At 30.9% G+C, this 57,671-nt stretch carries 60 protein-coding genes (1 of these 60 running past the window's edge); 1 reads left to right on the top strand and 59 read right to left on the bottom strand.

Features of this window, described 5'->3' with window-relative positions:
* Window positions 1-50: 50 nt before the first annotated feature.
* The 56 genes from ACK2WO_RS05965 to ACK2WO_RS05690 all read right to left on the bottom strand — a co-directional run bounded on the left by ACK2WO_RS05965 (window position 51) and on the right by ACK2WO_RS05690 (window position 54,323).
* Window positions 51-296, bottom strand: a complete 246-nt coding sequence (locus tag ACK2WO_RS05965; RefSeq protein ID WP_414698721.1) for a hypothetical protein — start codon at window positions 294-296, stop codon at window positions 51-53.
* 436 nt (window positions 297-732) lie between these two features.
* Entirely contained in the window at window positions 733-1,749 is a 1,017-nt protein-coding gene (locus ACK2WO_RS05960) for an alpha-hydroxy-acid oxidizing protein (RefSeq protein WP_414698720.1), read from the bottom strand.
* 106 nt (window positions 1,750-1,855) lie between these two features.
* Entirely contained in the window at window positions 1,856-2,626 is a 771-nt protein-coding gene (locus ACK2WO_RS05955) for a ribonuclease HII (protein ID WP_414698719.1), read from the bottom strand.
* A 203-nt stretch (window positions 2,627-2,829) separates the two neighbouring features.
* The gene (brnQ, locus tag ACK2WO_RS05950; RefSeq protein ID WP_414698718.1) at window positions 2,830-4,107 is read right to left on the bottom strand and encodes a branched-chain amino acid transport system II carrier protein; all 1,278 of its coding nucleotides are present in this window, start codon (window positions 4,105-4,107) and stop codon (window positions 2,830-2,832) included.
* 402 nt (window positions 4,108-4,509) lie between these two features.
* Window positions 4,510-5,808 carry a branched-chain amino acid transport system II carrier protein gene (gene brnQ / locus ACK2WO_RS05945; protein WP_414698717.1) on the bottom strand — a complete coding sequence of 433 codons (1,299 nt, stop codon included), beginning with the start codon at window positions 5,806-5,808 and terminating at the stop codon, window positions 4,510-4,512.
* Between the two features lie 701 nt (window positions 5,809-6,509).
* A complete protein-coding gene (gene brnQ / locus ACK2WO_RS05940) occupies window positions 6,510-7,808 on the bottom strand; it encodes a branched-chain amino acid transport system II carrier protein (RefSeq protein WP_414698716.1) in 1,299 nt (432 codons plus the stop codon).
* A 695-nt stretch (window positions 7,809-8,503) separates the two neighbouring features.
* On the bottom strand, window positions 8,504-9,397 hold the full coding sequence (gene ylqF / locus ACK2WO_RS05935) for a ribosome biogenesis GTPase YlqF (protein ID WP_270839175.1): 894 nt from the start codon (window positions 9,395-9,397) through the stop codon (window positions 8,504-8,506).
* A 112-nt stretch (window positions 9,398-9,509) separates the two neighbouring features.
* Window positions 9,510-9,863, bottom strand: a complete 354-nt coding sequence (rplS, locus tag ACK2WO_RS05930; RefSeq protein WP_040410422.1) for a 50S ribosomal protein L19 — start codon at window positions 9,861-9,863, stop codon at window positions 9,510-9,512.
* 117 nt (window positions 9,864-9,980) lie between these two features.
* Window positions 9,981-10,667 (bottom strand): tRNA (guanosine(37)-N1)-methyltransferase TrmD, encoded by a 687-nt coding sequence (gene trmD, locus ACK2WO_RS05925; RefSeq protein ID WP_178411977.1) that lies wholly within the window; start codon window positions 10,665-10,667, stop codon window positions 9,981-9,983.
* 9 nt (window positions 10,668-10,676) lie between these two features.
* Window positions 10,677-11,195, bottom strand: a complete 519-nt coding sequence (rimM, locus tag ACK2WO_RS05920) for a ribosome maturation factor RimM (protein ID WP_414698715.1) — start codon at window positions 11,193-11,195, stop codon at window positions 10,677-10,679.
* Window positions 11,196-11,286: 91 nt separating this feature from the next.
* Window positions 11,287-11,514 carry a KH domain-containing protein gene (locus tag ACK2WO_RS05915; protein WP_040410536.1) on the bottom strand — a complete coding sequence of 76 codons (228 nt, stop codon included), beginning with the start codon at window positions 11,512-11,514 and terminating at the stop codon, window positions 11,287-11,289.
* Between the two features lie 23 nt (window positions 11,515-11,537).
* Complete coding sequence (gene rpsP / locus ACK2WO_RS05910; protein ID WP_040410420.1) at window positions 11,538-11,789, bottom strand: 30S ribosomal protein S16; 252 nt, start codon at window positions 11,787-11,789, stop codon at window positions 11,538-11,540.
* 40 nt (window positions 11,790-11,829) lie between these two features.
* On the bottom strand, window positions 11,830-13,191 hold the full coding sequence (gene ffh / locus ACK2WO_RS05905) for a signal recognition particle protein (RefSeq protein WP_178411975.1): 1,362 nt from the start codon (window positions 13,189-13,191) through the stop codon (window positions 11,830-11,832).
* Window positions 13,188-13,556 carry a YlxM family DNA-binding protein gene (gene ylxM, locus ACK2WO_RS05900; protein ID WP_178411974.1) on the bottom strand — a complete coding sequence of 123 codons (369 nt, stop codon included), beginning with the start codon at window positions 13,554-13,556 and terminating at the stop codon, window positions 13,188-13,190. Before ylxM ends, ffh begins: the two co-directional genes overlap by 4 nt.
* Window positions 13,557-13,769: 213 nt before the next feature.
* Window positions 13,770-15,176 (bottom strand): signal recognition particle-docking protein FtsY, encoded by a 1,407-nt coding sequence (ftsY, locus tag ACK2WO_RS05895; protein WP_414698714.1) that lies wholly within the window; start codon window positions 15,174-15,176, stop codon window positions 13,770-13,772.
* 25 nt (window positions 15,177-15,201) lie between these two features.
* Window positions 15,202-18,756 carry a chromosome segregation protein SMC gene (gene smc, locus ACK2WO_RS05890; RefSeq protein ID WP_414698713.1) on the bottom strand — a complete coding sequence of 1,185 codons (3,555 nt, stop codon included), beginning with the start codon at window positions 18,754-18,756 and terminating at the stop codon, window positions 15,202-15,204.
* Between the two features lie 120 nt (window positions 18,757-18,876).
* Window positions 18,877-19,941: an elongator complex protein 3 gene (locus ACK2WO_RS05885; protein ID WP_414698712.1), complete on the bottom strand. Its 1,065-nt coding sequence runs from the start codon at window positions 19,939-19,941 to the stop codon at window positions 18,877-18,879.
* Window positions 19,942-19,951: 10 nt separating this feature from the next.
* Complete coding sequence (gene rnc / locus ACK2WO_RS05880; RefSeq protein ID WP_178411970.1) at window positions 19,952-20,665, bottom strand: ribonuclease III; 714 nt, start codon at window positions 20,663-20,665, stop codon at window positions 19,952-19,954.
* 162 nt (window positions 20,666-20,827) lie between these two features.
* On the bottom strand, window positions 20,828-21,355 hold the full coding sequence (locus ACK2WO_RS05875) for a CD1247 N-terminal domain-containing protein (protein WP_178411968.1): 528 nt from the start codon (window positions 21,353-21,355) through the stop codon (window positions 20,828-20,830).
* 84 nt (window positions 21,356-21,439) lie between these two features.
* Entirely contained in the window at window positions 21,440-22,003 is a 564-nt protein-coding gene (gene efp / locus ACK2WO_RS05870) for an elongation factor P (RefSeq protein ID WP_006440085.1), read from the bottom strand.
* Window positions 22,004-22,138: 135 nt separating this feature from the next.
* A complete protein-coding gene (locus tag ACK2WO_RS05865) occupies window positions 22,139-22,660 on the bottom strand; it encodes a type II secretion system protein J (RefSeq protein ID WP_414698711.1) in 522 nt (173 codons plus the stop codon).
* Window positions 22,650-23,066 carry a hypothetical protein gene (locus tag ACK2WO_RS05860; RefSeq protein WP_414698710.1) on the bottom strand — a complete coding sequence of 139 codons (417 nt, stop codon included), beginning with the start codon at window positions 23,064-23,066 and terminating at the stop codon, window positions 22,650-22,652. Before ACK2WO_RS05860 ends, ACK2WO_RS05865 begins: the two co-directional genes overlap by 11 nt.
* A gap of 61 nt (window positions 23,067-23,127) precedes the next feature.
* Window positions 23,128-23,826: a hypothetical protein gene (locus ACK2WO_RS05855; RefSeq protein ID WP_414698709.1), complete on the bottom strand. Its 699-nt coding sequence runs from the start codon at window positions 23,824-23,826 to the stop codon at window positions 23,128-23,130.
* A gap of 10 nt (window positions 23,827-23,836) precedes the next feature.
* Window positions 23,837-24,148: a hypothetical protein gene (locus ACK2WO_RS05850; RefSeq protein ID WP_414698708.1), complete on the bottom strand. Its 312-nt coding sequence runs from the start codon at window positions 24,146-24,148 to the stop codon at window positions 23,837-23,839.
* 126 nt (window positions 24,149-24,274) lie between these two features.
* Window positions 24,275-25,129, bottom strand: coding sequence for a shikimate dehydrogenase (gene aroE, locus ACK2WO_RS05845; RefSeq protein WP_414698707.1), 855 nt, complete (start codon window positions 25,127-25,129; stop codon window positions 24,275-24,277).
* A gap of 355 nt (window positions 25,130-25,484) precedes the next feature.
* A complete protein-coding gene (locus ACK2WO_RS05840) occupies window positions 25,485-26,732 on the bottom strand; it encodes a U32 family peptidase C-terminal domain-containing protein (protein WP_178412285.1) in 1,248 nt (415 codons plus the stop codon).
* A gap of 2 nt (window positions 26,733-26,734) precedes the next feature.
* On the bottom strand, window positions 26,735-27,391 hold the full coding sequence (locus ACK2WO_RS05835; protein WP_178412284.1) for a class I SAM-dependent methyltransferase: 657 nt from the start codon (window positions 27,389-27,391) through the stop codon (window positions 26,735-26,737).
* Between the two features lie 19 nt (window positions 27,392-27,410).
* Entirely contained in the window at window positions 27,411-28,478 is a 1,068-nt protein-coding gene (gene mltG / locus ACK2WO_RS05830; protein WP_414698706.1) for an endolytic transglycosylase MltG, read from the bottom strand.
* A gap of 239 nt (window positions 28,479-28,717) precedes the next feature.
* The gene (locus ACK2WO_RS05825) at window positions 28,718-29,596 is read right to left on the bottom strand and encodes a tyrosine-type recombinase/integrase (RefSeq protein WP_414698705.1); all 879 of its coding nucleotides are present in this window, start codon (window positions 29,594-29,596) and stop codon (window positions 28,718-28,720) included.
* 110 nt (window positions 29,597-29,706) lie between these two features.
* Window positions 29,707-30,777 carry a DUF3866 family protein gene (locus ACK2WO_RS05820; protein WP_414698704.1) on the bottom strand — a complete coding sequence of 357 codons (1,071 nt, stop codon included), beginning with the start codon at window positions 30,775-30,777 and terminating at the stop codon, window positions 29,707-29,709.
* A 6-nt stretch (window positions 30,778-30,783) separates the two neighbouring features.
* Window positions 30,784-31,608 carry a glycosyl transferase gene (locus tag ACK2WO_RS05815; protein ID WP_178411753.1) on the bottom strand — a complete coding sequence of 275 codons (825 nt, stop codon included), beginning with the start codon at window positions 31,606-31,608 and terminating at the stop codon, window positions 30,784-30,786.
* The gene (locus ACK2WO_RS05810; protein WP_178411752.1) at window positions 31,608-32,306 is read right to left on the bottom strand and encodes a glycosyltransferase; all 699 of its coding nucleotides are present in this window, start codon (window positions 32,304-32,306) and stop codon (window positions 31,608-31,610) included. The genes ACK2WO_RS05815 and ACK2WO_RS05810 overlap by 1 nt, the downstream gene beginning before the upstream one ends.
* A gap of 10 nt (window positions 32,307-32,316) precedes the next feature.
* Window positions 32,317-33,189, bottom strand: coding sequence for a copper transporter (locus ACK2WO_RS05805; RefSeq protein WP_414698703.1), 873 nt, complete (start codon window positions 33,187-33,189; stop codon window positions 32,317-32,319).
* 22 nt (window positions 33,190-33,211) lie between these two features.
* Window positions 33,212-34,333 carry a putative cytokinetic ring protein SteA gene (steA, locus tag ACK2WO_RS05800; protein WP_178411750.1) on the bottom strand — a complete coding sequence of 374 codons (1,122 nt, stop codon included), beginning with the start codon at window positions 34,331-34,333 and terminating at the stop codon, window positions 33,212-33,214.
* A gap of 252 nt (window positions 34,334-34,585) precedes the next feature.
* Window positions 34,586-35,062 carry a sporulation initiation factor Spo0A C-terminal domain-containing protein gene (locus ACK2WO_RS05795; protein WP_414698702.1) on the bottom strand — a complete coding sequence of 159 codons (477 nt, stop codon included), beginning with the start codon at window positions 35,060-35,062 and terminating at the stop codon, window positions 34,586-34,588.
* A 53-nt stretch (window positions 35,063-35,115) separates the two neighbouring features.
* Window positions 35,116-36,810: a DNA repair protein RecN gene (gene recN / locus ACK2WO_RS05790; protein WP_414698701.1), complete on the bottom strand. Its 1,695-nt coding sequence runs from the start codon at window positions 36,808-36,810 to the stop codon at window positions 35,116-35,118.
* A gap of 88 nt (window positions 36,811-36,898) precedes the next feature.
* Window positions 36,899-37,711, bottom strand: coding sequence for a TlyA family RNA methyltransferase (locus ACK2WO_RS05785; protein ID WP_118548201.1), 813 nt, complete (start codon window positions 37,709-37,711; stop codon window positions 36,899-36,901).
* 62 nt (window positions 37,712-37,773) lie between these two features.
* Entirely contained in the window at window positions 37,774-39,633 is a 1,860-nt protein-coding gene (gene dxs / locus ACK2WO_RS05780) for a 1-deoxy-D-xylulose-5-phosphate synthase (protein WP_414698700.1), read from the bottom strand.
* Window positions 39,634-39,652: 19 nt separating this feature from the next.
* Window positions 39,653-40,090 (bottom strand): divergent PAP2 family protein, encoded by a 438-nt coding sequence (locus ACK2WO_RS05775; RefSeq protein WP_178411745.1) that lies wholly within the window; start codon window positions 40,088-40,090, stop codon window positions 39,653-39,655.
* A 21-nt stretch (window positions 40,091-40,111) separates the two neighbouring features.
* Window positions 40,112-40,999, bottom strand: coding sequence for a polyprenyl synthetase family protein (locus ACK2WO_RS05770; protein ID WP_414698699.1), 888 nt, complete (start codon window positions 40,997-40,999; stop codon window positions 40,112-40,114).
* Window positions 41,000-41,075: 76 nt separating this feature from the next.
* Window positions 41,076-41,294 (bottom strand): exodeoxyribonuclease VII small subunit, encoded by a 219-nt coding sequence (gene xseB, locus ACK2WO_RS05765; RefSeq protein WP_178411743.1) that lies wholly within the window; start codon window positions 41,292-41,294, stop codon window positions 41,076-41,078.
* A gap of 21 nt (window positions 41,295-41,315) precedes the next feature.
* Entirely contained in the window at window positions 41,316-42,716 is a 1,401-nt protein-coding gene (gene xseA / locus ACK2WO_RS05760; RefSeq protein WP_414698698.1) for an exodeoxyribonuclease VII large subunit, read from the bottom strand.
* A complete protein-coding gene (locus ACK2WO_RS05755) occupies window positions 42,706-43,689 on the bottom strand; it encodes an O-sialoglycoprotein endopeptidase (protein ID WP_414698697.1) in 984 nt (327 codons plus the stop codon). Before ACK2WO_RS05755 ends, xseA begins: the two co-directional genes overlap by 11 nt.
* Entirely contained in the window at window positions 43,676-44,197 is a 522-nt protein-coding gene (gene nusB / locus ACK2WO_RS05750; protein ID WP_414698696.1) for a transcription antitermination factor NusB, read from the bottom strand. The genes ACK2WO_RS05755 and nusB overlap by 14 nt, the downstream gene beginning before the upstream one ends.
* A gap of 148 nt (window positions 44,198-44,345) precedes the next feature.
* A complete protein-coding gene (locus ACK2WO_RS05745) occupies window positions 44,346-44,693 on the bottom strand; it encodes an Asp23/Gls24 family envelope stress response protein (RefSeq protein WP_414698695.1) in 348 nt (115 codons plus the stop codon).
* 372 nt (window positions 44,694-45,065) lie between these two features.
* On the bottom strand, window positions 45,066-46,304 hold the full coding sequence (fabF, locus tag ACK2WO_RS05740; protein WP_414698694.1) for a beta-ketoacyl-ACP synthase II: 1,239 nt from the start codon (window positions 46,302-46,304) through the stop codon (window positions 45,066-45,068).
* Window positions 46,305-46,350: 46 nt separating this feature from the next.
* Window positions 46,351-46,575, bottom strand: coding sequence for an acyl carrier protein (gene acpP / locus ACK2WO_RS05735; protein WP_178412780.1), 225 nt, complete (start codon window positions 46,573-46,575; stop codon window positions 46,351-46,353).
* A gap of 144 nt (window positions 46,576-46,719) precedes the next feature.
* Entirely contained in the window at window positions 46,720-47,478 is a 759-nt protein-coding gene (gene fabG, locus ACK2WO_RS05730; protein WP_414698693.1) for a 3-oxoacyl-[acyl-carrier-protein] reductase, read from the bottom strand.
* A complete protein-coding gene (fabD, locus tag ACK2WO_RS05725; RefSeq protein WP_414698692.1) occupies window positions 47,468-48,433 on the bottom strand; it encodes an ACP S-malonyltransferase in 966 nt (321 codons plus the stop codon). The genes fabG and fabD overlap by 11 nt, the downstream gene beginning before the upstream one ends.
* A gap of 12 nt (window positions 48,434-48,445) precedes the next feature.
* Window positions 48,446-49,372, bottom strand: a complete 927-nt coding sequence (gene fabK, locus ACK2WO_RS05720; RefSeq protein WP_178412777.1) for an enoyl-[acyl-carrier-protein] reductase FabK — start codon at window positions 49,370-49,372, stop codon at window positions 48,446-48,448.
* An 8-nt stretch (window positions 49,373-49,380) separates the two neighbouring features.
* Window positions 49,381-50,367 carry a beta-ketoacyl-ACP synthase III gene (locus ACK2WO_RS05715; protein ID WP_414698691.1) on the bottom strand — a complete coding sequence of 329 codons (987 nt, stop codon included), beginning with the start codon at window positions 50,365-50,367 and terminating at the stop codon, window positions 49,381-49,383.
* Between the two features lie 24 nt (window positions 50,368-50,391).
* Complete coding sequence (gene plsX, locus ACK2WO_RS05710) at window positions 50,392-51,426, bottom strand: phosphate acyltransferase PlsX (RefSeq protein WP_414698690.1); 1,035 nt, start codon at window positions 51,424-51,426, stop codon at window positions 50,392-50,394.
* A gap of 12 nt (window positions 51,427-51,438) precedes the next feature.
* Window positions 51,439-51,996, bottom strand: a complete 558-nt coding sequence (fapR, locus tag ACK2WO_RS05705; protein WP_006440052.1) for a transcription factor FapR — start codon at window positions 51,994-51,996, stop codon at window positions 51,439-51,441.
* Between the two features lie 254 nt (window positions 51,997-52,250).
* A complete protein-coding gene (rpmF, locus tag ACK2WO_RS05700; RefSeq protein ID WP_006440051.1) occupies window positions 52,251-52,427 on the bottom strand; it encodes a 50S ribosomal protein L32 in 177 nt (58 codons plus the stop codon).
* A gap of 16 nt (window positions 52,428-52,443) precedes the next feature.
* A complete protein-coding gene (locus ACK2WO_RS05695) occupies window positions 52,444-52,977 on the bottom strand; it encodes a YceD family protein (protein ID WP_414698689.1) in 534 nt (177 codons plus the stop codon).
* A gap of 149 nt (window positions 52,978-53,126) precedes the next feature.
* Window positions 53,127-54,323 carry an acetate/propionate family kinase gene (locus tag ACK2WO_RS05690; RefSeq protein ID WP_414698688.1) on the bottom strand — a complete coding sequence of 399 codons (1,197 nt, stop codon included), beginning with the start codon at window positions 54,321-54,323 and terminating at the stop codon, window positions 53,127-53,129.
* Between the two features lie 207 nt (window positions 54,324-54,530).
* Between ACK2WO_RS05690 and ACK2WO_RS05685 the strand changes: the two genes are divergently transcribed.
* A complete protein-coding gene (locus ACK2WO_RS05685; RefSeq protein WP_414698687.1) occupies window positions 54,531-55,958 on the top strand; it encodes a nucleotidyltransferase family protein in 1,428 nt (475 codons plus the stop codon).
* Between the two features lie 176 nt (window positions 55,959-56,134).
* On the opposite strand, the gene mscL is transcribed toward ACK2WO_RS05685, so the two are convergent.
* The 3 genes from mscL to ACK2WO_RS05670 all read right to left on the bottom strand — a co-directional run.
* Window positions 56,135-56,554, bottom strand: coding sequence for a large conductance mechanosensitive channel protein MscL (gene mscL, locus ACK2WO_RS05680; protein WP_414698686.1), 420 nt, complete (start codon window positions 56,552-56,554; stop codon window positions 56,135-56,137).
* Window positions 56,555-56,577: 23 nt separating this feature from the next.
* Window positions 56,578-57,102 (bottom strand): hypothetical protein, encoded by a 525-nt coding sequence (locus tag ACK2WO_RS05675; protein ID WP_178412458.1) that lies wholly within the window; start codon window positions 57,100-57,102, stop codon window positions 56,578-56,580.
* Between the two features lie 151 nt (window positions 57,103-57,253).
* Window positions 57,254-57,671: the 3' portion of a coenzyme F420-0:L-glutamate ligase gene (locus ACK2WO_RS05670; RefSeq protein ID WP_178412459.1), read on the bottom strand. The gene runs 773 nt beyond the window's last position; only the last 418 of its 1,191 coding nucleotides appear in the window; its start codon lies off the right edge, out of view — the gene reads right to left on this strand; the stop codon is at window positions 57,254-57,256.

Here is a 57,671-nt window from a genome sequence, read left to right as displayed (position 1 = left end):
TTGATATTAAGTAGAATTTTTAAGTATTTTGTTAGCTAAGATTTGTGTGTTTATTGTATTTCTTCTATTTTTTCTTTTACACACATGTAATAATCTTTAGCTTCTAGAACCTGTGCTTCTAAGACGTCAATTAATTCCTGTTGCCAATCAGCACATTTGTCCTTTAGTTCCATAGGAAGGGTTCTGTCTGCAATATATCTGTCTATCCAGTCACCAGCAGATTTTATGATCTCTTCTCTTTCTCTTACAAATTTTTCAATTTCTTTTAGTACTGTATCATAATTTCTTTCAGTCATCTGACTTCCCTCCTTATTTATTTGTATATATTATAATTCTATATTAAAACCTTTATTACCTTCTTTTTCTAAAAAAATTTCTTTAAATTAATTATATTATTATCTTTTTAAATTTTTAATAAATCTACACCTTAAAAAGTTAATCTCAAAGACTAACTTTTAGATTTAGTATAAATTTTAATTAATAGTATTTATAATAACATTTATAAACTATTAATACCTTCTCCAAGTCCTCCCTCTTTCTAAATATAGATAAGATTTTATAGTATCGTTGTAATTCTTGTAACTAGGCTCTTTTGCTTGAAATCAAAATTAAAATTCCTCAACAATCTGCAAGCGAAGGTTCAAAACCGTAGCTGAAGCCTAGCGAGGAATTTTATTTTGATTTTAAGTATAAAAAGAGGCTGTTACAAAATTGCAACAACCTCATAAAATCTTATCTATATATTACTTTTTCATCAATTTCAGATATGTTTGAACATCCTGTTAATATCATAGCACCTTTTATTTCAGATTTTATTTTATTAACATAAGTTTCTACACCATCTGTAGCTCCTCCAAATGAAGCTGTTACAAATGGTCTACCTATTAATACAGCATCTGCTCCAAGACCTAGCATCTTAACAACATCAACACCAGTTCTTACTCCACCATCTACAAGTATTTTTATTTTTCCTTTTACAGCCTTAGCTATTTCAGGAAGCACATCAGCAGATCCTGGTGTAAAGTCTAATACTCTACCTCCGTGGTTAGATACTACTATTGCATCTGCACCTGCCTCAACAGCCATTAAAGCATCTTCTACAGTCATTATACCTTTTAGTATAAATGGTAACTCAGTAGATTTAACTAATTCTTTTATCTGTTCTAAATCCTTAGGAACAACTGGTTTTCCATGTAAAGATAGAGTAACTAATCCACAAGCATCTATATCAACACCTACAGCAAATGCACCTGCTTCTTCAGCTAATCTTATTTTTTTGATTATATTTTCATTGTCCCAAGGTTTTATAAATACTATACCATTTCCACCATGACATTTTAAAACATCTAAATTTTCTATAAGGAATGCATCAACAGCAGTATCTCCTACCATAGCATATATTCCAGTATTAGCACATCCTTCTACAACTGGTTCTATGTACTCTCTTTCTGTCAACTGCCCACCCATATTAAGAGTTGTTCCTGTTATTGGCGCTGCAAATATAGGTGCATCCATTTTTTTACCAAATAATTCTATAGAAGTATCAGGATCAGCTGCATTGTGTATAACTCTCATATTTAATTTAACTCTTTCAAGAGCTCTTACATTTTCTATGAAAGCCTGTCCACTTCCTTTTCCACCCATACCTGGAACTTCTCCTGCACAAGCTACACCATTACAAACTTTGCAAACTTTACAACTTCCATTTAATTTTTCTCTAGCATTTTTTAGCATTTCATTGTAATCCATTTTTTATCCCCCAGATTAAAAAAATTTTCAGACTATTATGCCTTATTTTATTATATCACAATAACCTTGTTATTTTCTTATTTTATATTACTATATAAGTTTTATATTAATATATAACATTCTTTAAAAAGCTTTTTCTATGGATTGGAGTTATTCCATTTTCATCTATTGCTTTATAATGTTCCGCAGTTCCATAACCTTTATGATGTGCAAATCCATATTCTGGATATATTTCATCATACTGATACATTATAGAGTCCCTTGTAACTTTTGCAAGTATACTAGCTGCAGCTATCGAAATAGATTTTGCATCTCCTTTTATTATAGAATTCTGCTCTATATCTACATCTGGTATATGAACCGCATCTGCTAGTATATAATCTGGCTCTTTTTTAAGGCAGTTTAAAGCTTTTCTCATAGCCATATATGTAGCATTTAATATATTGTACTCATCTATTTCTTCATTTCCAACTATACCTATTCCATAGTCAAGAGCTTCTTCTTTAATTATATCGAATAGCTCATTTCTTTTTTCTTCACTTAATTTTTTAGAATCGTTTATTCCAGCTATCTTCGTTCCTTTTTTTAATACTACTACAGCAGCTACCACTGGACCTGCAAGTGGCCCTCTACCAGCTTCATCTACACCTGCTATATATGTATATCCTTTTTCATATCCTTCATTTTCGTATGCATTTATTCTTTCAAGTCTTTCCTCTTCAAGTCTTATCTTATCTAATTTTTTAGCCAAACTAACAGCTATTTTATTTACAGATTTTCTATCATCTCCTTTTAACTCTTCTATAAATTCTAGGTATTTATCTTCACTTAAATTATCTGCAATTTCTTTAATTTCTTTTACACTCTTATTTCTCATAGTATTTCTCCTATTCTTTGTTGTTCAATTTTATTCTATAAATATAATTATACATTAAAATCTAGCTTTATTCATTAAAAAAGGACCCCTCCCAGTGAAACTGGAGATTCTATATACAATAAATCTATATACAATAAAAGACCGTCAGTTAAACCGACGGCCTTCTATTGGAATATAATTATTTTTATTATTTAAACTTTAACTTAATTTCTTTTAGTTGATTTTGATGGTATAAAGTTACCTACTATTGCAGCTGCTGCTACTGGTAAAATCCAGTTAAATCCGAACTGATATCCAGGAAGTTTAACTATAAATTCAACACCTGCTATTGTAAGAACACTTATTAATAATGCCATATATGTTGCACATATAAATACATTGTCATTTTTAATTTTGTGTCCAAATAATGATAATAGTATTAATGTTATTGTAGCTGGATATACTATGCTTAGTATTGGAGCAGAGAATTTTATTATTGTACTAACACCAAAGTTAGATATTACTGCTGAGAATACACATACTGCAACTACTATATGTTCATATTTTAATTTTCCATTTGTTAATCCTGAGAAGTATCTTCCTGCTGCTGAAGTTAATCCTATAGCTGTTGTTAAACATGCTAAAGCAACTATTATAGCTAGAAGAACTTTACCAGTCTGTCCTAATAAAGCTTCAGTTATTGAAACTATTAATGCAGTCTGTTCTACTTCTATTCCATACTGAGTAGAAACTGTTGCACCTAAGTAGCAAAGTCCACCATATACAAGACCCATACCTATAACAGCTATTGCACCTGCTCCTATAGTAGCTTTGACCATAAGTTTTTCATTATCATATCCTTTTTCCATTATAGATACTATAACTATTGTAGAGAATACTGTTGCTGCTAATGTGTCCATTGTCTGGTATCCCTGGTTAACACCTTCTGCGAATACTGATGGAACTAATGTATCTGGTCTTATTTCTCCTAATGGAGATATTACACCTTTAACTATTAATATAGCAAGAGCTATTAATAATGCAGGTGTTAAGAACTGACCTACTATATCCACAACCTTTGAAGGTTTTATTGTTAATACTAATGTTAATGCAAAGAATATTACTGAGAATAGTACAGCATTAAATCCAGGTCCTATTGTTGGTAATATACCCATTTCATATGTTGTAGCAGCTGTTCTAGGTATTGCTAGAAGTGGCCCTATACATACTACTATTGCTGAACCTAACACAACGCTTAGCTTATGCCCAGCTCTATCAAACAGTTTTGACGTATCCCCTCTAAATCTTGTAGCTGCGATTACCGCTAATAATGCTAAACCACCATCTGCGAATAAGAATCCTACAAATCCCGTAAACCAACTAGATCCTGATTCTACTCCAAGGTAAGGTGGGAAAATTAAGTTACCAGCTCCGAAGAACATAGCGAATAATGCGAAACCAACTACCATTAAATCTTTAAATTCTACTTTCTGTTTACCCATTTTGGCACCTCCGTATTTGACTTATAATTCCTTAAGACTAATTATTTTTTATTTTTTTATTATTCCAAAAATTTTAATAATTTCTTAACCTGGCTTTATTATACATTTTACAATATGACTATGTCAACATTTTTTTAATTTATAAAATTTTCACAAAATTTATGAAATAAAAGAAAACGCTGTACTCATTAGAAATACAGCGTTTTTCATTTCAAAACTTTTTATTTATTTTTATTTTAATTCACTTAAAAATTTATTGTTATTTCCATAAATACTTCATTTTCTTTTATCAAATTAAAACTATATTATTATTGATATATACTATCAATTATCTTTTTTTATAAATAGTTATAATTTCGATTAATTTTTAACCATAACTATTTATTATAATTTTCTTTAATTTTAGCAAGTTTTTTTATTGCTATCTTTGTTAGATTTTACAAAGTTTCCAATTAATCCTGCTATTATTACTGGAACTATCCAGTTGAATCCTAATGGTGCAAATGGAAGTGAGTTTATAAATGGTACATTTACCCCATAGCTCTGTAGTACTGTTAATGAACTTATTATTAAAGACATATATGTAGCAAATTTATATACATTGTCATTTTCTATTTTTTCATTGAAGAATGCAAGTACTATAAGAACTATTGTTGGAGGATATACTATACTTAATATTGGTGATGCAAATTTTATTATAGCTCCAACACCTATAGATGCCATACAAGCTGAGAATACACATACAGCAAGTACTATTTTCCCATAAGAGATCTTACCTTTTGTTAGATTAGTGAAGTACTGTCCTGTTGCAGAAGTAAGACCTATTGAAGTTGTTAAACAAGCTAATGCAACTGCTACCGCTAGTACTGTTTTACCAACATTTCCAAGTAATCCCTGAGTTATATTAACTATAACCTGAGTCTGAACAACATTTACATCATTAAATGAAGAAACTGTTGCACCTAAGTAGCAAAGTCCACCGTATACTAATGCAAGTCCTATACAAGCTAAAGCTCCAGCTTTTATTATAGCTTTTAATTTTTCATTAGTTGTAGTGTATCCCTTTTCATTCATTGATACTATAAGAACTGATGCAAGTGCTATTGCTGCAAAGGCATCCATTGTCTGATAACCCTGTGCTATACCTTCTGCTACAACACCTTCTATCATTGGTTCTTTTATGATAGGTCCAAGTGGTGATATAACACCTTTTACTATTATAACAGCAAGTGCTATTAATAATGCAGGAGTTAAGAACCGTCCTACTATATCTATAACCTTTGATGGTTTTATTGTTAATACATAAGTTATTGTAAAGAATACTATACAGAACAAAACAACAGGTATCTTATCTCCAAATATAGGCATTATACCCATTTCGTAAGTTGTTGCTCCTGTTCTTGGTATTGCTAAAAGTGGCCCTATACAAAGTATATCTGCACATCCAATAGCTATTCCAAGTTTTTCTCCTGCTCTAGAGAACATTTTGTTAAGATCTCCATCGAATTTTGTTGCAGCCATAACTGCTAAAAGCGCAAGTCCTGCATCTGCAAATGTAAATCCTATGAAAGATATTAACCATTTTGGTCCTGTTATAATCCCTAAGTATGGTGGGAATATTAAGTTCCCAGCTCCAAAGAACATTGCAAATAATGCAAACCCAAATACTATAATGTCCTTACTACTTTTTTTGTGTTCCATTTTCTACTTCCCCCTTGAGTGAAATAATTCTTTTAATTTTTTAAAATTTTCCCTTTAAACAAAAAAATAAATTCGATTGCTAACGTTTGCAATCTATAAAAAATAAACTTTTAAAATATGATTCTAATTATATATTTGAGAAAAATATATGTCAATAATATAAAAAATAGTCTTATTTTTTAGAATTTTCAAATGCATTTTTTTGTCTTATATTTATCACTTATCATGCACAAATGTTACTATCTAGCCATTTAAACTGCCATTTCAATAAATTTTTATAATCTCATCTACTTTTGATACATTTAAATTATTATGAATATTTAAAATCAATAGTTATATTTTTCTTTATATTCATTCTTTTCTCTATAGTATTGATTTTTCAATAACTTTCTTATATTAAAAATATACTTTGTTAATTTCTTTCTTCTTGTCAATTTATTATTTTTTCATTTTACAGAATATTTCGTATCATCCATTAATTGATCTGCATTTTTTATCTTTTGTATACACATTTTTTATTGTATATAGTCTATTTTATACGTTAAAAAATAAACTTCTTTTTAAAAATAAAAAAACCGAGAAATTTTTAAACAATTTCTCGGCTTTATAAATTATTTTATATTATTTTATTATTTTTTATATTTCATCTTCATATTATTTTTTTATTTCATTATAGATCGTTTCTTATTACAACTTTAAACTTATCTTGTTTCTAATTCAGAGTTTTTCCCTGGAACAAAGTGTCCTATTAATCCTGCTACTATTACAGGCACTACCCAGTTAAATCCAAATTCTTTTAATGGTAGGTAGTCAAGGAATGGCATTGCTACACCGTAGCTCTGAACTACTGTTAATATACTTACTATTAAAGAAGTATATACTGCAAATTTGTATACATTGTCATTCTGTATTTTTTCAGTGAAGAATGCAAGTATTACTAATACTATTGTAGGTGGGTAAACTATACTTAGTACTGGTGATGCAACTTTTATTATTCCACCAACACCTATAGATGCCATACAAGCTGAGAATATACATACAGCTAGTACTACTGTTTTGTATTTTAATTTTCCACCAGATAGCTTTTCAAAGAACTGACCTGTTGCAGAAGTAAGACCTATTGAAGTTGTTAAACAAGCTAGTGAAACACATACTGCAAGTATCATTTTACCAGTCTGACCTAAAAGACCTTCTGTTATATTAACTATAACCTGAGACTGCTGAGCATCTACACCATACATAGTAGAAACTGTTGCTCCTAAGAAGCAAAGACCACCGTATACTAAAGCTAGACCTACACAAGCTAAAACTCCTGATTTCATTATAGCTTTTAATTTATCGCCAACTGTATTGTATCCTTTTTCATTAAGAGATACTATAAGAACTGATGCAAGTGCTATTGCTGCAAAAGCATCCATTGTCTGATAACCCTGTGCTATACCTTCTGCTACAACACCTTCTATCATTGGTTCATCTACTACTGGTCCAAGTGGTGATACAACACCTTTTACTATTATAACTGCTAATGCTATTAATAATGCTGGTGTAAGAACCCGTCCTACTATATCTACAACCTTTGAAGGTTTTATTGTTAATACATAAGTTATTATAAAGAATATAGCTGCAAATACTGCTATTGGAATAGTGTTTCCTAATAGTGGCATTATACCCATTTCATAAGTTGTTGCACCTGTTCTTGGTATCGCTAAGAATGGCCCTATACAAAGTATATCTGCACATCCAAGAACTATCGCAAGTTTTCCACCTGCTCTTCTAAATAATGCTATTATATCACCATCGTATTTAGCTGTTGCCATAACTGCTAGAAGTGCTAAACCTGCATCTGCAAATGTGAACCCTGCAAATCCTGTTAACCATTCTGGCCCAGTTATTATACCTAAATAAGGTGGGAATATTAAGTTCCCTGCTCCGAAGAACATTGCGAATAACGCGAATCCAAATACTATAACGTCTTTGAAACTACCTTTCTGCTGAATCATAAACTTTTCCTCCCCAAAATATAAGACTTAAAAATAACCAGAAAACATTTTCCCTTTGTTCATGTTTTCATTTCCCTTTATAAATTTAATTTTATATTTCATTTCTTTCTATGTCAACATATTTTTTCTAAATTTTTACACACTTCTGAATAATCTTGAAATATTGTTTCTATTTTGTCAAAATTATTATCAGTTTTTATTTCAACAAAAAATTTAAACTTAATTTTTTTGTGTATTTTTTATCTATAAAAATAAAATTTCATATTTAGCTTTTTATAAAAGTTTTTCTATATATTTATTCATATAAACTATAGAATTTTCAATTTGTTGAAATTACTACTTTTCAGACTTATATATTTATATTTTTATATAGTAGTAAATAAAATAGTTAGTTTACTTTCTTTTTAATCATTACTTTCTTTTTTAAATTGCCTATTATTTTTTATATTTTTGTAACAATTTATACTTATACAAATTATCTCTTCAATTTAGATTAGTATAATTTTTTCAGAAAATTCAATTCTCTGGTTAAGAAAAAATCAATATTTTTTACAAAAAATTTAGTTCAAATATATGTATTTTATACATTAAAAATATAAATCATCTAAAATATTTTACAAAAAAATAGAGAGTATCAATGGATATTTTTTTATCCTTTATACTCTCTACAAATATTTATAATATAATATTCTTATTTATTTTATATCTTCAGGAACCTCTAATGTTATATTTCCTAATTTACCAGTTCTAAATTCATTAAGAACTGTTGTAGCTGTTCTAGTGTAGTCTATTTCTTTTCTACCTGTTATAAATCCTCTCTTCTGAGCTATCATGTCCATAGTTTCTATTCCTGACTCACCAAGCTCTTCTAATTTATATCTAGCAGCTAATTTTTCTGGTTCTATTACCATAAGTTTTTCTATTAATCTAAGCGCTAATGTCTCTACATCTAGTATTTCGTCTTTTATAGCTCTTGTAAATGCTAGGTTTAATGCTACATCCTGATCTTCAAACTTAGGCCATAATATACCTGGAGTATCTAGTAGCTCTAAGTTTCCTCTAAGTTTAACCCACTGTTTTCCTTTAGTTACACCAGGTCTATCTCCTGTCTGTGTACTTCTTCTACCAGTAAGTTTGTTTATTAAAGAAGATTTTCCAACATTAGGAACACCTACTATCATTATTCTTATAGCACGTTCTTTTCTTCCCTTTTCTTTTAGAGAATCCATTTTATCTTTTACAGCATTTTTACATTCGTCAACTATTCTATTAACTCCTGTACCCTTCATAGCATCTATAGGAATGGCTTTTATTCCCTGTTCTTTATAGTAGTTTATCCATTTATTTAATTTTGCTCTATCAGATATGTCGCTCTTATTTAGAAGCACTACTCTTGGTTTTCCAGCCATTAAAGTATCTATATCAGGGTTTTTACTACTATATGGTATTCTTGAATCCAAAAGCTCTACAACAACGTCAACAAGTTTTAGATTGGCTTTCATCAGATCCTTAGTCTTTTTCATATGCCCTGGATACCAGTTTATATTAAGATTATCGTCTCTTAGGTAATCATATTCTTTATCGCTCATTATTTCTTCCTCCTTTACTAAAATAATTATTTATTTTAATTATTATTTTTCCAAATTATAGAAAAAGGACTGATAGTGTATCAGTCCCTGTTCTCTCATATTAAATCAGATCTTATTTGTATCCTTTTGCTTCTTTAACTTTAGCAGCTTTACCAACTCTAGATCTTAAGTATCCTAGTTTAGCTCTTCTTACTTTACCTCTTCTAGTTACTTCTATTTTTTCTACTTTTGGTGAATGTACTGGGAAAGTTCTTTCTACACCGCAGTTGAAAGACATTTTTCTAACAGTGAAAGTTTCTCTAGCTCCTCCACCCTGTCTTTTTAATACTACACCTTCGAATACCTGTATTCTTTCTCTTTTACCTTCCACGATTTTAACGTGTACTTTTACTGTGTCCCCAGGTCCAAAGTTAGGAACTTCATTTTTTAACTGTTCGTTTTCGATTGCTCTTATTATTTCGTTCATATTTCCTCCTAAGTTCATAGACGTTCATTAATGCTTGACCGGTGCACAGAGGAACGCCCGTATTTTCAACAAGTTATATTATACTATAAAAAAAATCAATTTACAAGATTTTTTTCACTATTTTTTGTCCAAAAGATCTGGTCTTCTTTCCTTAGTTATCTTTATAGATTCCTCTCTTCTCCATTCATCTATTTTCTTATGGTTTCCAGAAAGAAGAACTTCTGGTACTTCCATTCCCTCATATACTCTAGGTCTGGTGTACTGAGGATATTCTAATAGATTATTTTCAAAAGATTCATCTTCAAAAGATTCATTCTGCCCAAGAACTCCTGGAATAAGTCTAGAAATAGAATCTATAACTACTAATGCAGCCAATTCTCCACCTGTAAGAACATAATCTCCTATAGATATTTCGTCTGTAACAATCATGTCTATTACTCTCTGATCTATCCCTTCATAATGTCCACAAAGAAGGATTACATCCTCCCCTACAGATAATTTTTTTGCTATTTCCTGACAATGTACTTTACCCTTTGGAGTAAGATATATTACCCTAGGGTTTTCAATTTTATTTGTTTCTACTATATGTCTGTATGTATCTATTATAGGCTGAGGAGTCATTACCATTCCTGCTCCTCCACCAAAAGGATAATCATCTACTTTTTTATGTTTATTCTCAGAAAAATCTCTTATATTATATACTTTACAATCTATTATCCCTTTTTCTATAGCTCTTTTCATTATACTTTCATTCATATAAGAGTTAAATATTTCGGGAAATAGAGTCATTATGTGAAATCTCATATCAATCACCTAGTCGTCAAGCATACCTTTTATAGGGTCTATTATCATTTTACCTTCTTCTATGTCTATTTCAGGTACAAATTTCATAACAGCCGGTATAAGATATTCTTTTCCTTCTTCATTTTTTATAACATAAACATCATTAGCTGAATACTGAAGTACTTCTTTTAAAACACCTACTTTTTCGCCTGAAACAGTATATACATCCATACCAATCATATCAGCTATAAAGAATTCTCCTTCTTCAAGCTCAAATGACTCATCTCTAGATACATATATATCTTTTCCTACAAGCTTTTCAGCCTCTTCAACCCTATCTATTCCTTTTATTTTCATTATGACAAGGTTGCCCTTATATCTAACATCTTCAACTTCCCAAGGATTTTCTCTATCTTTTCCTAGATAAAATTCTTCAAGAAAATCAAATCTATATATATCGTCTGTTGTAGGATAAACTCTTACATCACCTTTTAGGCCCTGTGTTTTTACTATTTTACCAACCTTAAAATGAGTTACTTTTTTTGCCATAATATCCACCTTAATCTTTTTGTAAGTTCTAGTTTGTTTTGCTATTATAAAAGGTTATTAAAAAGGATTAGGCCATAAGACCTAATCCAACTTATACTATTTCAAGAGATACTTTTATTTTCTCTTTATTTGCAACGGATCTAACTACAGTTCTGATAGCTTTTGCTATTCTTCCCTGTTTTCCGATAACCTTTCCCATATCGTCTGGAGCAACAGTAAGTTTTAGGATTATTTCATCCTTTTCTTCTGAAACACTTACTACTACTTCATCTGGGTTATCAACTAGAGCCTTAGCTATATCTACAACTAGCTCTTTTATCATAGTTTTACATCTCCCGTTTATTATTTAGAAGTTTTAACACCGTTCTGTTCTAATAATTTTTTAACAGTTTCTGTTGGCTGAGCACCTGTAGCTAACCATTTTTCAGCGCTTTCGTTGTTTATTTTTAATACTTTTGGTTCTACTACTGGGTTGTAGTATCCTATTTCTTCTATGAATTTACCATCTCTTGGAGCTCTAGAGTCTGCTACTACTATTCTGTAGAAAGGTTTTTTGTTTGCTCCCATTCTTTTTAATCTTATTTTAACTGCCATTACAGCCACCTCCGAAAATTTTTTCTATTTTTATTTTTTATTATTTAAAAAAAGGTAATCCGGCAAAACCGCCCCTTTTCTTTTTACCCTTGCCTTGTGTCATTCCAGTAAACATCTTCATCATTTTTTTCATTTCATTTAACTGTTTTATTAATCTGTTTACTTCCTGCACTGATGTTCCGCTTCCTTTTGCTATTCTTTTCTTTCTAGAAGCATTTAATATTGAAGGATTTCTTCTTTCCTCCACTGTCATCGACTGAATTATAGCCATACTTCTTTTCATATCTTTGTTATTCTGTAAGTCTACATCGCCGATTTGATTTTTCATGTTTGCCATTCCTGGCATCATGCCTAATAACTTATCCATTGAACCCATTTTTTTAAGCTGCTCAAACTGATCTAGTAAATCTTCAAAGTCAAATTCCTGTTTTCTCATTTTCTGTTCAAGCTCTTTGGCTTTTTCTAAATCTACTGTTTCCTGAGCTTTTTCAATCAGACTTAAAACATCGCCCATACCAAGTATTCTCGATGCCATTCTATCTGGGTGGAAAGGTTCTAAATCATCTAATTTTTCACCCATACCTATAAATTTAATAGGTTTCTTTGTTACAGCTCTTATTGATAGCGCTGCACCACCTCTTGTATCACCATCTAACTTAGTAAGTACTACTCCATCTATACCTAATGCCTCGTTAAAACTTTCAGCAACATTTACTGCATCCTGTCCTGTCATGGCATCGACAGTAAGAAGAATTTCATGAGGTTTTACTTCTGATTTTATGTTTTTAAGTTCTTCCATAAGAACTTCGTCAACATGAAGTCTACCAGCTGTATCTATTATAACTAAGTCATTTCCATTTTTCTGAGCATGACTTAGACCTGCTTTTGCTATATTTACTGGATTTTCTTTATCTCCCATAGCAAATACCGGTATATCTAGCTTTTCTCCTACAACCTGTAACTGTTTTATCGCTGCTGGTCTATATACGTCACAAGCGATTAATAAAGGTTTTTTACCTTGTTTCTTAAAGTATCCACCTAATTTACCTGCTGTAGTAGTTTTACCTGCCCCTTGTAAACCAACCATCATAACTACTGTAGGCGGTTTTGATGCTATCATTATCTTACTCTGAACATCTCCCATTAAGGCAGTAAGCTCTTCATTGACTATTTTTATTACATGTTGTCCAGGAGTAAGACTTTTCATAACTTCCTGTCCAACACATCTTTCTTGAACTTTCTTAATAAATTCTTTTACTACTTTGAAGTTAACATCGGCTTCTAATAAAGCTAATTTAACCTCTCTCATTGCATCTTTTACATCTTTTTCAGTAAGTTTACCTTTTGATCTAAGCTTACCAAAAGCATTTTGTAATTTATCAGATAATCCTTCAAATATCATTCTATCATCCCCCTACATAAGTCTTCTATTTCATCTAGCTTAGGGATTAAATCGACACAATCTATATTGTGCAATAAATCTTGTTTAAAGTCAACAATTTTTTCTATCATTTTCTTTACAGTTTCATCTTTTTTCTGAAGTTCTGACAAAAGATGAAGTTTCTGTTCATAATCTTTCATTACTTTCTCAGCTCTTTTAAGTGTATCGTACACACCCTGTCTCGATACATTTAGATTTTCACTTATTTCTCCTAGGGAATAATCTTCTTCATAATAAAGAGAAACTATTTCCTTTTGCTTGTCTGTAAGAAGGTTTTTGTAAACCTCGAACAGTTGTCCAACTTCTATCATCTTCTCCAAATTCATTTTGTCACTTCCTGAATAATTATTAAGTTCACGAATAAGGTCTTATAATTATTAAATACAAACCATTTTTTATGATTTTTGTATCTGTAAAGGTTAAGTACTTTACACTACTATTGTATTTTATATTATAAGACCTCTCTTGTCAACGGTTTTTATTGAAATTTTGACATTTAAGTACTATTTTTATTTAATATCTTTTATTTGTAACTTATATTAATTCCCAAATAAAGCTGCTGTAAATTCTCTAGCATCGAAATCTTGAAGATCTTCTGCTTTTTCTCCAACACCTATTAATTTTACAGGAACATCTACCTCTGATTTAACAGCTAGTACAACCCCACCTTTTGCAGTTCCGTCTAGTTTAGTAAGAACTATTCCTGTTATATCTGCAACTTCTTTGAAGCTCTTAGCCTGAACTACTGCATTCTGTCCTGTAGTAGCATCTACAACTAAAAGTACTTCCTTCTTAGCTTCTGGGAATTCTTTATCTATTATTTTGAATATCTTACCTAACTCATTCATTAAGTTAGCTTTGTTATGAAGTCTACCTGCAGTATCGCATATAAGCACATCTGTCTTTCTTGCTTTTGCTGCTTTTATTGCATCGAATACAACAGCACCTGGATCTGCACCTTCATGATGTTTTACTATTTCTGTATTAGTTCTCTTAGCCCATATATCAAGTTGTTCTGTAGCAGCTGCTCTGAATGTATCCGCTGCAGCTAGCATAACTTTCTTTCCTTCAGATTTATATCTAAGAGCTAACTTACCTATTGTAGTTGTTTTTCCAACACCATTTACACCAACCATTATTATAATTGCTGGAGAAGGCTCAACATCTAGTTTAGAATTTCCTTTAGATAAGATTTCTTCTACTATTTCTTTTAATTCTTCTCTAACAGCCATTGGATCTGTTATTTTTTTGCTTCTAACTCTATCATTTAAATCGTCTATTATCTGCATAGTAGTATTAACACCAACATCTGCTGTTATAAGAACTTCCTCTAAATCCTCGAATAACTCTTCATCTACACTTGTATAAGATTTTAAAACCTCATCAATTCTATCAGTTATTCCCTGTTTAGCTTTTGTAAGTCCCCGTTTTAATCTAGCAAATAAACCTTCTTTTTTAGCAGCAGGTTTTTCTCTACCTTCATTAGGTTCTTCCACAACTTCTATTTCTTCTATAACCTCTGTTTCCTCTATAACTTCTGCTTCTTCAGTGGATTCTATTTCCTCTATTTCTACCTCTTCCGCAATTTCAGAAACTTCCTCTTTTTCAGGCTTTGCTTCTACTTCTGCAACAGTTTCCTCAAATATAGAAACACCTTCTTCATCTAAAACAGCATTTATCTCTTCGCATTCACTTGCTTTTGATTCATTATCTTCTGATACTTCTGGTTCAACATCAGTTTCAACAGATAAATCATCTTTAACCTCTACCTTTGCTTCTTCTTCTTTTTCTGACTCTAATGTTTCTAAAAATCTCTCATCATTTTCTTTAACATCTTCTTTTTCTAATTCAGATTCCTTAACTTCTTCTAATTCTTCCTTAGAAACCACCTCTTCTACATTAGTTTCCTCTTTTTTCTTTCCAAAACCAAATAACTTCTTAAACAAATTTCCGCCTCCAATCTCCAAAACTTTATATAAGACCTGCAAATTTTTCTGCCTCTTGAAGTTTTAGACTTATTATTTTTGATATTGCTCTTTCCTGCATTGTAACCCCGTAAATATATTCTGCTGCTTCCATAGTACCTCTTCTATGTGTAACAGCTATGAACTGGGTATCCTGCGATAATTCTTTTAAAAATTCTCCAAATCTATATACGTTTATATCATCAAGAGGTGCCTCGATTTCGTCTAGTATACAGAATGGTGTAGGTCGAGAAATAATTATAGCAAATAATATACATATTGCTGTAAGTGCCTTTTCCCCACCTGATAGAAGATTTATATTTTTCATTTTCTTACCTGGTGGCTGAGCTGTTATGATTATATCGCTTTCTAGGATATTTTCCTTATCAGCTATAGTCAACGCTCCTGTTCCTCCACCAAATAATTTTTTATAAACTTCTTTAAAATTATTTGAAATCTCTTCAAATTTTTCAACAAATTCTATTTTCATATTATGCTCTAATTCTTTTATAAGCTTAGTTATTCCAGAAATAGATTCTTCTAAATCCGCCTTTTGACTACTATAAAGGTCGTATCTTTCCTTAGTTTCCTTATATTCTTCTATAGAATCTAAATTGACACTTCCAATACTTCTTTTTTCTCTTTTTAAAGTTTCTATTTCTTTTTTACTTATCTGAAGCTCATCATTTCTAAGCTCTGATGCCTGCATAAATGTCATATCATATTGTTCAAATATCTTATTTAAATAATTTTCTCTATTAGATTTAAATCTTTCTAGCTTAGAATTAATCTTGTATAGCTCTTCTTTAAACTCAGAAACTTCTCTTTCATTTCTTTTTATTTCTTTTGTTTTTTCATCTATAGCATTTTTTAATTCAGCTCTTTTTATTCTCTTATCCTCTAATATTCTACTAGCTTCAAGATGTTCCTTTTGGACATTAGCCTTTTCTACTTCTTCAGCTTTTATCCTTTCTTCAAATTCTCCTACATCTTTTAAATCCGATTCTATTTCTTTTTTCATACCTTCTATTTTTATAACAGTATTTTCATTTTCCATAGAAATCCTATTAGTATTAGAGTCTAAAGATTTTAATTCATTATTTAAATTTACTAACTCTATATTTAATTCTTCAAAATCTTTTCTTTCTTTGTCGTATAAACTCTTACCTTCTTCTAGTTCTCTATTTAATTTTTCAACTTCTTCCCTAGATTTTTCGGATTTTTTATCTATTTCCTCAATTTCTTTATTTGCAGAATTTAATTTAGATATAGTATATTCCATATTAGAGCTAATACTTTCCTTTTCTCTTTCTAATTTTTCTATATTAGTCTTATATTCTACAATTTTTTCCTCTAATTTTTTTATCTCTGCTTTTTTTAGAAGAATATCTTTTTCTATAGAGTTCTTTTCAGATACTAGCTTATCTTTTTCAGTGTATAAATTAGTTTTATCTTCTTTTAAAGATTTAAGGCTTGACTCTTCCTTCTCTATACTTTCAGAAAGCATATCTATCTTTTCTGAGTACTCACTTATAATTCTCTTTCTAGATAATAGATTGCCACTATTTTTTATACTACCACCAGTTATTGATCCACCAGGTTTTAGTATTTCTCCATCAAGAGTAGCTATTTTCAACTTATACTTTGTATCCCTTGCAAACTGTATTGCCTGATCTATATCCTCAATAACTACAGTTTTACCAAGTAAACTTTCTACTATGTTTCTGTATTTTTCATCAAATTCTACTAAATCAGATGCTATACCTATTGGCTCAACTTTTGATTTTACATCTTTTAAATCTATTAAATTAGAGCTAACTACATTTAAAGGAAGGAATGTAACTCTTCCACCCTCTGTTTTCTTTAAGAATTCTATAGCTTCCTTAGCACTCTGCTCGTCTTCTGTTATTATATTCTGCATAGCTGCTGCAAGAGATGATTCTATAGCCTTCTCGTATTTTTCAGAAACTGATATAACCTGTGCTACTGCTCCATCAATTCCTTTTAATTTTTTATTTTTTAATACTTCTTTTACCCCTCGATTAAATCCTTCATATTGATTTTCCATTTCAACATATATTTTCTTTTTAGATTTAAACTCGTTTAATTCGTACTTATTATCAGTTATATTTTTTTCTAAATCCGATATTTCTTTAGATAAGTTTTCTATTTTTTCTGCATTACCTAATATATTTTTATCTACATCTTCAAATTTAGAAGTTATATCCTTTAATTCGTCATTTTCTGTTTCTATTAACTTAGAAGTATTTTTTATATTTTTTTCATTTTCATCAGTTGTTTCGTCTATTGTCTGCCATCTTTGATTCATATTATCTCTATTGGCTTCAAGAGAGGAAACATTGTTAGATATAGTCTGCTTTTCATTTAATAACTTAATCATATTATCTTTCAATTCATCTATTGTTTTTTCAAGACAGTCTATATTTTCTTTCTGCTCCTTATTTTTAGAGCCTTTTTTCTCTAAGTTAGCTTCTAATTCTTCTTTTTTTGCATTTAAGATTTCTATTTTTTGAAGATTTTCCTTTTTATCCTCATCATTTTTTTCAGATAAACTGCTTAACTTAGATATTTCGTCTTTTTTTCTTTCTATATCATTCTTTTTATTATTACTTTTTTCTGTAATAAGGTTTATCTCTGACTCTTTCTGTGCAATTACCTCTTTAAGAGAAGATAAGTACTCATTTTCCTTTTCAATCTCCTCATCAATAACTTCTGATTCTAATTTAAAATCTTCATATTCTTTTTCTAAAGCTTTATTTTTTTCTTCACTAGTATTTATCTTTTTTTCGCTCTCTTCTAGTGTTATTTTTATTTCCTTAGCTTCTTTATCTATTTTATTTATCTCTCTTAAAAAATTATTTATTTCTAATTCTTTAAGTCTCCCAGATATTTCCAAGAATTTTTCCGCTTTTTCTTTCTGATTCTTTAATGGATTTATCTGTTTTTCTATTTCTATATAAATATCGTTTATTCTCTCTAAGTTTTCTGCTGTATTTTTAAGATTTCTTTCAGCTTCCTGTTTTTTGTATCTGTATTTAGCTATTCCACAGGCTTCGTCAAATACTTTTCTTCTAACCAATGGATTATTGCTAAGTATTTCATCTACTTTTCCCTGTTCTATTATAGAGTAGCTGTCTTTTCCTATACCTGTATCTAAGAACAATTCCTTGATGTCCTTTAATCTACATGGTTTCCCATTTAAAAAGAACTGACTTTCTCCATTTCTATAAGCTCTTCTTTTTATTGTCAGCTCAGTAAAATCTATCTCTATTTCACCGTCTGAATTATCAATAGTAAGAGATACTTCACAGTAGTTCATAGGTTTTTTCTTGTCTGATCCAGCAAATATTACGTCCTCTAGTTTATCTCCTCTCAGACTTTTTATACTCTGTTCTCCCAAAACCCATCTCACAGCATCAGATATATTACTTTTTCCACTACCATTTGGTCCAACTATAGCTGTTATACCATTTTTAAATACTATATCTGTTTTTTCTGGAAATGATTTGAACCCTTTTAATTCGAGCTCTTTTAAATACATGTACTCATCTCCTCTCTTAATCTATTTTCTAAATCATATATTTTATTTCTAATAAAGCATTTACTTTTATTTTCTTTATAATAAATCCTATAATTTAAAAATATACTTTCTAAATTTATTTTATAAACCATATATTTCTAATAATTTTTTATTTATTTCATCAACAGAAATCTCTGCTATTAATCCATTTTCTCCATAGAATCTAAATTTATCTACTTCCATATCCTCTTCTCTAACTTTTAAATTTATTTCCTTAGATTTTAGATAATTTACATTAGATTTTTTATTTCCTATACATTTAGATATATTTTTCTTATTTACACCTAAAGTTATATTTTTTTCATTATTAGATTCCGCAACATACATAATATAGTCTCTTATCATTTCAGATTCTACAAGCTCTCTAAAAGCTGGATGATAAGGTCCATCTATAACATCTTTTCCTAGCTGTATATCGTCAGTTGCTTGAAGTCCAACTCTTATTACATTTATATTGTTCATATAATATAAAACAAGTAGTTTTTTAACTATTCCTATACTTTCTTCTAGTGTGAAAGGTTTATATGCTCCAGATTCAAGCCGTCTTTCAAGACCAGTTTCTTTTATTACTAATGTTGGGTAGATTCTTACACAGAATGGATTCATTTTTATAAATTCTCTAGCTGTAAATAAACATTTTTCCTCAGAGTCGCTAGGAAGCCCTACCATCATCTGAAGTCCTAGATTTATTCCATGTTTTTTTATCATTTCAGCACTTTTATAAACTACATCTGAGTTATGTCCTCTTATACTGTCTAAAAGAACTCTCTCATCTAATGACTGAACTCCAAGCTCTATTATTGTTGTTCCATAAGATTTTACCATTTCTAGTATTTCATCTGTTATACAGTCAGGCCTAGTAGACATTCTTATATCTTTTACTATACCTCTATCCTTATATTCCTTAGCAACTGATAAAAGGCTTCTCTGTATATCCATATCTATTGCAGTAAAGCTTCCACCAAAGAATGCTATTTCAACTTCAGCATCCTCATCTATTGTTGGAAGACATTCTTCTATTATATCCCTAACTATTTCTGGGGTAACTGTAGTACAAACCCCTGTTATCTTCTTCTGATTGCAGAATATACAATCATTAGGACATCCTTGATGTGGTACGAAAATAGGTATTATTCTTTTTTTCATCTACATTCACCTATCTTTCATTATCTATTAAATTTGAAATAGCCGCCTTTGCCGCAGCCTGTTCTGCTTCTTTTTTGCTCTTACCTTTTCCTACACCTAGCTCTTTTTCATCCACACCAACCATCATTATAAATGTTTTATTGTGGTCTGGACCATCTTCATCTATTAATCTATACCATATATTGCTAGCTCCATTTTTCTGTATTTCTTCCTGAAGCTGAGTTTTATAATCTCTAAATATTTTTCCGTCTATTGAATCTTTTATTATATCAGAAAGGTTCGCTAGTATAAATTTAGACGCATTTTCTATTCCACCATCTAAGTATATCGCTGCTATAACGGCTTCAAAAGCATCTGCAAGTATAGATTTTCTCTCTCTACCACCTGTAGCTTCTTCACCTCTACCTAAAAGTATGTAATCTCCTAAATTTATGTTCTTAGCTGCTTCACTAAGAGAACCTTCACAAACTATATTAGCTCTTAATTTTGTAAGCTCACCTTCTGGAACTCCTGTTTCCTTTTTAAATATGTGGTCACTTATTACTAATCCAAGGACTGAGTCCCCTAAAAATTCCATTCTTTCATTGTATTTAAATTTTTTATTTTCATTTGAATAAGAACTATGTGTTAAAGCTTCTAATATACATTCTCTATTATTAAATTTATAACCTATCACTTCTTCAAATTTGTCTATATTTTCTTTTATTTCATTAAAAGTTCTCATTTTCATACTTTTGCCTCCAATTTTTATGATAAATTTCGATTTTATCAAATTTCTCCGTGCATTTCTATGATTAATTGTATCACAAAAAAATGCCTATGAAAAACCAATCTCATAGGCATTTTTTAATTTTACATAGATTTTTATTTTTCTATAAAGATCGATTTATTCTTCGTCTTCACCACAGCATCCTTCACATGAACAGCAGCCTTCTTCGCATTCATCATCGAAGTCTTCTGAAGATAATATAACTTCTTCACAATAAGGACAAACTATGTCTAAATCGTCATCATAAAGTTCATCTTCATCTATTTCTACTAATTCACCGCAATATGGGCATTCCATTTCAATGTAGCCGTAATCATCATCGTCTTCATCTTCGCAATCACAATCACATTCACATTCATAAAGATCTTCTATATCTTCTTCCATGTCTTCTAATTCTTCATATATATCGTCTATGTTTTCTTCTAATTCTTCCATATCTTCATACATATCTGCTAAATCTGAGTCCATGTCTTCTATATATTCACGAAGTTCTTCGTTTTCTTCCTGAAGTTCATTTATAGCATCTGCAAATTTGTCTAGAGTTTCTATCATTTTATTGATAACTTTTCCAGTACTTCCTTCTTTTGCTATTTCAAGTCCTTCTGCTAATCCTCTTAGGTATGCAACATTTTCTTTTACTTTCATGTCCTGCCCCTCGCTTTCAATGCTTTGTTTTAACATCGACTTTTGTCGGTGCTATACATTTTTAATTTGGTTTGAAATTTGATATTAGTTGTTTACTCTTGATAAATATTCACCAGTTCTAGTGTCTATTTTTATTTTGTCTCCTTCATTTATGAATAAAGGAACCTGAACAACTGCTCCAGTTTCAACTGTAGCTGATTTAGTTACGTTACTTGCTGTATTTCCTTTTATACCAGGTTCTGTTTCAGTTATTTCTAACTCAACAAAGTTTGGTCCTTCAACTTCGAATGGACTTCCCTGGAAGAATCTTATTGTAGCAACTTCATTTTCTTTCATGAATTTTATAGCATCTTCAACCCGTACGTAATCTAATGCTATCTGATCAAATGTTTCCTGATCCATGAAGTAGTATAATTCACCATCGTTGTATAGATACTGCATCTGTTTAGTTTCTATCTGAGCTTTAGGGAATTTATCACTTGGGTTGAAAGCTTCTTCTCTAGTTGCTCCTGTTATAAGATTTCTGTATTTTGTTCTAACGAAAGCAGCCCCTTTTCCAGGTTTAACGTGCTGGAAATCTACTACTAGACATGGCTGACCGTCTTTTTCAAAAGTTACACCTTTTCTAAATTCACTTGCTGTTACCATTTATATAACCTCCAATAAATATTACTTAACCTCTAAAGGCTATTTTTGTATTCTTATAATATTTCATAATCCTACTGATAACATAATATCATACATTGTATGATTTAAACAAGTATTTTTACTATTCTACCAATATCAATTCCTCATCCTTATGCTTATTATATCACTAAATCTATTATTATTTTTGTTAAGTTTAAGTTTAATCGAAAAAATACCTTCAGAATCTTGCTTTACTTCAATTTTTTCTACATAATTTCCTATCTCATAGGCCCCACCGTTATAATATATAAAGATTTTTTTCTTTTTCTCTTCTATGTACATAACTCTCTCTGAAATTTCAACAACACCTTGATTTACATTTTCAAATTGAGAAAAATTAATTCTATCTATTTCTATAAATTCATCGCACAAAGCTAATCCTCTATCTTTATAATAAAATTTTAAATTATTAGAATTTCTAAGCTCTCTTTTTATAGTTGTAGCCATTTCATCAAACTGCTCTCTCAACTCTATCCTAGAATCTGTTTGCTTTATCAAATTCATAGATTCGCTCAACATAATAGAAACAGTACTCATGACTACTAAAGATATACTGATAGCTACAAATACTTCAATCATAAGATAACCACATTTCCTAGAAAGTTTTCTACTTTGCACTCGAGTATATTCCCTCCTTAAATAAAACCCTTCCAGATATAGGAGTTATTGTTATGCTATAGATTTTCTTTTTATAGTTTATCTCTACAGTTCCAGCTTTATAAGGCTTCCCATCTGTGTGGAAGTGTATTCTATCTATAAGCGTTTCCATTCTAATATTTTCTGGCATCTCAACTTTTTTGAGTAGGTTTGTCCTACAAGCTATATAATAAGCACTTTTTTTCTCGCTATTTGTAACTCTTATATCTTCATTTACTCCTGCTAAATTTCTTCTTTTGATATATCTTATTTCTGAACAAAGCTTTCTCCGTTCCCATTCAGCTTTAGCATATCCAACATCTACCTTAGGAATAACTAGGCCAACCAATAAAACCATCAAACACATTCCTACAACAAGCTCGGCCATGCTCACATTCCTTCTCTTTTCATCGAAAACACCTCTAATAAATCTCTACTCTTTTTAATATTTATTCTTTTTTAACTCTAAATATTAACGCATCTCTAGCATTATATCTCTCAGGAATATCTTCTTCAGGATCTATTTCTTGATTTGTATCATTTCCATTCTCGCTATCAGGATTATTTAAATCTGGATTATTTAAATTTGGATTTTCAATATTTTCTCCTGGTGCTTCTATATTATCATCCGGCTTTTCTGGTATATTGGGATTTTCTTGATTATTAGGTTTATTATTTTCATCTTTTATAGGTTTTTCTTTAAATAAATTCTTTAAAGTTACACATAAATCTATTTCTCGTTTAAATTCGCCTTCTTTTACCGTAATATACACCCAAAATTTATAAAGCCCTAGTCCATCCTGAGCTATATCATCTCTATAAACATCTATCTTTACATTTTCTATATTTACATCTGCTATATCCTCTATTTCAGCTACATATTGCTTTCTATAAGAATAACTTTCAATTTTTCTCTTAAAATCTCTTCTATCTACGCTAGAATCATACAATCTTTGAGTGGCCTCTACTATTTTTTCCTCTGCTATTATGGCTGCACCTTCAGCTCTTCTCAAAAGATTTTCTGACTTTATATCTGTATTTTCACTTTCTATATAATCTACAATCCTTTCTTGAAGTGCTGCACAGGATATAGTCATTAATGTAAGAACCATTATCGCAGAAATAGAAACACTTCCTGCCTTTTTCATTTTTAAAACTTTACTCCAAAGATTGAACAAATATATCATCCTCTTTCCATCGTTCATATCCCTGCAGAGTAATTTTCTTATCATCTCGAATAGCATCTACTGTAACGACATACACCCCTCTATTTATATCCACAGGCTCTACTTTTTTACTTATAATTACATCATCAGTCTTATACGTATTTTTGATTGATAAGCTTCCTTTTTTCACATTATCCAATTCTTTATTTAACTCAACCTCTGCTGTATAAACTAACTCTTTGTAATTTCTATTTTGCTCTAAAATAGCATTTGTATTATTATTAAATGTAGAAAATAAATACATAGATAAAAACAATATAGATACAGCTATAATAGAATCTGTTATTATAAAGCCACTTTTTTTACTTTCTTTTCTTTTTATAGAAATAAATACTTTTTCTAGTAACCCATTTTTATCACCCTTTATAAATTAAATTCTTTCAGATTGGAACATTTCTTTCAGAATTTCTGCATCTTTTGAGTCTACCTTTTTCCCAGTCCATATTTCAAAAGCTTCTATACCTTGATTTATAAGCATATCAATTCCATGAATGACTCTTAAATTATTTTTTTCTGCCCATTTTATTAAATTAGTTCTATGAGGTTTATAAACTATATCGTAAACTACTATATCACTCGAAACCTTTACATCTTCATCTATAGGGCATTCATCGCTCTCCATTCCTATTGGAGTTGTATTTATCAAGAAATCGTACTCTTCTAAATCCTCTTTGGATACAGCCATACTAGAATATACAACTTCTGTACCAAATACAGTGCCTACTCTTTTAGCTATTTTTTCTGCATTTTCAATACTTCTATTTCTTATATCAATTTTTTTAATTTCATTAGATGCCATTTCTATAGCTATACTTCTACAAGCACCTCCACATCCCAATATAATAGCACTCTTACCTTCTAGATGAATATTTCTGTCTGTAATAGCCTTTACAAAGCCTCTTCCGTCTGTATTGTATCCTTTTAAAACTCCACCTTCATTTTTTACAGTATTAACAGCTCCTATCAACTCTGCATTTCTATCTATTTCATCTAGTCCTGCCATTACATCGGTCTTGTATGGAATAGTTACATTAAACCCAACTGTATTTAAAAGTCTCATAGCTTCAATAGATTTGTATATTTTTCTAGGCTCTATATCAAAACATAGATACGCTCCATTTACACCATACTTTTCAAATAAATAACTATGCATATTAGGTGAAAAACTATTGCTAACTGGATGACCTAAAAGTGCAAAGATTCTTGTTTCTGAATTTGTTCCCATAAAATTTCTCCTTTCATTGTATATAATCTTCAAATTTTCATTATTATATTCATTTTATCCAATATTTTTTACAATATTTTTTAAATATTTTATTTTAATTTCGTGCAATATTTTTTATAATATTTTTTAATTTAATCCAAGATTATTTTTATTTCAATACAAATAACTTTTAAATACCTCTAACTTTTAATTTATCATAAATTGCACACTTTCCAAAATAATATTTAATTATTCATAATTTAATCTAAAAAAATAGACTCCCCCTATTAGATAGAGAGAGTCCATCAATTATCGATTTTCTATTTAATCATTAATCTTTTATTTTATTAGTATTTTATTACTTACTTAAAATTTATTAATTATCTACTTTTTCTTCTATAGGTTTTCTAAGCATATAATCTTCTTCTACAGGAACATCTAGTTTCATTTTTACTATCTGTCTTGGATGTGGAGCTGATTCTATTGGCTCACCGTCTTCATTGTACATTTCTAATATCTTAGCGTACATAGTTTCTTTGTATGGAGCCATTATTTCTATATCTTCTCCAACAGACATTTTATTTCTCTGCTCTACTATTGCAAGACCAGTTTCTTCATCATGTCCTCTAACAACACCTATGAAATCGTAGTTTCTTACATAAGATGCAGATTCATAGTTCTGATCTTCTGTGTCAGGTTTGTGTAGGTAGAATCCTGTTGTAAAGTGTCTATGACTTCCTTTTTTAAGTTCTTCCATCCACATTGGGTTGTATGTCCAGTTTTCTGGGTCTTCATAGTATGCATCTAATGCCATTCTATATGCTCTAACAACTGTTGCAACATAGTAAGCTGTTTTCATTCTTCCTTCTATTTTTAAACTCATTATACCTGATTCAACAAGTTCTGGTATGTGTTCTATCATACAAAGGTCTTTTGAGTTGAAGAAGAATGTTCCTCTTTCATCCTCATATATTGGGAAGTATTCACCTGGTCTTTTTTCTTCCATTAGGTAGTACTGCCATCTGCATGACTGTGCACAAGAACCTTTGTTAGCTTCTCTACCTGTCATGTAGTTGCTTATTAAGCATCTTCCTGAATAAGATATACACATTGCACCGTGCATGAATGCTTCTATCTCTAAATCATCTGGAGTTTTTTCTCTTATTTCTCTTATTTCTTCAAAAGACATTTCTCTAGCAACAACTACTCTTTTTATTCCCTGATTGTACCAGAAATTAGCACTTTCAAAGTTTGTAGTATTAGCCTGAGTACTTAAGTGTAATTCCATTTCTGGAACAACTCTCTTAGCTACACTTATAACCCCTGGGTCAGATACTATTATTGCATCTATACCTATTCTCTGTAATTCTAATAAATATTCGTCTAAATATTTAAAGTCTTCGTTGTGAGGTATTATATTAACTGTTACATATACTTTTTTTCCTCTTGCGTGTGCGAATTCAACACCTTCTGCCATATCTTCTATGCTGAAGTTTTTAGCAGCTGATCTCATTCCAAATACTTCTCCACCTATATATACAGCATCAGCACCGTATATTATGGCAGTTTTTAATTTTTCAAGGTCTCCCGCTGGAGCCAATAATTCTGCTCTTTTCATTTCCATAATTACTTTCTCTCTCCTTCTTTATAACTTAACGCTACACCGTCTCCTATTGGTATTAGAGATGTGCTTAAATAATCACAAGTGCATATATAATCCAGATAATTTCTCATTCTCTTAACTATTGTTTTCTTTCTTCTTACAACGAAATCGTCGTGAGCAACCATTCCTTTGTAAAGTATATTATCTGAAACTACAAGTCCACCTTTTTTTAATCTATCTATTACAAGATCAAAGAATAGCTGATACTGACCTTTTGCTGCATCTATAAAGATCATATCAAATTCTCCATCTATATTTTTTAATGTTTCTTCAGCATCTCCTTCAAGAATAGTTATCTTATCCTCAAGACCTGCTCTTTTTATATTTTCTTTTGCTTTTTCTATCATAACTTCATTTCTTTCAGTAGTTATAATTTCAACATCTCCACCTAATACAGACGCAAAGAATATTGACGAATATCCTATTGCACATCCAACTTCAAGAATTCTTTTAGGTCTATGTATTTTTAATATAACTTTTAAAAGATCTGATACCTCTTTGTGAATTATAGGTACACTGTTTTCGTGGGCGTAATCTTCTAATTCTTTAAGTAACCCATCTTTTTCAGCTAGTGTTTCCCTTATATATTCTTCAACAAGGTCGTTTACTATATTACTCATAAAATCTCTCCAATTCTAATTAATTTGCCTCAGATTCTTTATTCTGAGTTTCCTGTTTATTTTTTTCTCTCTGTTCTTTATACCGTTTTTCATTTTTTAAATGCTCTTCATAAGTCTTAGCATAGTTGTTTTCTCCACCATCAGTTTTTGCTACAAAGTATAGATAATCTGTTTCAGCAGGGTTTATCGCTGCTTCTATTGATTTCCAAGATGGATTTGCTATCGGTGTAGGTGGTAATCCTTTATACTTGTAAGAGTTGTACGGAGATTCTATTTTTAAATCTTCATACGTAACCACTTTTTTTCTTTCTTTAAATGCATACTGAATTGTAGCATCTGACTGAAGAGGCATATCCTTTGCCAATCTATTATAAAATACACTAGAAATTAAAGGTCTATCTTTATCAACAACAGCCTCTTTTTCTATTATAGATGCCATTTTCATAACATCGTAGAAATTAAGGTCTTTATGTTTATCCATTTCTGGTTTTATTTTATATTTGTACATTTCATCAAATTTATTTAACATTCTAGAGATAACTTCTCTTTCGCTTTCTCCTTCTGTGCAGAAATATGTACTAGGATAAAGGAATCCTTCTAAAGATTTTATATTCTTATCTTTTAAAAACTCATACTTATCTCTAAACTCATCTGGATTATTTATAAGTTTTTCATAATTTTCTTTAGTTCCCAGATTCTTCTTTACTAGCTCATCAATTATTTCTATAGAAGTTGCACCTTCTTTGACAGTTACTTTTGGACCTGAGTGGTATATCTTACCTGCTGCTATATCATCTATAATCTCTCCATTAGTGTATGATTGATCAAACTGATATTCTCCAGCTTTAAACTGAGAGGCTTTTCCACTCATTTTCACATTTATTTTAAAGACTAGCTTGTTTTTTATAAGTTTTGCATCGCTAAGTATATCTGCTATACTGTCAGTTCCTGAGCCAGACGGAATATTTACAACCACTTTTTTCTCTTCGTTTACATCGTATGCACCAGACCGACTCTTAAAATATATACCCCCAGAGGCAAAAATTACAACAAAAAGTACTAAAATAACTAATATCTTTTTTTTCATATTATTTCTCCTTTTTTATTGGATTTAAAATAGATATTATTAAAATATAATATCTGCAATTATATTACATATTTCCGTTTCTGTCTACAAATCTCTCTTTAATCGAGTACATAACTCTGCAACTATACATTATATCAGTATAATAAAAAAAAGTCTAACAAATAATGTTAGACTTTCTGTTTATAAATATTTTATAATTCCTTTTTACTTTATTATACTCAGTATTTTTTATAATATTTTTATCTTCTTGGGTGTCTTAAATTCATTTCTTTTCTCATATTTTGATCTATACAATTTAAGTATGACTGTATACTTGCTAAATTAGTATTTCCCAAAATTTTGTTTACAGATGCTATATTTGCTCCCTTATTTATCATATGTATAGCAAATGAATGTCTAAGCATAGTAGGATTAATATTCTTATTTATATTTGCTTTTTTAGAATACTTTTTAATAATTTTCCATAATCCCTGTCTTGTAAATCTACGTCCAAGTGCACTTACAAATAAAGCACTTTCTCCTTCAGATGCTATATTTTCTCTAGCTTCATATACATACATTTCTAGGTATTTTTTTGTTACATCTATTAAAGGTATAACCCTTTTATTCTTACTTGAAGAGCAAGTTATATTTCCCATAGTAAAATCTACATCTTCTAAATCAAGGTCTATTAATTCTGATACCTTCATTCCTGTACCGTATAGTACCTCAAATATAGCCTTATCTCTTTTTAATTTATCTGAATCTAAATTTTCAAAATTAAGAAGAGCCTCTATCTCTTCCTCAGTCAAAATTTCTACTGCTTCTTTCTTTATCTTAGGCTTTTTAATATTCTTTGCAGGATCTGTTTCACAAACCCTGCTAAAGAATAAATAATCATGGAAAGATTTTATAGACGATGTCATTCTAGCTATAGTAGAAACAGATACATTGTTTTTTTCTAGCTCTACTAGATAATTTAATATATCTGTTTCAACTACTTCCCTGACATCTATATTATTTTCGTCTAGATAATCTTTATATTTTTTCAAATCCAAGCTATAAGATGAAACAGTATTTGAAGATAATTTTCTTTTATTTTCTATATAATCTAGATATTCTTTTATTAAATTGTCCATCCTAAACTCCTTATTCGATTTCTTGCATCTCGTATGCCTTCATACGAAATCTTTTAAAGTCAGGTTATTAAATTCTAAAATTTTTATTTTCTTATTTTAAATTTATAGAATTATTTATTTTCTGTTATATAGATTGCTGCAGAAGATGCTGAATCGAAAAATTCACTATCTTGTTCATAATTTCTTCCCATACTTCTGACCTTTAGACCATAGCTATCTATATCTTCTTTAGTTCTATCATTTTTTATATACTCTATTTTGTGTTTTTCGTCTAATTTATTTTCTTTAATTTGATTTTTTATTCTTTCATTTTTCTCATCATCGTAAATAGTTATAGGTATTTCTACCCCCACATTCACTATTTCATCAAATATAGTTATACTGTGATGAGATATTCCTCTATGTCTATCTCTCATATCGGCAAAACTTATTCTAGGTATAGCTATAGGTCTACCACCTAATTTAGATATTGCATCTAATATAGGCCCCTGTTCTATTCCTGTGAATCCATATTTTGTACCAGTTCCTGCGATTCCAGGCCCCATACTTACAAATATAGCATCTGCCTTTGCTATTTCCTTAGCAGTTATTAAAGCTGTATATATATTTATACACTCATAATCACCGCCAAAAGCATTTCCAAATGTTATTGTAGAGTCTATTAATCCTTTATTTTTTAGAGTTTCAGCATTCATACTGAAATATATTGGAAGTGCAGCTCCATCTGTCATTATATATACAAGTTTTTTATTTGGATTAAGTCTTTTGTATGTAGCTGCAAATGGAGTCAACATGCTGTGAAGTGTTCCAACTACAACTGGTATTCCTTCAAGACTTTCAAATTCTTCAAATACATCGTGGTATTTGCTTTCGTGATCCTCTACAGAATCTACTCTGACCTGCATTGGAGTATATCTAAGCTTCATTATATGTCCCTGACCTTCTAAATCAGCCTCCATATTGTCTAAGTTAGATATTACATAGTGATATCCACCTGTTCCTAAAGAAAGCTCTACAGCTGTCGTATTTAAAAGCACCTTATCTCCAATATCGACTTTACCTGTCATTTTAGGATAATTATATGCTCTAAATATCTCGCCATTTATTTCAACTCTTATATCGTCAAGCTGTCCATTCTGTTTTTTTATCTCAACTACTTCGCCGATTTTTCTACTCAACATAAATGACTACCTTCCTAATCTGTCCAAGAAATTAAGGACTTTATTTTTTTCTATTATTTTAGTAAGAGAATACTTTTCTGTTAAAATATGGATAAGTACTAGGAAAACTAGCCATCCTATTTTTACATTCATTGAATATCCAAATGCCATAAATATACCTATTGATATACCAAGAACATTTGAACCAGCATCTCCCATCATACATTTTGCCTTTAAATCCTGATTAAAGTAAGCAAGAACTGCTGGAACTATTAAAAATGGTAATATTCTAGTAAATCCAGTAAGTGTTGCTATCATAACAATCATTATAACTAAGTAAACTTTTATAGCTCTTCCTGGTCTTAAATCCATTAAGTTCATAAGATTTGTAGAAAGTGCTATTATAAGTGTATTTAAAACTATTTCAGGTATACTTCTTGTTAAAACTACTGATATTAATAATCCAACAAATCCACCGTAAAGTGCTTTAAATCCACCTGTTGTAAGAGTTCCTTTAAAAAGACTTTTAAAGTGTCCTTTTAAACCACTTACATTTCTATTTCCTATTATATCGTCCATTATCCCTGCAAATGACATAGATAAAGCTGCAAATAAGAACATAAATAAATATTTCATGTGTTCTTGATCTCTATCTATATATGCAAGCACCATAGATGATATAACAAGCATTGGAACGAATACTATCCCCATACTTACAGGTATCATATCCTGTTTGTAGTTAGGTCTAACAATTTCGCCTTCTATTAACATTTTTTTGAACATAGGAATTATAAGAAGTGTACCTACAAATCCTACTAATGCAAGTATAAGCATAATGTATATATCTGCCATTACTTAGCACCCCATTCCTTTTTCTTCTGTTTTACAACTTTTTTGATATGGTAATACTGTTTACCTCTGTGGATAAATCCTTTTAAATCTCTTCCTGTTTCGTTGTGAGTCATTTCTACTGGAACTTCTTTAATTCTGTATCCCCATTTTAATATGTCTATAGACATACCAACTTCGACACCATATCCATAAGGTATTGTATCAAATCTTTCTATTACTTCTTTTTTGAATATTCTCTGACCTGATATACTGGCATTTAATTCAACACCTGTCATTTCATACACAGATTCTTTAGCTAGACCTTTTACAAGACCTAATCCTCCCTTTTTCTTAGCTCCAGGGAACTGTGCTATTGTTACATCTGCTTCGTCATTGAATACTGGTTTTATTATTTTTATTACTTCTGAAGAACAAGACCCTAAATCTGCATCTAAGAAACCTACTATATCAGCATTTTTTAGAGCTTCTTTTAATCCAAAGTTAAGAGCATATCCCTTACCTCTGTTTTTATCAAGTCTAAATACCTTCACTTTTTCGCTGTCTACACTTTTAGCCTCTGATTCTGTATTATCAGAAGAACCATCGTCGACAACTATTATTTCATTTATTTCATCTATGCCAACAATTCCTTCAAGGGTAGCTTTTATTCTGCTACCCTCATTAAATGCTGGCATTATTATACTTGTATAATGTTCCATTTTTTTCTCCTTATTTTTCCATTGGGATTAGAGAAGATGCTGTATCTAATCTTCCGAAATTACCTACAAGATTTTCATCCTGTACTAGAGCAACTAAAGAAAGTTCTCCTGTTTTTTCATCTATATTATCTACAGTTGCTGCTTTATTTTTAGCGTACTGTTCAACGTATGAAGTTTTAGCTCCTTTTGTCTGTGCTTCAACTACATATTTGTTTTCAGATTTTAATTTTGATACTACAAATTTGTCAAGTGCATTAAACTGCTTTGCTGGATCTGATGATTCTGATGCTGCTGATATTAAAACAGATGAGAAGTTTGCTATATCATCGCTTTCAGAATTTAAATCTATCATTTTTAATTCTTCTAGTGGAGCAAGAGTTTCTGCATTACCTCTTTTTACTATATCGAATACATAATTTACAACATCCTCAGTTGATTTGAATTTTTCTCCAGTTTTCTTTGCAGCCTCTTTTATTATTTCTTCGTCAGTTATTTCTTTATTGAATACTAATTCAAAAGCTACTGAACCTTCATTTGAATTTACTATTTCTTTTAATTTATCTACATTTTCTGTTCTTCCATAAGTAGATATAACAGCAACTTTTTTACCTGATAAAGAACCTGTCATTAAAGCATCTGCATTTGCATTTACATATTCTATTAAATCATTGTATTTTTTATCTGTTTCTTTTAAATCACTTGATAATGTATCATTTTCTTCTTTAATAGTATTAAATTCTTCATCAAGCTGTTCTATTATAGAAGCCTGCTGTTTGTTAATTTCTTCGTTATTGTTTAGATTGAATCCTACAAGTATACCTATACCTAAAGCTAGGAATATTGCCCCAATCGAAACAATATAATATTTCATATTTATATGCATAATATTTTCCTCCTGTTAAAAACTACATATTAAGCATTATTCTTAATTTTAGCTGCATAAGCTGTATAAACTGCTGCATTTTTGGCGATAATGATGCCAGTATTAATACTGGGAATAATGCAGTCGCTATTAATGCCCAAATATATTTTATTTTTAATTTACTTCTGTATAAAAGGTTTACCCCTTTTGCGTCGATAAGCTTAGCACCTATCTTCATTCTAACTAGGAAAGTACTCGCCATACCTTTTCTACCTTTTTCAAGGAAGTCTATTATATTAGAATGAGTTCCAAGTGCAACTATTAACTCAGCATTGTATTCGTATGCTATAAGCATCGCTATATCTTCACTTGTACCTGGAGCTGGGAATACTACAGCATCAAGCCCTAATTCCTGAACTCTTTTAAGCCCTGGTGCTCTACCGTCTGTGTATGCATGTACGACAATTTCTCCAGCTGCCTTTAATGATTCATCGCCTACACTATCCATATCTCCTACTACAACATCTGGTTTATATCCAAATTCCATAAGTGCATCTGCTCCACCGTCTACACCTACTAAAATTGGTTTAACCTCTTCAATATAAGAAATCATTGTTGCTAAATCTTCTTTGTAATCCTGTCCTCTTACAACTATAAGAACCTGTTTTCCCCGATATTTTGTTTTAACCTTAGGAATTTCTACTTCTCCAAGTATAAAACCTTTTTCTTTCTTAGCATATTCTATTGTATTGTCTATAAATCTGTCTAATTCTTCTCCTAAGTTGTCGTATGCTAATTTAATCTGAACAGCTACTTTTTCTTTAGTAAGAACATCACCTTCGCCTATAAGTTCATCACCACGGAATATTTTTCCATCTTCTACTACTAATGTTTCACCTTCAGTTACATTATTAAAAACATCTTCTCCTACTCTATCTATTATAAGTATGTTGTTTTCTGTTAAAATTCCAGGTCCCTTATTAGGATATCTACCACTTATAGACTCAGCGGCATTTATAACTAATTTGACCTTAGCTTCAACTAAAGAGTTTGCTGCAACCTCATCTATATCAACGTGGTTGATAACTGCTATCTCACCAGGCTGAATTCTTTTAGCAAGCTTCTTTGTTTTGCGGTCTACCCTTATCGGTGCCTTGACTATCATATCAAACCCTCCAAATTTCATAAAATCACATTATATTATACCATATTTTTCTATTTAACCGCTTATTTTTAACATTTTTAGATTTATTTTTTTAAAATTATTTTTTATAAACACTTTTGGCATGGCATAATCGCTCAATTTCAAATACTTTTTTAACTTTTATTATATTTTTATTTTTACAAAAAAATAGGAAGTACGAATTTAATCGTCACTTCCACAAAATTTAACTTTTATTCCCAATGTAATACTTTTTTAAATTATTTTATTTCTGAAAGTATTGCATTTACTTTTAGAATCTCGTATCTTTTCAGCTGCATAAAAAATAAATTCTAAATTTGTAGGCATATTGTATTTTGAAAAAACATCCTTACCTAAAAATTTATTCAGTTCATTATAGTCTCTGCTATTTTTTAGAACCTCTATAGCATATCTCATACTTCTTTCTATATTGTATTTTTCGGTATTATTTTCCTCTGCTATAGTAGTTATTAGAGTATTGTATTCTTTTACATCGTATTTAGTATCCTTTAATAATTCTACATAAATAGATTCTTTTATATACTTATATCCCTTTAAACTAGCTCGAATACCTATATCCTTTATAAATTCTCTTGTATCCAACTCAATAGTATTTATAAATTTTATATCCTCGTCGTTTAAATCTTCTACTTGGGCTTCTTCTAGATATTTGTATATACTTGTATACAATATCTTTTCATTAGTTTCCATTCCACTTCCCCCTGGTTAAAGGTCTAAAATATATTTAATACTTTTTAAATCTTCTACAAAACTCTATTTATTTTATACGCCTCTGAAAGAGACAAGATTTCCTTAGCATGTTCTATTGTTTTTTCTGTTATTTGTTTTCCTGATATTAACCTAGATATTTCTCTTTTTCTACCATCGTAGTCTAGCTTTTCTACAGTTGTAAATGTTCTTTCACCATCAGTTTTCTTTTCTATACAGTAGTGAGTATCTGCATTTGCAGCAATTTGAGGAAGATGAGTTATACAAATAATCTGCTTCTTAGAAGCTATATCAGATAATTTTTCTCCAACATTTTGAGCTGCTATACCACTTATTCCTGTATCAATTTCATCAAATACTAATGTTTCTATCTCGTCTGTATCCGCTAAAATAGTCTTAAATGCAAGCATGAATCTAGATATTTCCCCACCAGACGCTACCTTTGATATAGGTCTTAAATCTTCTCCAACGTTGAAAGAAATCATAAATTCAGCTAAATCTCTTCCTTCTGCTGTAAAATCTCTATCGCTAAATTCTGTTGAGAATCTTACATTCTTCATGTCCATGCTATCAAGTTCTTCAATTAAAAGAGCTGCCATTTTTTCAGCCTCTTCTTTTCTAATTTCAGTTAATACTTCTGATTTTTTATATAATTCTTTTTCTATAGATTCTAATTCTTCCTTTAGTCTTTCCTTTTCTTCATCCCTATTTAAAATATCGTACAATCTTTTAGATATTTTTTCATGGAATTTGAATATATCCTCTATAGTATCTCCATATTTTCTTCTAAGATTGTTTATATCATTTAATCTTATCTCAATCTGTTCAAGTTCATACGGTTCAAAATTTATACTATCTTTATAATCTCTTATTTCACCAGAAAGATCCTGTAACTCGTACATTATTCTTTCTACTTCATTGTAAATATTTTCTATTTTTTTATCAAAAGATGATATTGGCGATAATTCACTAACTACCCTTCCTACAATATCTATAGCATTTATTTCGCTATTGTGTATTGCCTCATAGGATACATTTAGATTATTAAATATTTTTTCACTATTTCTAAATACATCCCTCTTTTGAATAAGTTCCTCATATTCTTCAGCATTTAAATTTGCCGCCTCTATCTCATCTATTTGGAATTTCAATAAATCTATTTCCCTCTGAATTTCCATTTCATCTTTATTATCATTTAATCTTGATAACTCAGACTTTATTTGTGAGTATTTAGAGTACAGTTCTTTATATTCATTTTTAGAATCTAAAATCTTTTCTCCTGCAAATGCATCTATAAATTTTAGATGTCTACTAGGATCAAATAAAAGCTGATTTTGATGCTGTCCATGGACATCTATCAAATAAGACACTATTTCTTTAAGAAGTGTTAATTTTACAGTCCTTCCATTGACCCTAGCTGTACTTTTTCCATCAGAATAGATTACCCTTGCAATAGTAACTATTCCATCTTCCATATCAATATCATTTTCAGACATTATTCTTTTTAAATTTTCATTTTCAGAATAAAAAACTGCCTCTACAAGACCTTTTTCAGTTCCTTTTCTTAAAAATGATTTATCGTATTTATTTCCCAGACATAGCCCAAGTGCATCTATTATAATAGATTTTCCCGAACCTGTTTCCCCAGTTAAAATATTCAAGTTTTTGTCTATAGTGAGCCTTAACTCCTCTACAAGAGCACAATTTTTCATATATATTTCGAGAATCAAACCTATATGTAGTATATAAAAATACTACAAACTCACCTCCAAGCTCACAAATCATATCGATTTAGTGCAAAATTTTCTATTTTAATTTTTATTTACTAAGCTGATGAGATTTTTCAACAACTTCTCTTATATTTTCAAAGTGTTTTTCTCTGTCATAAGTAAATCCTTCATTTGATGTGCATAGATGTATTAAATATTCTATATTTCCTTCTGGCCCTTTTATTGGTGAGAAGTCTAGATTTTTGATAGCAAATCCATTTTCTACAGCAAAATCAGAAATCATTTCTATAACTTCTATATGAGTAGATGTCTCTCTTACAACACCTTTTTTACCTACTTTTTCTCTTCCCGCTTCAAACTGAGGTTTTATAAGGGCAACTATTTCCCCACCATCTCTAAGAAGTTTTTTAGCTACAGGAAGTACTAATTTTAATGATATAAATGATACGTCTATAGAAGCAAAATCAGGGAATTCTTTTAAATCCTCAGTAGTTACATTTCTTATATTAGTTCTTTCCATACAAACTACTCTTTCATCACTTCTAAGCTTCCAAGCTAACTGTCCATATCCAACATCTATTGAGAACACCTTTATAGCTCCATTTTGAAGCATACAATCTGTAAATCCTCCAGTAGATGCTCCTATATCCATACAGATTTTTCCCTCTAAAGTAAGGTCAAAATTCTTCATAGCCTTTTCTAATTTTAGCCCACCTCTACTAACATAAGGTATTGGATTTCCTTTTACTTCTATATTTGCATCTTCCTTTACTTCTGTACCAGCTTTGTCACATCTCTGATTATCTACAAAAACTAATCCAGCCATTATAGCTTTTTTAGCTCTTTCTCTACTTTCGAAGTAACCCTGCTCAACAAGAAGTACATCTATTCTCTTCTTCATATTAATCCTTTCCAAAATTTATACGCTTTTATACGCTATAAACCTTAAATCTTTTTAAAACTTTAAATTTCTCTTATTCTTTCTGCAATTTTATTTGCGGATATACCCGCTAATTCTTGTAGCTCATCACAACTTCCATGAGGTATAAATTTTTCTGGCAATGCTATATTAATAACTCTATTATCGTAGTGTTTATTTTCGGCTGCATATTGTAATACTCTACTTCCGAATCCACCTACAATTATATTGTCCTCAACTGTTACTATATTTTTATAATTAGAAAATAATTCTTCCAATAATTTTTCATCCATAGGTTTTAAGAATCTAGCATTTACAACGCCAACTTTTTTACCTTCTTTTTCAAGAATTTCTGATGCTTCAAGCGCATTTTTAACCATATCACCTATAGCTAAAATTACTGTTTCTTCTCCTGTTTTTAATACTTCATAAGTTCCTTTTTCTAATCTACCATAGCTTCCTATATTTAATTCATAAGAATTTCCTCTAGGGTATCTTATAGCACAAGGTCCTTCTATTTCTAAAGATAAATCCATCATAGCCATAAGCTCTTTAGTATCTTTAGGTGCCATCACAGTTATACCAGGTATGCTATTTAAGTACGATAAATCAAACTCTCCATGATGAGTTTCTCCATCATTCCCTACAAGTCCTGCTCTATCTATTAAAAATGTAACATTTTTACCTGTTATACATACATCATGTAAAATTTGGTCATATCCTCTTTGTAGGAATGACGAATAAACCGCAAAATATGGTTTCATACCATTTTTTGCAAGTCCAGCCGAAAAAGCAACTGCATGTTGTTCTGCTATTCCTACATCATAATATCTATTTGGATGATTTTTTTCAAATACATTAAGTCCTGTACCTGATGGCATCGCTGCTGTTATAGCAACGATTTTATCGTCTATACAAGCCATTTGAGATAATTTTTCTCCCACAGCTGCTGATATACTCTTTTTATCTGAAGGCTTAACACCTTCTTTAATATCAAATTTAGACACTCCATGATACTTGTCTGGGTGTTCCTCTGCATATCTATATCCTTTCCCCTTCTTAGTAATTACATGAAGAAGCATAGGCCCTTTTCTTTCTTTTGCATTTTTTAGACATGCTATTAAATCACTTATATTATGTCCATCTATAGGTCCATAATATTTAACACCTATTGAATCAAAAAATGCACATTCCTGAGGAACAAAACTATACATTATTGTATCTGTAAGTCTACTTGCTGCTCTAGATATTTGTCCACCTGTACTAGTCATATTTAAAAATCTATCTACTTCACCTTTCATTTTGTGAACTTTAGAATTTCTAATTAGACCAGACATATATGTAGACATACCACCTACATTTTTGTCTATAGACATTTCGTTGTCATTTAGGATAATTATCATATCATTTTTTATATATCCTAGTTGATTGATAGCTTCTAGAGCCATCCCTCCTGTTATAGAACCATCTCCTATAACTGCTATTACACTTCCATCTTCTCCTTTTATATCTCTTGCACATGCAAGTCCAACTGCAGTCGATATAGAAGTAGAACTATGTCCTGTATCTATTATGTCATGACAGCTTTCCTTTTCTTTTGGGAATCCACTCATCCCATTAAGCTGTCTCAATGTATCAAATTTATCTTTTCTTCCAGTAATAATTTTATGTACGTATGACTGATGACCGACATCCCATACTATCTTATCTTTTGGACTATCAAACACTTTGTGTAGTGCCAATGTCAATTCAACAACTCCTAAATTAGATGCTAAATGTCCTCCTGTTTTAGATACAGATCTAACTAAAAATTTTCTAATATCCTTTGCAAGAAGGTCTAACTCTTCTACATTCATATTTTTTATATCTTTAGGAGAGTTTACTTTATCCAAATATTTGTACATTATTTTCACCTCTACTTTATTACATAAGTATCAGTGCTACTACTATCCCTAATATAGCACCACCTAAAACCTCGAAAGGCGTATGTCCAATAAGCTCCTTTAATTTTTCATTTTGTATTAATTTACCATGTTGAAGGTCTTCCAACATCTGATTTAATATTGTAGCCTGTTTACCGACAGCTCTTCTAACCCCGGCTGCATCGTACATTACTATAAGAGCAAAAACTACAGCTATTGCAAAATTTGTAGAGTTAAATCCATCTACTATCCCAACAACAGTAGCCAAACTAGTTACAAATGATGTATGAGAACTAGGCATTCCACCCGATGTAGTTATTCTTTTTATATCAAATCTTTTTTCTTTTCCAGTAAATACTTTTATCAACTGTGCAAGAAAACAGGCTATTATACTTATAGCAAGTGCTCCATTATTAGTAAATTCTATAAGGTATTTCATAGTATACCTCCTTCTTAAAAATTAGTGGTCTCTAGATAATATATAATCTGCTAGTCCATCTAGGAATTCTGTATCATCTGTTACCTTTGCTATACTTTTTTTAGCATCTTCTATTAGATTTTTAGCTATTTCTCTAGATTTTTCAAGTCCCATTAAAGATGGGTAAGTAGATTTATTATTTTCTATATCGCTCCCTACGTGTTTTCCTAGTTTAGCTTCATCCCCCACTATATCTAATATATCATCTACTATCTGGAATGCTAATCCTATTTTATTAGCATAATCTGTTATACATTCCATCTGTTCCTCATTAGCTCCACCTACAGCAGCTCCAGCTCTCATGCATCCAACCATCATAGCTGCAGTCTTATTTTCATGTATGTAGTCTAATTTTTCTTTAGGTATCTGCATATTTTCACTCTGAACATCTACTACCTGTCCACCTACCATACCGTAGATACCTGCTCCTTTTGCTATTTCGTATGTAGCTTTTAGATATCTTTCTGGATTTTCTTTACCTATAGATTCTTTAAGCATTGTTTCATAAGCAAAGTTAAGAAGCGCATCTCCTGCAAGTATAGCCATAGCTTCCCCAAATACTTTATGGTTTGTAGCTCTACCTCTTCTTAAATCATCATTATCAAGTGCAGGAAGATCATCGTGTATTAATGAATAAGTATGTATCATTTCTATTGCCGCTGCGAATGGAATAGCATTATCAGAGTCCCCTCCAACTATTTTACATGCTTCTAGTGTTAATACAGGTCTTAATCTTTTTCCTCCTGAGCTTAAACTATAATTCATAGCTTCCATTATAGTTTTCTGATATCCTTCCTCTACTGGCATATACTTTTTAATAATATCCTCAGCATAAGTAGCTCTTTTTTTTAATTCTGTTTTAAAGTCCATTTCATTTCCTCCTAAGCAACCCTTAATTTTTTAGCAGTCTTCTGCAATATATTTTAAGCCAATAGGCAACTACATTCTATTTTTCAAAATCTTCTTCTAGTCCTAATTCATTGAACTTTTTAACTTTCATTTCAGCCTCATCTAAAAGAGCCTTGCATCTTCTATACAAAGCTATCCCTTCTTCGTACATTTCAAGAGATTTATCAAGGCCAGTGCTTTTATCTTCTAAAGCACTTAAAACTTCTTCTAATCTTGAATACGCTTGTTCATAAGTCATATTTTCTATATTATTCATTTGATTACCTCTCAATTCAAATTATTTCTTTTCTATAGAATTAACTGTACAGTCTGCATTTCCGTCGCTCATTCTAATATTTAGAATTTCACCAACCTTTATATCTTCTGTACTGTTGACTGTTTTCCCTTCCTTTTGAACCATACAATATCCTCTGTCTATAGTAGCCAATGGGCTTAAGCTATGTAACAAAGCTCCTGTATTTTTCATATTCTCTCTTTTATTAATCATAATTTGATTCATACTGCTTCCTATATTTTCAGAAGCAATATTCAATCTATATTTTTCAAAATCTATTTTACTAGATATACTATTTTCCATTTTTCCAGCTATAACATCTAGTTGATGCTTACCGTCTTTTATAACTTCATTTTTTATAATAGAACAAATCGATGAGAAATTATTTTCTAGTTGGTATTTTTCTCTTTCTATTTTAGATTCTATCCCTCTATTTAGTTTATTCGACATTAGTTTTAGGTTATTTTTACCCATATTTATAATATCATTTTTTACAACTGTACATATAGAATTAAAAGTATTATCTGACTTGTTTCTATCTCTATCTATAACAGCAGACATATTTTTCTTTAATCGATTTTTACAGTTATCAAGTCTGTAAAGTACTTCATTTAAATCTGGTACAGCAAGTTCTGCCGCTGCAGATGGTGTAGGTGCTCTCATGTCTGATACAAAATCACAAATAGTGTAGTCTACCTCGTGTCCTACAGCAGATATTATAGGTATATCTGAGTTAAATATCGCTCTAGCAACTTTTTCTTCATTAAAAGACCAAAGCTCTTCTAAAGATCCTCCACCTCTACCTACTATCAAAGTATCCACATTCTGCATTTTGTTGAAAAATTCAATTCCTTTTACAATCTCATCAGCAGAATTAGCACCCTGCACAGCTACAGGATATAAAAATACATTTATTTTAGGGAATCTTCTTCTAACAACATTTATTATATCTCGTATAACTGCACCTGTTTCAGATGTTACTACACCTATGCTTTTTGGCATATATGGTATTTTCTTCTTATATCTTGGATCAAATAGCCCTTCTTGGTTAAGCTTTTTCTTTAATTTTTCAAACTCTATATAAAGATTTCCAATCCCATCCTTTTCTATACTCTGTATGTATAGTTGGTATGCTCCATCTCTTTCATATACAGATATATATCCACTAGCAATTATTTTCATTCCATCTTCTATTTGTAAAGACTTATCGTAATTCCCCTTAAAAATTACGCACTTCATCCTAGATGTTTCGTCTTTTAAGGTTAAATATACATGACCGCTAGAATTTATCTTAAAGTTTGATATTTCTCCTCTAACCTTTAAGTTATATAATATTGGATCATTTGATAAAACTTTCTTGATATATGAATTTGCCTCGCTTATTTCAAGTGCTCTAATTTTCATTTTCAATTTCTCCTGAATAATTATCTAATCCTATTATAGCACAACCACACGCATTATCTGATGAGTATGAGCTATCTGTAAAGAAACTGTTAATATTATTTTTCTTCAACTTATTAGATAATTTACCTGAAATATATTTGCTAGATGCCACTCCTCCAACAAATACAACATTGTTTAAATCATATTTTTTACAAATAAATGATAACGCCTTTTCTAAGCTCTTTATCGCAGCATTCATAACAGCCTTAGATACATAGTAATTATCTTTTTCTTCCATAAGCTTATATACCTGATTTTCTAGGCCAGAAATATTCATATATCCATCTTTTACAGATGTCTTTAGTCCATTTTTAACCTCTTCTTCACATAAAAGAGCTTTTTCGTCTATGTATTTTCCAGCTGGAAAATCATGCCCCATTCTAACTCCTACTCTGTCTATTAACTGTCCAAAGCTTATATCCTTTGTTCCGCCTACTCTCTCTGTCTTATATCCTTTGTTATCTTTTTCTGTAAGAAGGATTTCCATAGTTCCTCCAGACATATGCACAGATATAAATCTATCTAAATCCTCTTTCTTACATCCATAAAGAGATGCTGCTATGTGATTTTCCTGATGAGTAGTTTCAAACATTTCGCAGTCAAATAATGCTGACATTGTCTTTGCAAAATTTTTTCCAACTTCAAATACAGGCATATAAGAATCTTCTACATCTCTAGGTCTTGCAGATGCACAAATCATCTCAACCTTATATCCTTTTTTATGGATGTGTTTTTTTAAGTTATCCGAAATCTCTCCAAAATTTTTAATATGCTGAAAAACAGCTTCACTTTGTCTAAGTCCACGCTCTCCATTTTTTACATTCAGCATTATTTTTTCATTAAATACTATTTCTCTATTTAAAGTTATAGCTGCTATAGAAGTTGTATAGCAGCTAGTATCAATCCCTATTATTATTCGATTATTTTCTGTCATTTAAGTAACTACCTAAAACCCCGTTTATGAATTTTGGAGATTTATCATCGCAGTACATTTTAGCCATTTCTATAGCTTCATTTATAGATACTTTTTCAGGTACACTATCCATAAATCCTATTTCAGCTATTGCAAGTCTTAATATTGCAACATCTACTTTTGGCATTGTCATTATAGACCAGTTTTTAGCGTATTTGTTTATTGCTTCGTCTATTTCTTCATGCTTTTCTTCGTATACTTTGCATACATTAGATACATAGTCTAAGTTTAGGTAATCTCCTAAATCTATTTCCTCTTCAGATTCCATAGATTCATGAACATCACTTTCATTTGAGCTCTGAAGTTTTAATTCTTCAAATCTATTAACTATATACTCCTCATTACCTGCTAAAAATTCTCTTACTTTACTTTCTAAATCCGATAAATCATCTTTTACTACGTCTAGGTTATATATAAATTTCATCATATATTCTCTAGATGTTACTGTTTTCACTCTATTGAATCCCATAAATTTCCTCCTAAAATTTTTCCGCACTATTTTTTATTGGTATATCTATTTATTAAATCAAATTTTTTTATTTAATTCAATAAAAATTTTAAATTTACAAAAATATTTTGTCGCTCAAAAAACCCTCTGAAAAATCAGAGGGTATCCATTAATTTTTCTTAGCTTCTTCTTTATCTTTTTTGAAACTTACACCCTGAACATGTATGTTTACCTGAGATACGTCTAGCCCTGTCATTGTTTCAACAGCGTTTTTAACATTTTCCTGTACTTTAAACGCTACATCTGGTATAGCAAAACCAAATTTAACAACTACCATAATGTCTACAGTTACAACTTCTTCTTCTAGCTGTATTTTTACTCCATTATTTTTTAATAATTTATCTGCTATGCTCTGAGAAGATTCAACACCTTCAACTTCTAAAGCTGCTATCCATGCTATTGTAGAAACAACTTCATTAGATATTTTTATCTGTCCACAATTATTATTTTCCATCATTTTATATTTACCTCCCATGTATTAGGTATTATTTCCGCAATTATTTAAAAGCACTTATAGATATAATAATACCAAATTGAAAGAAACAATGCAATAACGTAATATTTTTCAAACGCTTTAAAAAATTTCAAAAGTTAAACTTTTCTCTTTAGATACAATTAGACTATTAATAATTTATCTTTTATTCAATCTTAAATAAAAATCTTCTTATTGCAACAATGATAAAATAAAAGGCAAGATTATAACTATTATTTTGTCTAGACTCAAATTCTTAAATAAAAGTTATTTCTCTTGCCCGTATTTTCTGCCTATCAATAAAAATATTTTTATAATAGCGATTATTTTTTAATTGTATTTAGAGTAATTTTTTAATTACTCATATTTTTTTAATACTATTGTAGCATTATGTCCACCAAATCCAAGTGAATTGCTTAGTGCATAGTTTATCACTCTTTCTTTACCTTTGTTTGGAGTGTAATCTAAATCCATTCCTTCACCAGGATTTTCTAAGTTTATAGTAGGTGGTACAAAATTATCTTTTATAGCTAATGCACATACTATAGCTTCTATAGCTCCAGATGCACCAAGTAGGTGTCCTGTCATAGATTTTGTCGATGATACTGAAACGTCTTTAGCGTATTCTCCAAATACAGACTTAATTGCCATTGTTTCGTATAGGTCGTTGTAGTATGTAGATGTACCATGAGCATTTATGTAGTCTATCTGACTTGGCTCTATACCTGCATCATTTATAGCTACCTGCATTGATCTAGCTGCACCTTCTCCATTTTCTGCTGGAGTAGTTATATGATAAGCATCTGAAGTCATTCCATATCCTACGATTTCAGCGTATATCTTAGCATTTCTATTTTTAGCACTTTCTAATTCTTCTAGAATTAATATTCCACAACCTTCTCCCATAACAAATCCATCTCTGTCTTTATCAAAAGGTCTTGATGCCTGCTGAGGATTGTCGTTATTAGTAGACATAGCCTTCATATTACAGAACCCAGCTACTGCAAATTCAGCTACTGCAGCCTCAGTTCCTCCAGCTATCATAATATCCGCATCTCCTCTTTGGATTATCTTAAAGGCATCTCCTACAGAATTTGTTCCTGATGCACATGCTGTACATATATTTGTACTTGGCCCTTTTGCACCAAATTCTATAGCTACCTGTCCTGCAGCCATATTTCCTATCATCATAGGTATGAAGAATGGGCTAACTCTTCTATTTCCTTTTTCAAGAAGATTTTTGTGCTGAGCTTCTATTGTCTCAACTCCACCTATTCCTGTACCTATAACAGTACCCATTCTATATCTGTCTATAGAGTCTAAATCTAGCTCTGAATCTGCAACAGCTAACTTAGAAGCTACCATTGCAAACTGAGTAAATCTATCCATCTTTTTTAATTCTTTTTTGCTTATATAATCTTCTGGTGTAAAATCTTTAACCTCACCAGCAATCTGTGTCTGGTAGTTTGTGTAGTCAAATCTAGTTATTTTATCTATACCAGATACTCCACTTTTTATATTTACCCAGAAATCTTCTTTACCTGTTCCAACCGGAGTTACACATCCTAACCCAGTTATGACAACTCTTTTTTTCATAAATTCCTCCAATTTTCAATCTTCTAAGATTTACTATTTTATGAAATTATTTATTTGCTTCAACGTATTTTACTATATCGCCTATTGATTTAAATTCTTCTGCTGCTGTATCAGGTATTTCCATATCGAATTCATCTTCTAAAGACATTATTATTTCAACAGCATCTAATGAATCTGCTTCTAAGTCATTCATTAAAGATGTTTCCATTGTTATCCCTTCATTTTCTATTCCTAACTGATCTACTATTATTTCTACTATTTTATCGAACATTTTCTTTTCCTCCAAATTTACCTTTTTAATTTTTCTTAGTTTTTAGTTTAGTTTTAGTTTTCAAATTTTTGTTTTAATTTTTTTAGTTGATTTTATATTTAAAATTTAATTCTGTTTTAATCTAATATAAAACTTTAATTAAATTTACATAACCATTCCACCGTCTACATTTATAACTTGACCTGTTATATAACTAGACATTTCACTTGCTAAAAATAGAGCCGTATCCGCTATATTTTCAACATTTCCCATACATTTTTTAGGAATCTGCTCAAGCATTTTTCCTTTTAAATCATCAGAAAGTACATCTGTCATATCTGTTTCTATAAATCCTGGAGCTATAGCATTTATATTTATATTTCTTGATGCTAATTCTTTAGCAACAGCCTTTGTAAATCCTATCACCCCAGCTTTAGATGCACAGTAGTTTGCCTGCCCAGCATTTCCCACAACACCTACAACAGAAGACATATTTATTACTTTTCCATATTTTTTCTTCATCATAAACTTAGTAGTAGCCTTAGTTACATTAAAAACTCCTTTTAAGTTTATATCTATTACCTTATCAAAATCTTCTTCCTTCATTCTCATAAGTAATCCATCTTTTGTTATTCCAGCATTATTTACAAGAATGTCTATTTTTCCAAATTCAGCTACTACATCTTCAACCATTTTTGTAGCATTTTCAAAATCTGAAACATCGCATTTGATTATTTTGCAAGTTTTTCCTAATGCTTCTATTTCTTTGCTCACTTCTAATGCTGCTTCTTCATTAGATGTATAGTTTATAGCTACATCTGCTCCATTTTCGGCAAATGCAATAGCTATTGCTCTTCCTATCCCTCTTGAGCCACCAGTAACAAGCACCGATTTTCCTTCAAAATTTAATTTATTAGTTGTCATTGGCTTCACCTCCAATCGACTCTATAAATGCATTTACATCAGCTGCTGTATCTAAATTAACTATATCAACATCAGCTTTTTTCTTAGATGCTATTTTTTTAATAAATGCTCTAAGTGTTTTACCTGGGCCTATTTCTATAAATCTATCAAAACCTGCATCTATAAGACTTGATATAGAATCTTCCCAAAGTACTGAGCTATATACCTGTTTTACAAGTATTTCTTTGATTTCGCTTGGATCTTTATGAGCTTTTGCATCTACATTTGATACAACTAAAACCTTAGGCTCTCTCATATCAGTTTTTTCTAGCTCTAATTTTAATTTTTCTCCAGCACCTTTTAATAATGAAGAATGGAATGGACCGCTAACATCTAACATGATTGCTCTTTTAGCTCCATTTTCTTTTAAAATTGTAGCTGCTTCTTCAACAGCTTCCTTTTCTCCAGATATTACTATCTGTGCTGGTGAATTATAATTCGCAATCTCAACTACACCTGATTCTAATTTGAGAATACACTCTTCTATAAGTTCTCTACTTGCTCCTATTAAAGCACACATAGCTCCTTCTCCATCAGCTACTTCATTGCTCATTATAAGTCCTCTTTTTCTAACAAGCTCTACAGCATCTTTAAAATCTATTGCATTTGCTGCAGTTAAGGCACTGTATTCACCTAAAGATAAACCTAAACAAGCATCGTATTTGAAATTATCGTATTTAGATAATATTTTCATTATAGCCATACTATGTGTTAAAAGTGCTGGCTGAGTGTTTTCTGTCTTAGAAAGTAAATCTTTACTTTCTTCATCGTGCATCATACTTATTAAATCAAAATCTAATACAGAATTTGCTTCATCTATAACTGTCTTTGCCTCTTCAAAGCTATCGTATAAATCCTTTGCCATTCCTGTATACTGAGCTCCTTGTCCAGGAAATACTAGGGCTGTCTTACTCATATCTAATCCCTCCTAAAATATTCCCGGCATTATATCTAAAGCCTGTTTTGAGATTTCTTCTACTATATCCTTGCACGGTTTGATTTCTCTAACCATTGCTGCACTCTGTCCTGCCATAAATGATCCACCATCTTTATCGCCTTCTACAACAGCTAATCTAAGTGCACCTGCTCCTAATTTTTCTAATTCTTCAGGAGATGCTCCTTCTTTTTCCATTTTTAAATATTTTTTAGCTAATTTATTTTTTAATGTTCTAACAGGATGTCCTGTAGGTCTACCTGTTACAACTGCATCTCTATCCTTAGCTTTTAAAACTGCATCTTTATAATTTTGATGTATGTTACATTCTTCAGAGCATATAAATCTAGTCCCAATCTGAACTCCTTCTGCTCCTAATGCAAATGATGCAGCTATTCCTCTACCGTCTGCTACACCACCAGCTGCTATAACTGGTATGCTTAAAGCTTCTGCAACCTGAGGAACTAATACCATAGTTGTAAGTTCTCCTATGTGTCCTCCTGCTTCTGTTCCCTCAGCTATTACAGCATCTGCACCTAATTTTTCCATTCTCTGTGCTAAAGCTACTGTAGGAACAACAGGAATTACTTTTATTCCAGCTTCTTTTAATCTATCCATGTATTTAGCTGGATTTCCAGCACCAGTTGTTATCCCTGCTGGTTTTTCTTCTATTATTAAATCTATAACCTCATCAGCATTTGGAGACATTAACATTACATTTACTCCAAAAGGCTTATCAGTTAATCTTCTACAATTATCTATTTCTTTTTTTACTATATCGGCAGTAGCACTACCAGTACCTATTATCCCAAATCCACCGGCATTTGATACAGCTGCAGCTAAATTTGAATCAGCTACCCAAGCCATACCACCCTGGATTATAGGGTATTTTACATTTAGTATTTCACAGATTCTATTCATAAATCCTCCTATATACTCCACTCTACAACAGAAGCGCCCCAAGTAAGACCACCACCAAATCCAACAAGAACCACTTTATCGCCTTTTTTAACCTTTCCTTCTCTAAATGCCTCATCTATAGCAACAGGAACAGATGCAGACGACATATTTCCGTATCTTGTTAAATTTACATATACCTTATTTTTTTCTAATTTTAATCTTTTTGCCGACGACTCTATTATTCTTATGTTCGCCTGATGTGGTATAAGAAAATCTATATCTTCAAGAGTTAGATTTGCAGCTTCTACAGCATTTACTGATTCATCAGCCATTTTTCTAACAGCAAACTTAAACACATCATTTCCTGCCATCTGAACTGTATGAAGCTTATTTCTAACACTTTCTTCACCTGCTTTTATTCTGGATCCTCCAGCAGGTATTTTAAGATAATCTTTACCAGAACCATCCGCACCATTAGTAATAGATAGGATACCACCTTCTTCTACAGCCGAGATAACAGCAGCACCTGCTCCATCTCCAAATAGAACTGCTGTAGATCTATCGTCGTAATTTATAACACTAGATAAAGCTTCTGCTCCTATTATCAGTACATTTTTATATGCTCCAGATTCTACAAACCGCTTAGCTATATTCATAGCATATAAAAAACCAGAACAAGCAGCTGCTAAATCAAATGCAGCGGCATTTACTGCTCCAATATTTTCCTGAACAATACAAGCAGTAGCTGGAAGAGGACTATCAGGAGTAATAGTTGCAAGAATTATCATATCTACATCTTTAGGCTCAATTTTTGCACATTCTAATGCTTTAAGTGCAGCTTTTGATGCAATATCAGATGTAGCTTCATTTTCAGCAACCTTTCTTCTTTCAGATATTCCTGTTCTCGTCTTTATCCATTCATCTGACGTGTCCATTATCTTTTCTAAATCGAAGTTGGTTACTATATTTTCTGGAACATAGCTCCCAACTCCTATAATACCTGCTTTTATATCCATATTTTCTATTCTCCCATAGTGATTTTATTCTTCATCACCGCTGGCTTCTTCTTTCTCTCTTTTGCTGTATTCGTCTATAAATTGTTTTATATCTTCAACAACATTTCCTTCAGCAAATTTAATAGCCTGTCTTATAGCATTTTTTATTGCTTTAGCATCAGAACTTCCGTGAGCTTTTATTACTCCACCTTTAACTCCTAGTAGAGGTGCTCCACCGTATTCTGAATAATCCATATAGGCTTTTAATTTTCTAAGATCGTCTTTTATTAAAAGAGCTCCGAGCTTTCCTTTTGTGCTAGACATAAGAGTTTCTTTTATCAATCCCATAAGTGAAAGAGCGATACCTTCAGCGGATTTTAGAAGTATATTTCCAGTAAATCCATCACAAACTATGATGTCTGTTTTATTATTTATAACATCTCTGGCTTCTATATTTCCTATAAAGTTTAAATCAAGCCCTTTTAATTCTTCGTATGATTTTTTAACTAAGTCGTTACCTTTACCTTCTTCTGCTCCAACATTTGCTATAGCTACTCTTGGTTTTTCTATTCCTAAAACTTTTTTAGAGTATATATCAGACATTGCAGCAAATTCAACTAAGTTTCTTGGTTTACAGTCGGCATTAGCACCACCATCTGCTATTATTGTCATTCCCTTTTCTACATTAGGAATTGCTGGACAAAGACAAGGTCTGTCTATTCCTTTTATTCTTCCTACTACGAAAAGTCCACCAGCAAGAAGTGCACCTGTGTTTCCTGCTGAAACAACAGCCTCTGCTTTACCTTCTTTAACCATTCTTAAAGCTACTACCATTGAAGAATCTTTCTTGCTTCTTATAGCCTTTACAGGTTTGTCTTCATTTTCAACTACTTCTGTTGTGTGTATTATTTCAAGTCTATTTTTATCAAACTCATATTTTGCAAATTCTTTTTCAAGAATTTCTTTATCTCCTGTAACAATTAATTCTACATTTTTGTATTCATTTATGGCATCGACTGCCCCTTTAACATTTGATATTGGAGCGTTGTCTCCACCCATTCCATCTAAAGCTATTCTCATATTAAATTCCTCCTATTCCATTTCTTCAAATATAAATTTGCCTCTAAAAATCTGTTCCTGCTTCTTGTTGTTGATTACGACTTTAACATAGTGCTTTTTGTCGACATTTCTATAAATTTCAGCCTTTGCTATTAGTCTATCACCTTTCTCAACAAATTTTATACATTTTATATTTGCAACTCTCATTATTACTTTAGGCGTATCTATTATCGCCATCGCTAGCGATTCCGCAAGCGAGAATATATACGCATCTTTTAAAGTTCCAGTCTTAGAGTAAATCATATCCTCATTCACTTCTAGCATCGAAATTCCAAGCTCACCTACAGATATGTCTATTATTTCTCCTGTTATCTCTTTCATACCTAAGGTTCTTACCTTTGTGCTCTGTGATTCAGCTATGTTTTTAACTCTTTCTCTGAGTTCTGGAATATTCAGACTCATACGGTCTAGCCTGATAGTCTGTACACTGACACTGAATACTTCCGCAAGTTCTTCGTCTGTGTAGAACGGATCTGTCTTTAACATATCGACAAGTTCCTTCTGTCTCTGAACTTTACTTCTCTTTTTCATGTTACCTCCAAAATTTATAGCCAGTTTTATGACCAGCTACTAATAGTAGTATATATTATATGCTCATTTTTTTCAACACTTAATTTTTCACTTTTTTTCTATTTACCCCTAGAAAAAAATATCCTTAGCATTTTGAACAAAAATTATCCTAATTATACATTACCACAAATTAAGACCAAGTACAAAAAAATGAACAAAATGCATAAAAAAAACATGTAGATTACTCTACATGCTTTTTTCTATTTGTAAACTTATTATTTTTCTACGATTTCTTTACCTTTGTAATATCCACAATCAGGGCAAACTCTGTGTGGTAATTTTGGTTCATGACACTGTGGGCATTCTACGAAACCTGGTGCAACCATTTTTGAGTTAGCTGCTCTTCTCATATCTCTTTTTGATTTAGAAGTTTTTCTCTTTGGTACTGCCATTTAGGACACCTCCTCTTTATTCATTTTTCAGTAATTCTTTTAATTTAGCAAAACGTGGATCAATATTATCCTCGTCATTTATCTTTTCGCTGCATCTGCAATCCTCTTTATTAAGGTTTGCTCCACATCCTGGGCAAAGACCCTTACAATCTTCACCACAAAGAACTTTATGAGGCATATTAAACTCTAAATTCTGAGCTATTATTTCTAAAAGGTCTACATTTTCATAGTCCTCTACAATAAATGCATCGAATTCTTCATATTCATCCTCAGTATAATTGTTCTCCTGCACTATAAATCCCTGTATATTGAACTCTAAAGGAAGCTCAACTTCTTCAAGACATCTTGAACATCTGTCCACAACAGTCATCTTAACATCTGAATTTATATACAGTTCTTTACCGTTACGAGTTATTTTTCCCGTAACCTCAATAGGTGAAGCCAATTTATATTTTTCATCACAGTAACTAATAGTATCAATTTCTTCGCAAAAATTCAAGTCAATTTTATCAATTTCTTTTCCGCGTAGTTTGTCGACATTAATTATCATAAAGCTCACCTCTTTGCATTTACCTAATTATTATACAAATCATAAATTTGTTTGTCAAGTATTTTTACTTGATAGGTAAAATTTTGTTTAAAATTTATGTATTTAGGCTCCTAAATAGCCGCTTTTACTAATCAATCGACTAATAATAACTATTTTACTAATGCTAAAGTATCTCTAGCTATCATTAATTCTTCGTTAGTTGGTATTAATAACATTTTAACTTTAGAGTCTTCTGTAGATATTACAGTTTCTTTTCCTCTAACGTTGTTAGCTTCTGCATCTAATTTCATTCCTAAGAATTCCATGTTAGAAGCTATTTCAGCTCTTATTCCTATTCCGTTTTCACCAACACCAGCTGTGAATACAACTGCATCTAATCCGTTCATTTCTGCTGCGTAAGATCCTATGTATTTCTGAACTTTTTTAACATAAGCATCTAAAGTAGCCTGAGCTAATTCATTTCCTTCGTTAGCTGCTGATTCTATATCTCTGAAGTCTGAAGATATACCAGTCATTCCGTATACACCAGATTCTTTGTTCATTAATTTATCAAGACCATCTGCGTCTAATCCTTCTTTTCTCATTAAGAATGGTAATATAGCTGGGTCTATGTCACCACATCTAGTTCCCATTATTAAACCTTCAAGTGGAGTGAATCCCATAGAAGTATCTACACATTTTCCACCATCTACAGCTGCTATAGAAGCACCGTTTCCTAAGTGGCAAGTTACTATTTTAAGGTCTTTTATATCTTTTCCTAGCATTTCTGCTGCTCTCTTAGATACGTAGTTGTGAGAAGTACCGTGGAATCCGTATCTTCTTACTCCGTATTTAGTATATAATTCGTATGGAAGTCCATATAAGAATGATGATTTAGGCATTGTCTGATGGAAAGCTGTATCGAATACACCTACCATTGGAACATCTGGTAATATTGCTCTACAAGCATCTATTCCCATTAAGTTTGCTGGGTTGTGTAGAGGAGCTAAGTCTATACATTCTTTTAAAGCTTCTTCTACTTCTGGTGTTATTACTGCTGAAGATGCGAATTTTTCTCCACCATGAACAACTCTGTGACCTACTGCATCTATTTCTTTCATATCTTTAACTGCTCCAACTTTTTCGTCAGCAACAGCGTCTAATACAAGCTGTATAGCATCTTTGTGGTCTTTCATTGGCTGTTCAACAACATATTTGTCTGCTAAACCTTCTTTTTCATGTTTAAGAACAGAACCTTCTATTCCTATTCTTTCAACTAAACCTTTACATAAAACTGATTCATTTTCCATATCTATTAACTGATATTTTAATGATGAACTACCGCAGTTTAAAACTAATATTTTCATTATTTATCCCTCCAGAAATTTATTGTCTTTTTATGTTGCAATATTTATCTAAATATACTACAACTTTTACTTATATAAAAACCGAATTAACATTACTAATATATCATTTTTTTGCGTAAATTTAAAGTCTTTTTCCTTTTTTATTTCATTCACATGAGTTATACTTTTTTTATTAGTAGAAATTTTTTGAAAAGGAGTTTAATTTTTATGAATGTAACAGGTCTAATTGTCGAGTACAATCCGTTTCATAACGGTCATACATATCATTTACAAAATTCTTTAGAAAAAACAAATGCCGATGCTTCAATCGCTGTTATGAGTGGGAATTTTATTCAAAGAGGAGAACCTGCTTTATTTGATAAATTTTCTAGGGCAAAGGCCGCAGTTGAGTCAGGAGTGGATTTGGTTGTAGAGCTACCTTCAATATATGCATCACAAAGTGCAGAACTTTTTGCTAAAGGCTCTGTTTCTCTTTTAAATTCTTTGGGGTGTGTGGATTCAATTTGCTTTGGAAGTGAAGAAGGAAATATAGATGCACTTTATCTTATCGCCTCTATTCTCTGCTCAGAGCCTAAAGAGTTTAAAGAAAAGTTATCATTGTATCTAAGCGAGGGTATGTTATTTCCAACTGCTAGAAATAAAGCTTTATTTGACTACATAAATTCTAAAATTGAATATATAAATCCCCAAGTTGATTGTATAAATTCTCAAGTTGATTGTATAAATTTTCAAGATTTTATAATTGAAAATAATTTTAAAGATATGGATTTATCTGAGGAAAGACTTAATAGTATTTTAAGCTCTTCAAACAATATTTTAGGAATTGAGTACATAAAGCAACTAATATCATTAAAAAGCAATATAAAGCCCTTTACAATAGGAAGAATTCGGTCTAAATACAATTCTGAGGAAATATCTGGAAACATAAATTCTGCAACTGCTGTAAGAAAAAAACTACATGAAATAATATCTAATGAAGATTCCTCTAGTTTAGAGATAAATAATTTAGAATATATAAATAATCTAATCAAAAAAATAAAAAATTGTGCTGATATAACTAATTCAATCCCCGAATCCACTTTAAATATGATTACCTCAAATATAGAAAAAGGATTCTTCCCGATGTATCCTGAGTACTTTTTTGAAACACTTATATCAACTATAATTAGAGATAAAAAGAATTTAGAATCGTATTTTGATATTTCTGAGGGAATAGAAAATAAAATATTCAAATCTGCACTTGTAGCAAAAAATTATGATGATTTATTGAATCTAATAAAATCTAAAAGATATACAATGACAAGAATAAAAAGATGCCTAAACAACATACTTTTAGGCGTTACAAAAGAAGAGATGGAATTTGCAAAAAAAATAGACACTATACCTTATGTAAGAATCTTAGCATTTAACTCAAAAGGTAGAGAAATCATAAGAGAAATAAAAAAATCATCTGAAATAAAAATAATAAACAAATTCTCAGAAATAGAACACTTCATGGACGATGAAAAATTTAAATTCCTAATAGAAAACGACATAAAATGCACAGACATATACAACACAATTTACTACAAAAAAAATAGATCCCTTTTAAAAGGATCTACAGACTACTTTATAAAACCGATATACGTAAGATAAACTTTATTACAATATATTTTTTACCGTATCATCAAATTTACAAACTTAGGACAAGAGATATAAAGGCTCGTATGCGACAATACTGCAAGCACCCCACAACTGCTAAATGTATTACTCTAACAGTGTGGGGCGCTGAAGCCTGGAGCGAGAGCCTTTATATCTCTTGTCCTTCTACTTTATAAATTTGATGTACAATGTGGACATCTTGTCGCATCTATTGCTATTTCTGTTTTACAGAACGGACATACTTTTGTAGTAGGTGCTGCTTGTTCTTCTTCATCTGTTTTCTTGATAACTAGCTTAGCAGAAAATCTATTCATAAACTTGATTATAACAAATAGTACTGCAGCCATTATCAAGAAATTGATAACTGCTGTTATGAAGCTTCCATAGTTTAAAGTAACATCTCCAACTATGTTCCATTTTAAGTCGCTAAAGTTCATTCCTCCAAAAATACCTATTATAGGGTTTATAATGTCATTTACAAAAGAATTTACAATACCTGTAAACGCACCACCTATAATGATACCTACTGCCATATCCATTACATTTCCACGGCTAATAAATTCCTTAAATTCCTTTAACATCTGCTTCATAGCGAATCTCCCTCTCTTTTAAATTATTTTATAAAATTAGCTTCGTTACCTAAAGATATAGTCTGTTTTTCAGTTTCTTCCCCATTTTTATACTCAAATACAAGTTTGTGCTGATTTAATAATTTTTTTATACCGTTATTATCAAGACCCTTTGTATATAATATAAAGTCCTCGTCATATCTGTATACTCTATCTATATCATTTTCACTAGATGTAGCGTTTCCTGATACATATCTCTGTATAGAGTCTACAGAGCCACATTTTCCTTTAAATGTAGGTATTGTCATCTTCATATCAGAATATTTATCACTATAGTTAGTGTATACTGATATATTTACAACTTTAAACTCATCTCTGTTTATGTTTCTACCTAACTGTTCAATTTCTATGCTTTTAAATTCTTCTATATTAGGTTTTGCAACATCAACCTCTACCTGTATATTTGGGTCTTTTGCCTCTTCTTCATCAGTTTTTTTGCATCCTGTCATTAAAACAGATGAAAATACAACTGTAGAAGCGAGTATAAGAGCTAATAACTTCTTCTTCATATTTCTACCTCCAGTAAATCTTTTTTATAAAATCTTATAATATTATAACATAAAAATTTTATTTTTTTCTTCATTCTCTTAATTTTTCACAAACTATACACATTAAAAAACCTCCAGCATTAAACTGGAGGTTATAATCAAAATCATTTAATTAGTTTGTGAAGTTATCGAAGTATCCCTGTATATGTACTATTGGAGTACCTTTATCTCCACTTCCTGAAGTAAGGTCACATAATGAACCTATAAGGTCAGTTAATCTTCTTGGAGTAGTACCCTGAGATACCATTTCTCCTACTAAATCGTTATCTTTATTTTTTATGTATTCAGATATAGCGTCTTTTAATTCATCACCTTTTAAATCAGCGAAATCATTGTCTGCTAAGTATTTTAATTTAACTTCGTTTGGAGTTCCTTCTAAACCTGAAGTATAAGCTGGAGAAACTACTGGGTCAGCAAGCTCCCATATTTTTCCTACTGGATCTTTGAAAGCTCCATCTCCGTATACCATAACTTCTACGTTTTTACCTGTTCTTTCTTTGAACTGTTTCTGAACTTCTTCAACGAAATCT

The sequence above is a fragment of the Peptacetobacter sp. AB845 genome (assembly GCF_047528295.1).
Classification (GTDB): domain Bacteria; phylum Bacillota; class Clostridia; order Peptostreptococcales; family Peptostreptococcaceae; genus Peptacetobacter.
Note: the sequence above shows the minus strand (reverse complement) of the source record. Positions and strands in the feature narration are given on the sequence as shown.

Excerpts from the sequence above, each read along its gene's own strand:
- ACK2WO_RS05805 (WP_414698703.1), bottom strand. The coding sequence starts at position 33,189 with ATGCATATAAATATGAAATATTATATTGTTTCGATTGGGGCAATATTC.
- ACK2WO_RS05965 (WP_414698721.1), bottom strand. The coding sequence starts at position 296 with ATGACTGAAAGAAATTATGATACAGTACTAAAAGAAATTGAAAAATTT.
- rimM (WP_414698715.1), bottom strand. The coding sequence starts at position 11,195 with ATGGCAAAAAAAGTAACTCATTTTAAGGTTGGTAAAATAGTAAAAACA.
- ACK2WO_RS05695 (WP_414698689.1), bottom strand. The coding sequence starts at position 52,977 with ATGATAATTAATGTCGACAAACTACGCGGAAAAGAAATTGATAAAATT.
- ACK2WO_RS05770 (WP_414698699.1), bottom strand. The coding sequence starts at position 40,999 with ATGGACTTTAAAACAGAATTAAAAAAAAGAGCTACTTATGCTGAGGAT.
- ACK2WO_RS05850 (WP_414698708.1), bottom strand. The coding sequence starts at position 24,148 with ATGTATTTATTTTCTACATTTAATAATAATACAAATGCTATTTTAGAG.
- rpmF (WP_006440051.1), bottom strand. The coding sequence starts at position 52,427 with ATGGCAGTACCAAAGAGAAAAACTTCTAAATCAAAAAGAGATATGAGA.
- acpP (WP_178412780.1), bottom strand. The coding sequence starts at position 46,575 with ATGTTCGATAAAATAGTAGAAATAATAGTAGATCAGTTAGGAATAGAA.
- ACK2WO_RS05775 (WP_178411745.1), bottom strand. The coding sequence starts at position 40,090 with ATGAAATACCTTATAGAATTTACTAATAATGGAGCACTTGCTATAAGT.
- aroE (WP_414698707.1), bottom strand. The coding sequence starts at position 25,129 with ATGGGAACAAATTCAGAAACAAGAATCTTTGCACTTTTAGGTCATCCA.
- nusB (WP_414698696.1), bottom strand. The coding sequence starts at position 44,197 with ATGGGATTCAATAGAGTGAAAACAGTAACATCTAGAGAATATATGATG.
- ACK2WO_RS05840 (WP_178412285.1), bottom strand. The coding sequence starts at position 26,732 with ATGGAAATGAAAAGAGCAGAATTATTGGCTCCAGCGGGAGACCTTGAA.
- ACK2WO_RS05860 (WP_414698710.1), bottom strand. The coding sequence starts at position 23,066 with ATGGCCGAGCTTGTTGTAGGAATGTGTTTGATGGTTTTATTGGTTGGC.
- ACK2WO_RS05690 (WP_414698688.1), bottom strand. The coding sequence starts at position 54,323 with ATGAAAATATTAGTTTTAAACTGCGGTAGTTCATCATTAAAATATCAG.
- xseA (WP_414698698.1), bottom strand. The coding sequence starts at position 42,716 with ATGAAAATTAGAGCACTTGAAATAAGCGAGGCAAATTCATATATCAAG.
- rpsP (WP_040410420.1), bottom strand. The coding sequence starts at position 11,789 with ATGGCAGTTAAAATAAGATTAAAAAGAATGGGAGCAAACAAAAAACCT.
- fabF (WP_414698694.1), bottom strand. The coding sequence starts at position 46,304 with ATGAAAAAAAGAGTTGTCATAACTGGGTTAGGATGTGTAACTCCGGTT.
- ylxM (WP_178411974.1), bottom strand. The coding sequence starts at position 13,556 with ATGAATTTGGAGAAGATGATAGAAGTTGGACAACTGTTCGAGGTTTAC.
- ACK2WO_RS05755 (WP_414698697.1), bottom strand. The coding sequence starts at position 43,689 with ATGACAGAAAATAATCGAATAATAATAGGGATTGATACTAGCTGCTAT.
- trmD (WP_178411977.1), bottom strand. The coding sequence starts at position 10,667 with ATGAGATTTCACATAATGACTCTATTTCCCGAAATATTTAACTCTTAT.
- efp (WP_006440085.1), bottom strand. The coding sequence starts at position 22,003 with ATGGTAACAGCAAGTGAATTTAGAAAAGGTGTAACTTTTGAAAAAGAC.
- ffh (WP_178411975.1), bottom strand. The coding sequence starts at position 13,191 with ATGATATTTGAAGGATTATCTGATAAATTACAAAATGCTTTTGGTAAG.
- steA (WP_178411750.1), bottom strand. The coding sequence starts at position 34,333 with ATGATAGTCAAGGCACCGATAAGGGTAGACCGCAAAACAAAGAAGCTT.
- fabG (WP_414698693.1), bottom strand. The coding sequence starts at position 47,478 with ATGACAACTAATAAATTAAATTTTGAAGGAAAATCGGTGCTTGTTACT.
- ACK2WO_RS05785 (WP_118548201.1), bottom strand. The coding sequence starts at position 37,711 with ATGAAGAAGAGAATAGATGTACTTCTTGTTGAGCAGGGTTACTTCGAA.
- ACK2WO_RS05815 (WP_178411753.1), bottom strand. The coding sequence starts at position 31,608 with ATGGCAGATATATACATTATGCTTATACTTGCATTAGTAGGATTTGTA.
- ACK2WO_RS05825 (WP_414698705.1), bottom strand. The coding sequence starts at position 29,596 with ATGGACAATTTAATAAAAGAATATCTAGATTATATAGAAAATAAAAGA.
- ACK2WO_RS05835 (WP_178412284.1), bottom strand. The coding sequence starts at position 27,391 with ATGAGTAATATAGTAAACGACCTTGTTGAAGAATATATAAGGGAAACA.
- xseB (WP_178411743.1), bottom strand. The coding sequence starts at position 41,294 with ATGAATAATATAGAAAATATGACTTATGAACAAGCGTATTCAAGATTA.
- ACK2WO_RS05810 (WP_178411752.1), bottom strand. The coding sequence starts at position 32,306 with ATGGAACATTATACAAGTATAATAATGCCAGCATTTAATGAGGGTAGC.
- ACK2WO_RS05685 (WP_414698687.1), top strand. The coding sequence starts at position 54,531 with ATGAATGTAACAGGTCTAATTGTCGAGTACAATCCGTTTCATAACGGT.
- dxs (WP_414698700.1), bottom strand. The coding sequence starts at position 39,633 with ATGTACAAATATTTGGATAAAGTAAACTCTCCTAAAGATATAAAAAAT.
- ACK2WO_RS05745 (WP_414698695.1), bottom strand. The coding sequence starts at position 44,693 with ATGATGGAAAATAATAATTGTGGACAGATAAAAATATCTAATGAAGTT.
- mltG (WP_414698706.1), bottom strand. The coding sequence starts at position 28,478 with ATGAAAAAAAAGATATTAGTTATTTTAGTACTTTTTGTTGTAATTTTT.
- rnc (WP_178411970.1), bottom strand. The coding sequence starts at position 20,665 with ATGAGAACTTTTAATGAAATAAAAGAAAATATAGACAAATTTGAAGAA.
- rplS (WP_040410422.1), bottom strand. The coding sequence starts at position 9,863 with ATGAACGAAATAATAAGAGCAATCGAAAACGAACAGTTAAAAAATGAA.
- brnQ (WP_414698717.1), bottom strand. The coding sequence starts at position 5,808 with ATGGAACACAAAAAAAGTAGTAAGGACATTATAGTATTTGGGTTTGCA.
- ACK2WO_RS05960 (WP_414698720.1), bottom strand. The coding sequence starts at position 1,749 with ATGGATTACAATGAAATGCTAAAAAATGCTAGAGAAAAATTAAATGGA.
- ACK2WO_RS05675 (WP_178412458.1), bottom strand. The coding sequence starts at position 57,102 with ATGAAGAAGAAGTTATTAGCTCTTATACTCGCTTCTACAGTTGTATTT.
- fabD (WP_414698692.1), bottom strand. The coding sequence starts at position 48,433 with ATGAGTAAGACAGCCCTAGTATTTCCTGGACAAGGAGCTCAGTATACA.
- brnQ (WP_414698718.1), bottom strand. The coding sequence starts at position 4,107 with ATGGGTAAACAGAAAGTAGAATTTAAAGATTTAATGGTAGTTGGTTTC.
- ylqF (WP_270839175.1), bottom strand. The coding sequence starts at position 9,397 with ATGAGCGATAAAGAATATGATTACCTAAGAGACGATAATCTTAATATA.
- ACK2WO_RS05795 (WP_414698702.1), bottom strand. The coding sequence starts at position 35,062 with ATGGAAACTAATGAAAAGATATTGTATACAAGTATATACAAATATCTA.
- ACK2WO_RS05955 (WP_414698719.1), bottom strand. The coding sequence starts at position 2,626 with ATGAGAAATAAGAGTGTAAAAGAAATTAAAGAAATTGCAGATAATTTA.
- ACK2WO_RS05855 (WP_414698709.1), bottom strand. The coding sequence starts at position 23,826 with ATGAAAAAGGCAGGAAGTGTTTCTATTTCTGCGATAATGGTTCTTACA.
- ACK2WO_RS05715 (WP_414698691.1), bottom strand. The coding sequence starts at position 50,367 with ATGGATATAAAAGCAGGTATTATAGGAGTTGGGAGCTATGTTCCAGAA.
- fabK (WP_178412777.1), bottom strand. The coding sequence starts at position 49,372 with ATGAATAGAATCTGTGAAATACTAAATGTAAAATACCCTATAATCCAG.
- ACK2WO_RS05820 (WP_414698704.1), bottom strand. The coding sequence starts at position 30,777 with ATGTTGAGTAGAAAAATCGGCGAAGTAGTTGAGATAAAAAAACAGAAT.
- mscL (WP_414698686.1), bottom strand. The coding sequence starts at position 56,554 with ATGAAGCAGATGTTAAAGGAATTTAAGGAATTTATTAGCCGTGGAAAT.
- fapR (WP_006440052.1), bottom strand. The coding sequence starts at position 51,996 with ATGAAAAAGAGAAGTAAAGTTCAGAGACAGAAGGAACTTGTCGATATG.
- brnQ (WP_414698716.1), bottom strand. The coding sequence starts at position 7,808 with ATGATTCAGCAGAAAGGTAGTTTCAAAGACGTTATAGTATTTGGATTC.
- plsX (WP_414698690.1), bottom strand. The coding sequence starts at position 51,426 with ATGAGAATAGCTTTAGATGGAATGGGTGGAGACAACGCTCCAATATCA.
- smc (WP_414698713.1), bottom strand. The coding sequence starts at position 18,756 with ATGTATTTAAAAGAGCTCGAATTAAAAGGGTTCAAATCATTTCCAGAA.
- ACK2WO_RS05875 (WP_178411968.1), bottom strand. The coding sequence starts at position 21,355 with ATGAAAGTAAAAGAAAATGTTGCATACCTAAGAGGATTAGCAGAAGGA.
- ACK2WO_RS05885 (WP_414698712.1), bottom strand. The coding sequence starts at position 19,941 with ATGAAAAAAAGAATAATACCTATTTTCGTACCACATCAAGGATGTCCT.